The sequence below is a fragment of the Romboutsia sedimentorum genome (assembly GCF_030131845.1).
Lineage (GTDB): Bacteria > Bacillota > Clostridia > Peptostreptococcales > Peptostreptococcaceae > Romboutsia_D > Romboutsia_D sedimentorum.
Genome location: NZ_JASKYM010000004.1, coordinates 57,672 through 115,342, shown reverse-complemented (window position 1 = coordinate 115,342; position 57,671 = coordinate 57,672). Strand labels below are relative to the sequence as shown.

The window sequence follows — 57,671 nt, the reverse complement described above, 5'->3', positions numbered from 1 at the left end:
TAGATATTGAATTTGTCCTTTAGGAATTGGTTCAGGAGCAATAGCTGTGTTAGTAGAACTAACAAAATTACTAACTGTTCCTCCCGTTAAAGTAGATTTAAGATAAAATTGAGCAGAGAAGCTAGATTGCCCAATATTTGTTACGGTTATAGCATTTACATAAATATTTATATTTGAAGTAATCGGATTTATTAATGAAACTAAAGCCTGCTTGTCTTGAGCAGTTAATGTTGGTGTTTGACCAATAAAATAGTTACCTTTTTCTGATTGATATAGCGGATAAGGAATTGATACTTCTTTTTCCAATTTATTGTCTGGATATGACATTATAATCACCTACGCATATGATTTTAGGGAAATATATACTTCCCTGTTTATATAGTATTCATTATGTATATAATATGTTAATTATATAGCATAAAAAAACGTATATATAAAACATATACAAGTCTGTTGTCAAATAGAATATATCGATTTGTATAATAATTTCTAATAATGTAAAGTATTTTGTGAATGGATAAATTTACATATATATAAGGGAGCGAATTATGAAATATATAATAAATAAAGATCAAATGACTCCGAAAGAAAGAATGCAGGCTTTCGGGCAGGGAAAAGAAATAGATAGAATACCATGTTCACCTTTCTTGGGGGAAAGTGTTGCTCAGACATTTGGGCATACCATATATGACTACAATCATTCTGTAGATGTGCTTGTAGATGTAGCGGTTAAAAGTTTTGAGACTTTTCGCCCTGACAGTATTGGATTTGGACCAGGACTTCAAGGTATACCAGAGGCAATGGGAAGTGGAGTTGTATTTACAGAAAACAATACGCCATATATTAGTAAACCTGCTATAAGTGATTATAGTGAAATAGGAAAATTAAAACCAGTAGATGTATATAAAGATGGAAGAATACATTATTTTTTAGAAGCACTTAAAATAACTAATGATAAATTAAGCAATGAGGTAGGAGTAGGAACTTCTGTAGGAGGGCCTTTTACATTAGCATCTTTTTTAAGAGGAACAGATAAGTTTTTAAGGGATTTAACTAAAAATAAAGAAATGGCACATGAACTTTTAGAAATTTCGACTCAAAGTGTTTTAAATTATATTGATGCAGCTTGTGATATTGGATTATCTCCGGGACTTGCAGAGCCAAATGCGTCTTGTACTATGATTAGTTCAAAAAACTTTGAAGAATTTGCAAAACCATATCTAAAAAGATGTATGGATAGGATTGTAGAGAGAACTGGAGGAGGTTCAACTCTTCATATATGTGGAAAAACTAAAAAGATATGGGGCCATATGGTTGATATAGGAATATCTAATTTAAGTTTAGATAATGTAGACGATATAGGTGAGTTAAAAGAAGCTTATGGAGATAAAGTATGTTTAATAGGAAATGTAGACCCTGTTGAAACCGTTATGAGAGGTAGCATAGAAGATATATATACAAAAGCTAAAGAATGTATAATTAAGGGTCATGATAGTGAAAAAGGATTTATATTAAGTACGGGTTGTGATATTCCTATAGGAACAGACCCTCAAAAAATAATAGCACTTATGGATGCTGCAAGAATATTTGGATCTAATAAAATAAATATTAATGAATTATAAGGGGAGATTATAATGTCAAATGTAAAACAAGAATTATTAAAAAAATTATCAGATTGTGTTGTAGAAATGGAAGATGAAGTTGTAGTAGATATAGCTAAAGAGTATATAGAAAATGGATTTGAAGCATATGAAGGAATATCTAAAGGATTGGCTTATGGTATGGAAGAATCAGGAAAATTATATGAAGAAGAAGAATATTATATCCCTGAACTTTTATTATGTTCAGATGCTATGTATGAGGGAATAAACATATTAAAACCACACATAAAAAAAGATTCAACTAAAGAAAGTTATAAAGCAGTAGTAGGAGTTGTTGAAGGAGATACACACGATATTGGTAAAAACTTATTTAAAATAATGCTAGAAACTTCTGGATTTGAAGTTTACGACTTAGGCAGAGACGTTCCTTGTATAGATTTTATAAATAAAGCAAAAGAAGTAAACGCTGACTTAATAGGATTATCTACTCTTATGACAACTACTATGGATAATATGCAATCAGTTATAGAATTATTAAATAAAGAAGATATTCGTGAGAAATTTGTTGTAATGGTAGGTGGCGGACCTATATCACAAAGTTTTGCAAATGAAATAGGAGCAGACGGATATGCACATGAAGCGTCAAAAGCTGCAAAACTTGCAAAAGAACTAATAATTAAGAAAAAAGCTATGTATGAAGAGGTGGTATAATGACTCCAAAAGAAAGGTTATATAAAGTTTTAAGAGGAGAAGCTGTAGATAGAAAACCTTGTATTTGTCCTGGTGGGATGATGAATATGATAGTTGAGGACGTTATGGACATAGAGGGTGTCTTTTGGCCAATGGCTCATAGTGATTCTAATATGATGGCAGATTTAACTATAGGTATGTATAAAAATAATGGTTTTGAAAACTTTGGAGTTCCATTTTGTATGACTGTAGAAGCTGAAAGTATGGGAGCTGGAGTATATATGGGAACAAAAATTACTGAACCTAGAGTTATAAAATACTCAATAGAATCTGTTGTAAGTTGGAGAGAATTAAAAAAAATAGATGTTAATGAAGGAAGAGCAAAAGTAGTTATAGATGCTATAAAAATACTAAAAGAAAAAAACGATGATGTTCCTATAATAGCAAATTTAACAGGTCCAGTAAGTTTAGCATCATCACTTATGGAACCTATGACTTATTATAAAGAATTAAGAAAAAAGAAAGAACAAGCTCATGAGTTTATGGAGTTTGTAACAGAAAATCTTATAATATTTGGGAAAGCTCAATTAGAAGCTGGAGCAGATATCTTAACGATATCAGACCCAAGCGGTACAGGAGAAATACTTGGTGCTAAAACTTTTAGTGAGTTTGCAACTCCATATTTAAATAAGATAATAGATGAATTAAAAGCATATGCAAAAGGTGGAACTATTATACATATATGTGGGAAACTAAAAAGTATATACAATGAATTAAACGACTTACACAGTGATGCAGTTAGTTTTGACTCTATAACTAATGCTAAACAAGTTATCGAAAATGTTTCAGGTAAAGTTATTATGGGAAATGTTAGTACATTCGCAATTGAAAATTCAAGCAAAGAAAGTTTAAAAAATATTTCTAATGAATGTCTAAAAAGTGGGGTAGATATATTATCTCCAGCTTGTGGAATAGGGGTAAGAAGTAAGCTTGATAACATTAAAGTTTTAGTAGAATGTGCAAAACAATATAAAAGCTAAAAGAGGTATTTTATGAATTACTTATATATAAATAATAAAAAATATAAATTTGAAAAAGGAAATAGTCTTTTAAATATAATACAATTAAATAAATTGGGTATGGAAAGTCCTTGTGGCGGAAAAGGGACTTGTGGCAAATGTAAGATAAAAGTAGTAGATGGAAGTGTAGATGATTTAACTGATGAGGAATTAAAATTTTTAAATAAAGAAGAATTAAAAAACAATGTGAGACTAGGTTGTTTAGTTTATCCTAAGGGAGATATAACTGCAGAATTTATTAAAAGTGAAGATAAAAATCATAAAATTTTAACAGAAGGTTATATGCCAGAGTTTAATAAATCTCCAATGCTTTCAAAAAAAGCTTTTAAACTAAACAAGCCTACATTAGAAAATAATATATCGTTAGAAGAAATTTTAGAAAAACAAAATATAAATATAAATAATGATTACGATATTTTAAAATCTATTCCAAGTATTTTTGAAAAAGATAATTGTACAGTCGTTTATTTAGATGAAAAAGTAATAGGTATAGAGTGCGAAGATACTACTGAAAATTTATATTCAATAGCTTTGGATATAGGAACAACTACAGTAGTTGCTTCTCTTATAGATATAAACAAACAGTGTGAGATTGATTGTGAAAGTGATATAAATCCTCAAAAGGAATACGGATTAGATGTTTTATCTAGAATAAACTTTGCCAAAACTAATGAAAATGGCTTAGAAATATTAAATAAAAGTATTATAGATTGTATAAATAGTTTAATTATTAAGTTATGTGAAAAAAATAATATAAATAAAGAAAATATATATGAATTAGCAGTTGCTGCAAATACTACAATGATGCATATACTACTTAAAATAAATCCTAATTCAATAGGGAAAGCGCCATACTCACCAGTATTTATAAGTGGAAAAAGTATAAAAGCTATGGACCTAGGAATAAATATATCTTCATTTGGAAGAGCTTACTTATTACCAGGAGTATCAAGTTATATAGGAGCAGATATTGTTTCGGGGATTTGTGTTTGTGACTTACATAAAACTAAAAAAAATATTTTATTTATAGATATAGGTACAAATGGAGAAATAGTTGTATCAAAAAATTCAGAACTATCATCTTGTTCTTGTGCTGCTGGACCTGCCCTAGAGGGTATGAACATAAGTTGTGGTATGAGAGCAGGAGAAGGTGCAATTGAAAATATAAAAATTGGCGAATTTATAGAAACTAAAGTTATAGGAAATACAAAACCTAAAGGATTATGTGGAAGTGGAATTATAGATGCAATAAGTGAAATGGCAAGATTAAAACTTATAGGAAGCACTGGTAGAATAAATAAAAAATCTATGATAGAAAAAGATAACAATTTAAAGCATCTAAGTGAAAATATAATAGATGAAAATAAGAAAAGAAGATTTGTACTAGATACTCAAAATCCACAAATAGCAATAACACAAAGTGATATAAGACAAGTTCAATTAGCAAAAGGAGCTATATTATCAGGCTTTTATGCACTGCTTAATAGTATGAATATAGATATTAAAGATTTAGATGAAGTTATCATTGCTGGTCAATTTGGAAAGCATCTTAGCGTACAAAGTTTAGTAGGAGTAGGTATTATTCCAAAAGAACTAAAAGAAAAGATTAGATACATTGGGAATTCATCAAAAACTGGAGCTATAATGACTTTACTTTCTAAGGATATTAGAAAAGAGATGGAGTGTATTGCAAAGGATATAAGTTATTGTGAATTATCAACTGAAGAAGGGTACGAAAGACTTTTTACAGATTGTTTAAAGTTTTAGAGGGAAAAATAATGATAAAATTAGATATAATCTCAGGATTTTTAGGTTCTGGAAAAACAACTTTAATAAAGAAAATTCTAGATTTTTATAAACATGAAAAAGTCGTAGTAATAGAGAATGAATTTGGTGAAATAGGAATAGATGCAAGTATCATTAAAAAGGATGGACTAGATATAATAGAACTTCAAAATGGATGTATCTGTTGTAGCATGAAATTAAACTTTAAAGATACTATTTTAAAAGTAGTTAAAGAATTTAATCCAGACCGTATAATTATTGAACCAACAGGAATAGCAATGCTAAGTGAAATATTATCAATGATTAACAATGACGAAATTAAATCAAACTTTAGCATAAATTCTTTGGTAACTGTGGTGGATGCTATTAATTATTTTGACTACAGAGATAACTTTGGAGAATTTTTCGAAGATCAAATTTTAAACTCAAAAACACTTTTACTTAGTAAAAATCAGTTTTTGGAAGATGAAAATAGAGATAATATAGTAAAGTCACTTAAAAGTTTAAATCAAAATGTAGACATAATAAATAAAAATTGGGATGATTTATTAGTAGAAGATTTGCTAGTAGATAATATGAAAAATAATGCTGATGAGAAATATAAAAAAATTAAAAACTATGATTTGCTCTCTACAAATATGAAATCTATAAGTAGTGTTTCTATATCTAATTTTAAAATCAATGAAACACAAAAAATAAAAGAAATATTTGATGATTTTAGTAATGGAAAGTACGGAAAAATATTAAGGGCAAAAGGCTTTTTAAACTCTGTATTAGATAATACATTAGAATTTAATTATGTAAATGGACAATATAACATTAAAGAAAGCGATATAAAAACAAATTCTAAAATCTGTATTATAGGTAGCAAATTACAAAAGGATAAATTAAAAAATATATTTAAGTAGGTTAAAAATTATGGATAAAATATTTAAATGTAGCCAAAATGACAATGAAAATATACCAGCAGAACTTATAATTAATACGAATTTGAAATTTCCAGATTTACATACAAATTCAAATGATATTTCATATATATCACAAAAATTAAAAGAATATAAAAAGGATACTTTCTGTAAGCTTCCATTTTGTACAACTGTTGAAGCACAAGCTATGGGGGCAAATATAAATCTTGGAGATGAAAAAAATTGTCCTAGAGTAGGAAATTATGCATTTGATGATATAAAAGATTTATTAAAAATATCCAAAATAGATTTGAGTAAAGGTAGAATAAAAGAAGTTTTAGATGCTATTTCTATTTTGAAAAATAAAGATGAAAAAGTAGTTTTAAATATTTGTGGACCTTTTACTATAATAGCTTTATTAATAGAGCAAAAATACTTTTATAAAGCATTAAGAAAAGATAAAAGTAAAGTAGATAATATACTTAAAATTATTGAAGATAATATAGTGGATTATGCTGTAGGTGCAAACCAAAATGGAGTTAATATGATTTCCTTTAGCGACCCTGTAGCATCAATAGAAATAGTTGGACCTAGAGTTTATAAAGAGATAGTGGGAAACACTATTAAAAGGCTTTTAAATAAGCTAGACGATGCCCTGGATGATACTATCATCCATCTTTGTGGGAAAACTTCTACATCTTTAGAATTTTACGGATTTTGTGAATCTAAAAAATTAGATTACAGTAAAGATATAACATATGGACAAGCTATATGTGAATTAATATCTACAAAAGATAAAGGCAATATTTTCATAGGTCATAACTGTATGAAAAGAACTCCTTATAAAATAACTGAATCTTTATTATATAATATAAAAATTCATTAAATTAAAAGAATATATTTGAAATTTAATAAAACAAAAACAGTGTCTAAAAATAATTTTATTATTAAATAGGCACTGTTTTATGTGTAAATATATTCAAGATATAATAAAATAATAAAAATGTTGCGCACGCAACTTATATAATATATAATGACTTTATAGATAAGGAGATACTACAATGAGAAAATATGAACCAATTGGTGATTTGATATACTTTATTTCTAAAGAATTAAAAACAAGATTAGATGAAGAGTTAAAAGACAGAAACTTAGGGCAAGGTCAAATTCTAACACTTATGACATTATTTAGATTAAAAGAAAAAGATGAAATAGACCAAGATGTACTTTCAAAAGAGATGGGAATAAACAAAGCAAATACAAGTAGAAATTTGGCTAAATTAAAACAAAATGGATTTATTGAAATAAATCAAAATCCAATAGATCAAAGAAGAAAACAAGTAGTTTTAACACCAAAAGCTTATGAAGAAATGTTTAACATAGAAAAAATATTAAAAGAAATTCATAAAGAGATGATTAAAGATTTAGATGAAGAATCACTTACTAATACATTAAATACATTAAATAAAATGAAAAATAATTTATCTGAAAAAAAACTTTAGGAGGCACAATATGAAAGTAAATATAATACATTTTTCAGGAACTGGAAACTCAGAATATATAGCAAAATATATAGGAGAAAAATTAAAAGACAATGGAGATAAAGTAAAAATAGAGAGTATAGACAAAAATCCTAAAATAGATGAAGATGTAGAACTTTTAATTATAGGTGGCCCAATTTATGCAAGTAATGTACCTGAAAAACTTATAAGATGGGTACTTAGAAATGTAGAAAACAAAAATGCTAATTGTATAGTGTACTCAACATCAGCGGGGCTTATAAATGCTCATGGGGTTGATTCATTAGCTAAAAAATTAAACAAAAAAGGATATAATATATTAGCTAAAGAAACATATGTAATGCCTAGGAATTTTTACTTTGGAAAATATCCTAAAAATACTAAAAAAGAAGTTGAAGATATGATAAACAACACAAATAAGCAATTAGATATTTTAGTTGATAAGATTAAAAAAGAAAGTTTATCATTAGAAAATATGGAGAACAAGGGTGTATTAGGAAAAGATTTATTAGCAGAAACTTTTTCAATTATGGCAAAGTTTATAGGCAAAAATTTGTCAGCTGATGAAAATTGTATAAAGTGTGGCTTATGTGTTAAAAACTGCCCACAAAATAATATAAGATTTGAAAAAGATAAAACTATAAAATTTGATAATAAATGTATGGCTTGTATGAAATGCATTCATAGCTGTCCTAAAAATGCTATAAATTATAAAAATAAAAAATATGAACAATATAATATAAATGAATATATAGAATAATTTAAGCAAAAGAAAGGAAATACAATGGATAAAGAATATTTTAAAAAAGATGGTCTAGAGTTAGCTAAAAGTATTTTAGGCAAATATTTAATTAGAAACTATGATGGTAAAACAATAGTGACTAAAATAGTAGAAACTGAAAGCTATATGGGAATAAATGATAAGGGAGCTCATGTATATGGGGACAAAAGAAGCGAAAGAACAAAGCCACTATATCTAGAGGGTGGGCGTATATATGTATACTTAATTTATGGAATGTATTACTGTTTAAATATATCTGCAAACAAAGAAAATGTACCAGAATGCGTATTAATAAGAGCAGTTGAGCCCATAAAAGGAATAGAAGAAATAGCATTTAATAGATTTAAAAAGGAATATAGCGACTTAACAACCTATCAAAGAAAGAATATAAGCAATGGTCCAGGGAAGCTTTGTATGGCGCTTAAAATAGACAAAAATCTAAATGCTAAAAGCATTTTAGATAATGAATTATATATAAGTGATTTTTATTATGAAGATGATAAAAAAGTATACAGTAATGATAAAATAGACATACAAACTAGCAAAAGAATAAACATAGATTATGCACAAGAAGCCAAAGATTATTTATGGAGATTTTTTATAAAAGATAATAAATATGTAAGTGCATATAAATAAGTAAAGCTATCTTTTTTAGGATAGCTTCTTTGATTTAGCTAAGACATATAAAAATTTTTAAATAAGGGTTTTTTATGGTAAAATGTAATAGAAAATATAATTTAAGGAGTAAATTATGAGCGCTAAATTAAAAAAAGAAATTTTTGAATGGGTTAAAACAATAGCCTTTGCATTAGTACTTGCAGCAGTAATAACCTCAGTAGTAGCACCTACAATAGTAAGCGGGGAATCAATGTACCCGACATTAAAGGATAAAGATTATTTATTTGTAAATAAATTAGCATATATGAACAAAGCACCTAAAAGGGGAGACATAATAGTATTTAAGACTAAGTTAGTTGATGAGGCGAGCGGAAAAAATAAAGACTTAGTTAAAAGAGTAATAGGTATTCCTGGAGAACACATAGTTATAAAAGATAATAAGGTTATAATAAACGACAAAGTATTAAGTGAAGAATATTTAAAGGATGTTTATACTGACGGAGATATAGATATGATAATTCCTAATAATCATATATTTGCTATGGGGGACAACAGACCAAATAGTGGAGATAGTAGACAACCTAATCTAGGACCAATAAATATAGATGAAATAATTGGTAAGGTTATGATAAGGATGTACCCTTTTAACACTCTAGGGAAAGTAGAATAATAAAAAAATCGCTAATTTAAACTAGCGATTTTTTTGTGTGAAAAATAAATTTGTTTTTAAATTAAATTATAAAAAAACAGGTATTTAATATATAAAAAGTTTTTTGTTTATAGTATACAAGTTTTTTTGACATTATCTAAAATGAGGAGTATCATGGATGATGTAGTGTCACGTAGAAATATAAAAAAATGAGAGGGGAAATCATGTCGCCTAAGTTATTTAGTATGTTTAAGAATCAAGAATTAAGTAGTAGTCAAATCAGAAAAGATATAGTAGCAGGTATAATAGTAGCAATAATAGCTCTACCATTATCAATAGCACTAGCTATATCATCAGGAGTGTCCCCTGAAAAGGGTCTTATAACTGCAATATTTGCAGGATTTGTCATAGCCTTACTAGGTGGTAGTAAAGTTCAAATTGGAGGACCAACAGGTGCCTTTGTCGTAATTGTTTATGGGATAGTAAAAAGTCATGGTATGGATGGACTTATAATAGCAACATTGATGGCTGGTGTTATACTTATTTTAATGGGACTTTTAAAAGTTGGTAATTTAATAAAATACGTTCCAAAAACAATAACAGTAGGTTTCACAAGTGGGATAGCAGTAACACTTCTTATAACTCAGTTCAAGGATTTATTAGGATTACAAATTCAAAATGTTCCAGCCGAGGCTATGGAGAAATTAGAAAGCTATATGCACAATATAACAACATTCGATATATTAACTTTTATAGTAGGAACAGCATGTATATTAATTATGATATACTGGCCTAAAATAAATAAAAATATACCAGGATCTATAATAGCATTAATTTTATCAACATTAGTTGTTAAGGTATTTAACATTCAAATAGATACTATAGGAAGCGTATACAATAACTTATCATCAAGTATTCCAGCACCAAGTATACCTGATATGAGTTTAGAAAAAATAGTACCATTGATTCAGCCAGCAGTTACTATAGCAGTACTTGCAGGGATCGAGTCTTTATTGTCGTGCGTAGTTTCAGATAAAATGATAGATGATAAGCACGATTCAAACATGGAACTTGTAGCACAAGGATTAGGAAATATAGCTAGTGCATTGTTTGGAGGAATTCCAGCAACAGGAGCTATAGCAAGGACAGCAGCAAACGTTAAAAACGGCGGTAAAAGCCCAATATCAGGTATAGTACATGCGGTAACACTACTTTTAACAATGCTAGTTTTAATGCCACTTGCAAAATTAATTCCAATGACAGTTTTATCAGCTATATTAATAATCGTATCTTATAATATGGGTGAGTGGAAAGAGATGAAAGAGATGCTACATTTACCTAAAAAAGATGTAGTAGTACTTTATGCAACTTTTATACTTACAATAGTATTTGATTTAGTAGTAGCAATCGGAGTAGGAATTGCACTTCATTTAATGTTTAGCTTAATGCAAAAGAACAAAGTCAAAAAAGACGATTTGGATATGAAAGAAGCTATATAAAAAAACGCATAGGAATAGAAGTATATTTAACTATATGTTAAATATACTTCTATTTTTATGCAATAATAAACCTATATTGGAATTAAGTTATTTTATTAACAATATTTGTTTGTGGTATAATAACACAAAAAGTAAAAAGGGGAGGAAAAAATGGATAATTTGGGGAAAATAATAGAAATTAAAGACCTTAAAATGACCTATGGGGATAAAGAAGTACTAAAAGGAATAAATTTAGATATATACAAAGGCAATATAATAGGATATATAGGGTCAAATGGAGCTGGTAAAAGTACTACAATAAAAATACTTTTAGGCTTAATTAAAGGCTATGAAGGTAGCGTGTCTATATTGGGCAAAGATATTGAAAATGAAGATAATGATTACAAAAATAAAATAGGTTATGTACCTGAAATAGCAAAAGTATATGATAGCTTAACGGCAAAGGAGTATTTAACATTTATTGGACAAATATATGGACTAAGCTATGAAAAATGTGATGATAAAGCTAAGAGGTTAATGAAAGTATTAGGAATAGAACATGCCTATGAAAGCAGATTATCATCTTTTTCAAAGGGGATGAAGCAAAAGGTAGTTATAATAAGTTCATTAATTCACAATCCAGATATATTATTTTTAGATGAACCACTAAGTGGACTTGATGCTAATAGTGTTCTTTTAATAAAAGATATTTTATACAAACTAAAAGAAGAAGGAAAGACTATATTTTACTCATCTCACATAATGGAAGTAGTACAAAAGCTTAGTGATAGAATAATACTTTTAAATGAAGGTAAAATAGTCGCTGATGGTAATTTTGAACAGATTAAAGATTGTAGTTTTGATGGTTCACTAGAAGAAATATTTAATACACTTACAGGATTTGAAGACCATGATAATTTATGTAGTGAATTTGTAAGCATACTTAAAGAGGTATAACTATGAAAGAATTATATATATTAAAAATACTAGATTTATTTAAAGGGGTATATAAAGCATTTGGTGTAAACTATGAAATAATGAGATTAATAGTAAATTCTAAGCTTATTATGGATGCTAGACGTGGTCAAAATACACTAAGTAGCAACTCAGAAAATAAAGATAAAAATTATTTTTATATTAGTTTAATAGTATATGGGATAATAGGTTTGTTTTCAGCTCCAATAGTAGCTATGGATATAAATCCTATGATAAAAATGAGTCTATACTTTAGTTTATTTATGGTATTGATTTTAAGTGTATTCATATCTGATTTTTCAACTATAATATTAGATATAAATGATAAAGATATAATTGTCACTAAAGGCGTAGATGCTAAGACATTAAATGCAGCTAAAATCACTCATATATTTATATATTTGTTACTTTTAAGTTTAGCAATATGTGGAGGTGGGCTCGTAGCAAGTACTAGATTTGGAATAAAATTTGTATTATTGTTTTTAGTAAGTATATTATTAATAGATATATTAATGATTATAATTACTGCAATAATGTATTTTGTAATATTAAAATTGTTTAGTGGTGAAAAACTAAAAGATATGCTAAATACTTTCCAAATAGTATTTTTGTTAATTTTTGTTATAGGATTTCAATTTGTAGGAAGAACATTTGAATTTGTTAATTTAGAATTTGTATATGAACCAAAAACATGGAATATATTTATTCCTCCTATGTGGTTTGCATCAAACTTTAGCTTAATTAATGAATCGGGAGTTAGCAATATATTAAAAATAATGGGTGTTTTATCATTAGTAGTACCAATTATTTCAATATTTATATATATTAAGTTAATACCAAAATTTGAATATAATCTTCAAAAGCTAAGTGATAATACTTATAAAAATAAGAATACTAAAGAAAAAATATCGTCAAAAATAAGTAAAGTTATATGCAAAAATAACAAAGAAAAAGCATTTTTCGATTTCTTATATAATGTTCTTAGTAAAGATAGAGAGTTTAAGACAAAAGTATATCCAACATTAGCTATGGGAGCAGTTATGCCATTTGTAATGCTAATGTCTACGTATGACAAAAGTGGTATAATAAACTATATAGAAAATTTAAGAGGTAGCTCGTATTATTTTATGGGTTATATGTGTGTGTTGATGAGTCAAACCATAATAACTACTGTTAAGTTTTCAAATCAATACGAAGCAGCATGGATTTATGATGTACTTCCACTAAAAGATAAAAGTGATATATATACTGCTATGTTTAAAGCAAGTATTTACAAGTTAGTAGTACCTATATTTGTATTTATGAGTATTGGGTTTATATTTATCTTTGGACCTAGTGTTATAATACATTTAGTTGTGATGTTTGCAGCAACAATACTAAGTTGTATGTTTACTTTTAAATTTAATGAAAAAATACTTCCCTTTAGTTGTGAGTATAAGAATATGAACTCAGCATCAAATCTAGTTATATTATTTAAATCTATGTTAGTTTTAGGCGTAGTTGGCATAATACATTTATGGATACAGAAAAGTTTACTATTTACAACAATTTATTTAATAGCATTATTAATAGTTATAAAATTAATTTGGAAAAATGTATTTATAATAGATAAATAAATATTAAAAAGGAGTATTTCTAAATGAAAAAAACATTTAGAAATACTCCTTTTTTAATTCTTTTTCCATTTATTAACGTAACCATCTAAAATCTTTTTAAGTGCAACACCTATTTGAGAGTAAGCTTCGTCATAAAGGTTTGCTAGTGAAATTCTTATAGACCATTTAGGTCCTGCAAATCCACCACCACTTAATAAAACTATAGAAGATTCTTCTGCTAAAGCAAACAAGATTTCCACTGGTTTATAGTTTTCTTCTAGATAGTTAGCAAAATCTTTTCCGTGATGAGTCTGTGCCCATTGTAATAAGTCAAATTGAGTATAATAAGCTGCGTCATTAGGGTCAGCAGTTAACTCAAGACCTAAACTATCAAACAATAATTTTTGTCTAGTATGGCAAATATCTATAGTCATATTTTTATAAATATTTTCTTTGTCAATTAACGCTGAAGCTGAGAAAAATGCCATCTGTACTTGTTGAGGAGTAGAAAGACCAGCAGTATGATTAAGTGCAACTTGTCTACTATCTGCAACTATTCTATCTATAAAAGGAACTTTTTCAGGATGAGTGTTCATGTCAGAGTATCTTTTGTTAGTTCTCTTTTTTATAGAATAAGGAAGCTCATCTATAAGTTTATCAAATACATTTTTTTCATGAAGCGCAAGTGTTCCTAATCTCCATCCTGTTACACCAAAATATTTAGAGTAAGAATAAGAACCAATTGTATTATAAGGAAGCTTAGCCATTAAAGACTCAAACCCATGTACAAACGTGCCATAAACATCATCGCATATAATCATTAAATCAGAATTGTGATTTTTAACTATATCTACTAATTTTTCACTAGCTTTAGGAGATATAGCGACAGATGGAGGATTGCTAGGATTTACAACAAATAAAGCTTTTATATCTTTGTCCATAAGTTTTTCTAATTCTTCGTTAGAACATTGCCAAGTATGTTTGCCATCACTGGTTTTTTCGTCTGCATTTATGTATACAACCTCAAATTCGTATCTTGGAAGATGTGGAATTTCTAAATATGGTGTAAATATAGGTGTCATTATAGCTACTTTGTCACCTTTTAATAATAAATTATTTGCAATAAGTGAATCAAAAACGTAACACATAGCAGCTGTTGCACCCTCTACCGCAAAAACGTTGAAATTTCCACCTTCACAAATATTGTACTTCATCTCTTGAATTAAATATTCTTTAACTATTTTTTCTATATGAACTAACATTCTGTCAGGAAAAGGATAGTTATCTCCAATTATTGCATCAGTTAACTCATATACAAAACTATCAGGGTCGAATTTAAGAGTATTGACTCCATAGTCGATAATTTTCTTTAAAAAACCTATTTCTGGCATAGTAGGATTTTCTTCAATATATTTGTATAGTCTAGAAGCTATGTTAGTTTTTCTAGGCATGCCAGAAAGTGGACCTTGATTCCAAGATTGTCTACTTTCTTGTATAGCAAAGTGACCAAATGTAAAAAATGCTTCACGAGGAAGATGTGATATCCAGTTTGGGTTACCTCTTCCTGCATCAAGTAAAGTACGAGTACTTTTTTTGTTAGGCTTAGTAGCTAGCTGTATAAGTTTATTTTTAAATTCAAAAGGACTAATTTTTCCATATATGTTTTCTAGTTCTTGTCGTTTAATATTAATAGGTTCCATAATAACTTCTCCTTAAATTACTTTATTAAGTTTTTTTACTATAATATGTATTATTTGTTATTTGAAACTATAATATGTGTTATTTGTTAATTCAATATTATATTAACCTCTAAAACTTTTAACCTTTTCAATTAACTTTAAGTCTTCTTCATTTTTAACTTTATCGAGTACTAAATTATGTGGCATTTTAACTCCCTTGTCATCTATGCAAACAAATGTTAAGAAACCATCTACTAAAATTCTATCATCGTCATTTCTAATAACTTTTCCATAAGCTGTTAAGCTAGTTTTTCCAACATAACAAATCTTAGTTTGAATATGTATTATATCTCCTTTTTTTATAGGCGAATTAAAATTAAGTTCGTGTACTTTAACACAAACTAAATTTTCTGGATGTTTGTACTCATTTGCAGCAGCTATAAAACAACTTTCGACAAACCACTCAGACATTCTGCCCGCAAATAGTGTTCCATGATGATTCAAATCTTCACTTTTAACTAGTTTATAAATATCATAATAATTCATAGTATCCTCCATAGGCTTTATTTTATTATCTAAAAAATATAGATACCTATAATTTTCTACATAGTGAGACAGTTTTCCTTTATAAAAAATAATTTAACATAAATTTACCTATAAAGAGACAACATAACAATTAAAAAAGGAACTAATCTTTGAGATTAGTTCCTTTAAAGTTAATTATATTAGAAATTATTTTTATTGAGCTGGAGGTATTTCACTACCTTGAGTATTTTCTTGAGAAGGCGTTTCTAAAGAAGTCTCAGGAGTATTATTAGCATCATTAGTGTTACTATCATTACTATTTTCAGTTGTAGCATTTTTAGGTTGTGTAGTTTCGCTATCTTTAGAAACTGGTTCGCTAGGTGTAGTTGACTCAGTATTAGCTTTTTCATTGTTTGAATTAAATAAATTGCTAAACCAATTTGTTATTTTAGCAAAGAATCCTTCTACTTCTTCAGTTGAAGGTAAATTAACTGCTTTTTCATCAGTAGCATTTATTTTTGCATCTTTACCAAGTAATTCATCATTAGTAGTTTCTAATATACCTAAGTCATTACTTCCTTTAAATAAGTTACCAAACCAATTTGATATAGAATCAAATATACCTGAGCTTTTAACACTTTCTCCTAGTTGTTGTAAATTTTGATCAACATTATTCGATACATTTGATAAAGTATCTTTTATCTTATTATAGTCATAATCTTGTTGTGAGATTTTTGACATTAATGCTTCGATTTGTTTAAATTGAGCATCAGTTAAATTTACATTGTAGTTGTTAGTTATATTGTTTATAGTTTCTGCTATTTGAGCAGTATCAGAAGTACCATTTTTTACGATTTCTGATTTAATATCATTAATTACACCTGTAGCTTTATCTTGACCAATAGCATCTCCTAAATCTCCAGTAGTAACTAATTCCTCAGTAGCAAGTTCCTTTTTATCTTCAGGTAGAGCTTTACCAGTAGCATCCTCAAAAGCTTTCATAACACCAGTTAAGGCTCCAGTTCCTGAAACTGCAAAAGGTGCAGCTGCTATTACGTTGGCATTTTCAACACCAGCAGTTGATAGTGTAGTTGCTATCATAGAACTTGTAACCCATGTAAGGTTAGCTGTCTTAACATTTATTCCGTTTCCTTTAGAAGTAGGTTCTACATAAGAACAAGAAATTGTTATTTTACCAAGTTGTTCCTCACCAGCAACTCCTTGTAAATATTTTCTTTCTTCTGCGTTGTTAACTTCTAAAACGACTGCTTCATTTTCATTGACTCCAAAATATTTTAACATTTGTTGTTTTTGTTCTGGTTTTAAGTTTGCACCAAGAGTTACAACTTTACTACTATCAGCAAATGCTAAAGTAATAGTTGATAAACTAAGTGCAAAGGCAAGTGTTAGTGTTATTGCCTTCTTTTTTAAATTTTTAAATCCTTTATTCATAAATTTCATTCCTTTCAACTTTAAAAGTTAAACCATAATATAACCCCACTATATTATACTATAAACCATTTTTGAGGGGAAGGGAATTACAAGTTGGTAACAAACTTCACAAAAATATGTAAGCAAAATTAAAAATAAGCTCTTTATAAATATATTGTAAATGAATTTTACTTATGCTTGTGGGACAAAATAAAAGAGTATAAAACTGAGAATTATAAAAAAGGAGGAATAGTATGCTTAAATTACTAAAAGGTTTAAGTAGATACAAAGGCACAATAATTCTTATATTTGCTTTGGTATTTATTCAATCCTTATCGGATGTTTATCTCCCTAATTTAATGAGCGATATAGTAGATAAAGGCGTGGTAAATAGTGATACAAACTATATTATAAATACAGGATTTAAAATGATATTAGTAACAATTATAGGAGGAATTGTAACTGTTACTGCGAGTTATTTTTCATCTAAAGTAGCTATGGGATTTGGTAGGGACTTAAGAAATAAAGTATTTGAAAAAGTAGAAAATTTTTCGTTAGCTGAGTTTAATCAAATAGGAACAGCATCTCTTATAACTAGAACTACAAACGACATTACTCAAATACAACAAGTACTAATGATAATGTTAAGAATGATGTTATATGCACCAATGGTTGCTATTGGAGCAAGTATAATGGCCATAAAAAAAGATGCCAAGCTTTCTTTGATTATATTAGTAGCAATGCCGATACTTATTGTAAGCATTGCTCTTATACTAAAGAGAGCAGTGCCACTTTTTAAGTCGATGCAAAAAAACGTAGATAATTTAAATAGAGTACTTCGTGAAAATTTAATAGGTGTAAGAGTTATTAGGGTATTTAATAAAGTAGAAGTAGAAAGTAAAAGATTTGAAGGTGCAAGTTTTAATTTATGTGATGTTGCAATTAAGGCAAATCAAACAATAACTTTACTTATGCCACTTATGATGCTTGTAATAAATATAAGTATTTTGGCTGTAGTTTGGTTTGGAGGAGTTAGAATAGAAAATGGCAGTATGCAGGTTGGAGACTTAATTGCATTTATACAATATTTAGCTCAAATAATGTTTGCACTTATGATGCTTTCTATGATGTTTGTTATGATACCCCGTGCATCAGCATCAGCAACTAGAATAAATGAAATTTTAGATATGAATCAAACATTAAAAGATAAAGAAGATGCTCTAAAAGAAACCAATATGAAGGGTTATGTAGAATTTAAAAATGTAAGTTTTTCTTATGAAAAAGATAGTGAAAAAGTATTAAGTGATATAAGTTTTATAAGTAAGCCAGGTGAAACTACTGCAATAATTGGAGGAACGGGTTCAGGGAAATCAACTTTAGTTAAATTAATACCAAGATTCTTTGATACAACTGAAGGAGAAGTCTTAGTCGATGGAGTAAATGTTAAAGATTTAAATGCCAACTATTTAAGAGAAAAAATAGGATATGTACCACAAAAGGCAATATTATTTAGTGGAAGCATATTTGAAAATTTAAAATATGGCAAGGATGACGCAAGTATTGAAGATGTAGAAAAAGCAATAGAGATAGCACAGGCAAAAGGCTTTGTAGATAATATGGAAAATAAAGAAGAAACTATTATATCTCAAGGTGGGACTAACGTATCAGGTGGTCAAAAGCAAAGACTATCAATTGCACGAGCAATTATAAAAAAACCAGAAATTTATATATTTGATGATAGTTTTTCTGCACTAGATTTTAAAACAGACAAAGAACTTCGTAAATCTTTAGTAGATGAAACAAAAGAAGCAACAGTAATACTAGTAGCACAAAGAGTATCAAGTGTAGTAGATGCAACTAGGATAATAGTATTAGATGAAGGTAGAGTTGTAGGAATTGGAACTCATAAAGAATTATTAGATACTTGTGATATATATAAAGAAATAGTATCCTCACAACTTTCAAAGGAGGAGATGTAGATATGGCAAGTGAAAATAAAGGACAAAAATCTCCTATGGGAGGACCTATGGGTGGTGCTATTGCTTTAGAAAAAGCAAAAGACTTTAAAGGTACATTAAAAAGACTTTCACTATATGTAAAAAAATATAAAAAAAGTATAATGTTAGTTTTACTTGCATCAATACTTAGTACAATATTTTTAATAGTAAGTCCTAAAATACTTGGAAAAGCTACAACAAAGATATTTGAAGGCATAATGATGAAATCAAAGGGAGTACCAGGTGCAGGCATAGATTTTGATTATATAGGAAAGATATTAATTGTACTTATAGTGTTATATGTTATAAGTAGTGTATTTAGTTATATGCAACAATATATAATGGCAAGAGTGGCACAAAGGACAGTTTATGATATGAGAAAAGATGTTTATGATAAATTAAATAAACTTCCACTTAAATTTTTCGACTCTCATACTCATGGAGAATTATTAAGTAGAGTAAGTAACGATATAGATAACATAAGTTCTACACTACAACAAAGTATAACTCAACTTATAACATCAGTTGTAACAATAATTGGTGTAATAGTTATGATGCTTACAATAAGCCCTCTAATGACAATAGTAACAATAATAACATTGCCATTAGGAATATTATTTATCAGACCAATTATAAAAAGATCCCAAGGACAGTTTATAAAACAACAAAGAGTAATAGGTAACTTAAATGGTCATGTCGAAGAAATGTATACGGGCCATGATGTTGTGAAATCTTTTAATAGAGAAGAACATTCTATAAATAAATTTAAAAGTATAAATGAAAAATTATACGATGCAGCTTGGAGAGCACAGTTTATGTCAGGTATTATGATGCCTGTTATGAACTTTACCAATAACTTAGGATATGTATTTGTAGCGGTAATAGGAGGAATCCTTGTAACAAGGGGCAAGATACAAATTGGAGATATACAAGCTTTTATACAATATTCAAAACAATTTGCACAGCCTATAAGTCAAACTGCAAACATAGCTAATATAATTCAATCAACAGTAGCATCAGCAGAAAGGGTATTTGAGCTTTTAGATGAGGAAGAAATGATACCTGATAGTGTACCTAGCAAAAGAATAGAAAATCCTCAAGGCGCTGTTGAATTTGAACATGTCAAGTTTGGATATGAAAATGATAATATATTAATAAATGATTTAAACGTAGGAGTGTTGCCTGGCCAAACTGTTGCAATAGTTGGACCAACAGGTGCAGGAAAAACTACTTTAGTAAATTTATTACTTAGATTTTATGAATTAAACGGTGGCAAAATACTTGTCGATGGTGTAGACATAAAAGATATTACACGAAAAAATTTAAGAGATATGTTTGGTATGGTTTTACAAGATACTTGGCTATTTAAAGGAAGTATAAAAGATAATATAGCTTATGGAACTAACGAGAGTACAGACGAAGCTATAATAGCAGTAGCAAAAGCTGCAAATGCAGACCATTTTATAAGAACTTTGCCAAATGGTTATGATACAGAAATAAATGAAGAAGCTTCAAATATTTCACAGGGACAAAAACAATTATTAACAATAGCAAGGGCAATGCTTAAAAATCCTAAAATATTAATATTAGATGAAGCTACAAGTAGTGTTGATACAAGAACGGAAATAAACATACAAAAGGCAATGAACACTATGATGAAAGGAAGAACAAGCTTTGTTATAGCGCATAGATTGTCTACTATAAAAGATGCAGATATAATATTAGTTATGAAAGATGGTAATGTTGTAGAAAAAGGAAATCATGAAGAATTGTTAAAAAAAGCTGGGCTTTATGCAGAGCTTTACAACAGTCAATTTAGTAAATAATAAAAGGTTGCATTTAGCAACCTTTTTATTATTTGTATTTAGTTATGATTTTAATTAAGGATTTATTAAACTTAGTGTAACGCTACCGGAAGATATTACTCCTACAAAAGGAATAGTTTGTGGAGCATAGATATCTGGAGTTGCTGTTAAATCAAAGCTTAGATTATAATTATTTTTGTCATAATATTTTGATATATCTGCATCTATAGATGAATAAGCAAATCCATCTATTTTCAATGTTATAAAGTTTGTTTGAGTAGCTAAAATTGCATCACTGTTAGTTGTGCTATGATTTTCATATGCATTGTATAAGACCACAGAGTATCCAATTGTAACTATTATCGATATTTTTTTTATTTTGGCTGTTGATTTTATAGGTTGTTGCAGTGGGCACAAATCAATCAATTTTGTTTCCTCTGCTATTTCTTCTCTAACATCTAAAAACTCGATAAAGCCTAAGTTACCAAAAGCTGTTACAGAGTCAGGATAAAGATGCCCAGTTGGATCAAACATATTAGAAGGCAATAAAGCTCTAGTCAATGTAAAAACTTGATCCTGTAAAGTTTTTACTGGAAGTTGGCACACTGGTACTAAATCTTTAGTCGAGTAATCAATATCACTGCCTAGTGAATATGGAACCTTATCATTACTCATACTTACATCTCCTTAAAATAATATATTTTAAAAATGGTGCTTAGAACATTAAATTACTGCATCAATTCTAAAAGTACCGCGTATTTCAAACCAATGGTCCTCTTCTATATTGCCACCTTGGTCAGTAACTTTTAAATCAGTAACTGTAACAAGAAGTTGTGGAACTGGTACGTTAGGGTTTTCTAAAAAAAGTAAAACTTCATCTAATGCTATTGCATCTCCAGAAACCGTAGAATATTCAAGTTTAGTAGCAGGTAAATTAACTACTACATTACTACTAGTTTCTAATATATCTGCCCCTACAATATAACTTATTAAACCGCTAACTCTTAATTCGTTTAAAGTAACTGTATCAACTAATATATCTTTAGTTGGATCGCTAGGATAGCAAGGATTTGGAACTGGGATTGGATCAACAGGTGTGTATTCTTCTTCTTTAATGAAAGCATGAAGATTCTCTGTATTTACAGCAATAGCTAATGGTATATCCTTCAGTGGTGTATTTTTAAAGTTCATGGTATTATCAATTACAAGATAGCTTGCAAAATTTATTTCTAAATAACCTTTACAATTCATTTATATTCCTCCATTATACGATCTTTAATATAAAAGACACTAGGTCTTCTAATACATTTTATTAAATCAAGTTAAAAGTGTTACTGTATAAAAAAATAAAAAAGAGTGGCATTGGCCACTCAGTATCATAAAATCATATTATCTATTAAATATTAACTTGGATCGCTAATTAGTTTTACACGAACTAAAGGATCTACTACAAAGAAGTACGCACCAGGTCCATTAAGGTCATCAGGGTTATCAGGAAAAAATTTAACTAAAGTATATCCAGTTCCTCCTGGTTTATCTGGATCATTAGGATCTCCATTTACTAAATCAATATCTATATCAAAGTCACTTTCAACATAAGGGAATTCTCCAGATGCGCAGTAGTACACAATTTGATCAACTCCTACGAAATCTTCAACCCCAGCTAATAAACCTATAGTTTGAGCATATGCAATAGGATAAAATGTTCCTGAAGCTATAGCTCTCCATTGTTCTAGTTCTATAGAAGCGTCTATTTCACCAGGCACATTTTCACAAGGATAAGGTATCTTTTGTGGGATTTTATAACTCTCCTTAATTAATCTTAAAAAAGGTTTAGCAACATCGTTAGCATATATAATTACTTTAGATAATATTTCACTATAGTCGTATGGGTTAGTAGGGTCCCCTATATTTACATGGTTTAGGGTTTCTTTTCTAACATTTAAGTAAACAGGTGGAACTGGTTGGTAGTGTTTACATACAGAGCTAGTTGCTAAAGTTTGAAATGATGAAGAATTATCATCTAATGAATAAGGTAATTTATCGTTATTCATATTTACATCTCCTTAAAATAATATATTTTTTTATTTAAATAATTAAATTACTGGGTCAATTCTAAAAGTTCCTCTTATTTCAAACCAATGATCCTCTTCTATATTACCACCTTGATCAGTAACTTTTAAATCAGTAACTGTGACAAGAAGTTGTGGAATTGGCACATCAGGACTTTCTAAAAATAGCAATACGTCTTCAATAACTACTGCATCTCCAGAAACCGTAGCATACTCAAGTTTAGTAGCAGGTGAGTTGATAACTACATTAGTACTAGTTTCTAGTAAATCAGCTCCTACAATATAACTTATTAAACCGCTAACTCTTAGTTCATTTAAAGTAACAGTGTCAACTAATATATCTTTAGTTGGATCGGTAGGATAACAAGGGTTAGGAACTGGTATTGGATCAGTCGGCGTATATTCTTCTTCTTTAATAAAAGCATGAAGATTTTCTGTATTTACAGCTATAGAGAGTGGTATATCTTTTAGTGGTGTATTTTTAAAATTCATAGTGTCGTTGATTACAAGATAGCTTGCAAAATTTATTTCTAAATAACCTTTACAATTCATTTATATTCCTCCAATATACTATTTTTAATATAAAAGACAGTAAGCCTTATAGTGTATTTTATTAAATAAAATATAAAGTGTTACTGTAGGAACAAATAAATTTAAAAACAAAAAAGCCCTAGACTTATTGAAAAGTCTAGGGCTAGTCTATATTATCTACCTACAAACATTTGAGTCCAGTAAATGCTTCCATTGCTATCTTTTGCTATACCAACACCTATATTTGTGAAATTTGGGTTTAATATATTTTCTCTATGTCCTTTAGAGTTCATCCAAGCATTAACAACTTCTTTAGGGTTATTTTGACCCATAGCTATGTTTTCTCCAGCAGATTTATAACTTATTCCAAATTGCTTCATCATATCAAATGGTGAACCGTAAGTTGGAGAGTTATGATCAAAATATTTTTTATTTACCATATCTTCTGATTTTTTTGTAGCAACATTTGAAATCTGTGAATCTAGTGTAAGAGGTTTTAATCCTCTATTAGTTCTTTCTACATTTACTAAATCAGTAACTTCCTTTTGGAAAGCTGAGAAATTTCCAGCAGTATTGTCTGTATTGTTTTCATCAGGCTTAACAACAGGCTTGTCTGTAGCAGTATTGTCTTTGTTCTCATCAGGTTTAACAGAAGGCTTTTCTACAGTAGTATTGTCTTTGTTCTCATCAGGCTTAACAGAAGGCTTTTCTACAGTAGTATTGTCCTTGTTCTCATCAGGTTTAACAGCAGGTTTTTCTACAGTAGTAGTATTGTCCTTATTGTTATTAGTTATATTGCATTCAGGCATAGTAAATTTACTTAAAACCTTGTGTTCAGGCATAGTAAACTTATTTTCACAATTATTATTTAATGGCAATTTACGATTAACCCCATTTATACATACAGATAGTGAATCTTTAGCAGTACAGTTTTTTAAAGTATCCTGAGATAAGGCATTTACAGGAACTATAGTAGAAGCTGTAGCCACAGTCATTACACCTAAAGCTAATAAAGTTCTTATTCTTTTCGTCATGTTTTTCATTAAAAGCACCTCTTTGTCATAATATTCTAAAAATGTTACCGATTTGTAACCGTTAGTGTAGGGGTCGCCCCCTGTGAACTAATAGTAACATAGGAAAAACAAAAAAATATACTGTAAAGATATGTAAAATACATAAAAAACCTAATCAAATACAGTAAAATACAAGGTTTAAAAATTTTATAAAAAGTATTGAAAAAAATAAAATTGGGTATAAATAAGTTATATTTGCAACTATTTTATATCTAAAGATTGAAAAAATTGTAAATCTAGTATAGTATAATAAGGAAAACTTTGGACAAGAAGTGGCTATAAAATGAGAGGAGAATTACAATGTCAAAACAATTAGTAAAAGAAAGAGTTATAAAGTACTTAATGGAGGATTTATTAGTTCCTCAAGATATGATAGATACAGATGTAGCATTATCGGAATTTGAAGAAGGGGCAGAGGGTATGTTAGATGTAGTTGTTAACGTTAAAGACAATGAAGACTACTTTGCACCAGTTATGATAGTACAATGTATGGATGAAGATATAAAATTAGAAGGAGAAGTTGTTCAAAAGCAAATAGACTTCTTAGAAGATGTAGACAACATAACTATGGCAGGTAGATTAGTATTAACTAATGGAGATGCTATGATGTATGCTGATTGGACTGGAGAAGAATATGATACAGAAGCATCACTTCCTCAATATGAAGTAATGGTAGAAGAATTCTTTAAAATGGAAGAAATAGCTAAAGAAGCTGAAGCTGAACATGCAAAAGAAAACACTAATACTCATGAACATAAACATGACCATGAATGTTGCGGTGGGCACGGTGAAGGTAATGATTGTGGTTGTGGAGATGACTGTGGATGTAAACATTAATAAGAAATAGGCAAATATACAAACTTGACTATAATTTTTAATGGTGTTATTATTAAAAGGTAAAAAATTCTCTATAAAACCGTAAGTGTTGGGGCAAACGCGAAAGGATTTATTAATAGAGGGATTTATAACGTCGTTCGAGGAAAAAAGACTGCAAAATTGTGGTCTTTTTTTCTGTCTAAAAACAAAAAAATAAAATAAATAAAATAAAAATCACAAAAAAGAAGGAAATTTGATATCTTAAGTAGAATTATAGATAAATAAATTTATTGACATTTAAGTTAAATTGAATGGAATTTTTTTAAACTAAGTATCATATTATAAAACTATGTAAAACTAAATACACTTTACCATTTCAATTAACAAACTATAGGGATAGAAGGAGTTAAATTATGGGGGCTAAAAAAGAAAATACTTATGAAAACTATATTTATGGAGATTCATCAAATACGTCAAATGCTATGAAAATGTATTTAAAGGAAATAGAAGAGTACAAAATGCTATCTGCAGTGGAAGAAGTACAATTAGCAAAAGCAATAATTGAATCTTCACCTAAAGCTAAAGATCAATTTATAAATGCAAATTATAGATTAGTTGTAAGTATTGCTAAAAAGTATCGAAAAGAAAGTGTTGATATGCTTGACTTAATCCAAGCTGGGAATATTGGTCTTATAAAAGCTGTTGAAAAATATGATTATACAAAGGGATATAAATTCAGTACTTATGCTACTTGGTGGATAAAGCAAAGTATAACAAGATACATAGACGATTGTGAAAATACAATTAGAATACCAGTACACCTTCATCAAAGAATAAACTTTGTAAAAAGAAAAAAACAAGAGTTATCAAATATTTTACAAAGAGAACCTAATTTAGATGAATTAGCAGAAATTTGTGAACTTGATGTTGAAAAAGTTATAGACATATTAAAACGAGATAAAAATGTAGTATCGTTAGACACGCCTATAAAAGAAGATGAAGATAGTAGTTTAGTAGAGTTCATACCATCAGATCCAAATTTTGGTGATGTTGTAATGCATGAGGTTGAACAAAACAATTTAAAAGAAAAAATAGAAGAACTATTAACAGGTCTTAGCGAACAAGAGCAAATAGTACTTAGAATGAGATTTGGCATTGATGATGATACACCAAAGACTTTAGAAGAAATAGGTAAAGTATTTGGGGTAACTAGAGAAAGAATAAGACAAATCGAAGCTAAGGCTATAAGAAAACTAAGACATCCAAGTAGACTAAAACAGTTAAAAAACTTTTATTAGTGAAAATAAGTAGGGGAATATTCTCCTGCTTATTTTTTTCATCTTACTTAATATAAATGATAGCACAAAATAAACTGGAAAACATCTAAATAATAATAATTTTTTAACAACATAAAAAAATTATAAATTAGGGTTTAGTTCTTGCAAATAAAAAGTATTCATACAATATAATAGGCTTTAGAAAAAATCACACTATAAGTAACAAAAAGGAATGATATTATGTATGATAGTAGGTATGAAGAATATAAAAAAATGATGAATATAATTAATGAACTAAATGATATTATAATTTTAGCTAAAGAAAGTATTAATAATAACAGAGAAACTAAGTCTAGCAAACTTTTAGATTATATACAAAATAAATTAAATGAAAGTGGTGAAAGTATAAGTCAACTAAAAGAACCATTTTTACTTTTCGTAATGGGGTCTGGCAATTATGGAAAATCAACCTTAATAAACGCATTATTAAAAAGAAATATAGTTATAAGTACAGACATACCAAATACTTGGAAATTAGATTTGTTTGTAAAAAAAAATAATGAAAAGATAGAAATAATATATAGTAATAACAAAAAAATTACAAAAAGCTTAATTAATGGAAATAAGCTTTTAAAAAATGAAGAAGATAAATTTAAAAATTCAAAAATAAAAGTATCTCAAAATGTTGCTAAATTCAAAAGAGAAAATAAACTTAGCATAAACGAACTTAAAAAATACAAACAACAACAAGAAAATGAGAATTTATACAAATCAGAGATCGTCAAAGTAAGATATAACTTAAAAGATGGTAACATGTTAGATGACTTTATAATAGTAGATACTCCTGGTCTTAATCAAATACTACTAAAAGATACACTAGAGCGTATGAAAGAGTACTATACAAAGGCAGATGGTGTACTCTGGCTAGTTGATGCTTGCAATATAGTTTCAAAAGAGAGCAATAAGCTAATAGATGAAATGAATAAAATAGATAACCTACATAATAATAAAAAAAATATAATAGCTGTTGTAAATAAAATGGATATTATAAGTAAAGCGGATGCAGCGAATATAGCCAAGGTCAAAGGAAAAGCTAATGAAATATATATAGATAAATTTGATGATGTGGTATATATTTCAGCAAAAGAAGCGGTAGATGGGATATTAAATAATGATTGCGATTTAATACAAAAAAGCAATATAGATAGTTTATATAAAAGTATTGATGTAAATTTCACGAAAATATCTAAAATAAAGCAGATAGATTCTAAATATAAGAATATATTTATTATGAGAGATAATATTATAAAAGAAGTATATGATTATAAAAGAGAACTTTATAAAGATATATCTAATTATAATGAAATAGAATTTGAATCAAAGAAAAAAAGTAAAGAAATATATATACAAGTATTAAATTATATAGAGGATATAAAAAGTAATAATACTTATAATGATACTGATTTGAACGATTTAAAAACAGACATAGAAAAACTACAGATTAAATGCAATTTAGATTTAGAAAAATTATATGAAGTTTTGTATGAAAAAGCTAACATAAATAAAAGTATTGATATCGAAAAATTAAATACAAATGTGTATTTTGCTAGAAGTAAAAATTTAATATTAGAATACAATAAAAGTTATACTTTAGATAAAAATAATATCAAAAAAGCCAACCAATTAGAAAATATTTTAAATAAACTAAATCCTAAAAATCCTAAAAAACAATATATTGGTGAAATATTAACAAAGGGTAATGTCTATAAAAGAATCAACAATTTAAAAAATGAAATAAGTGAAATTTTAGAAGATAGAATAAGTTTTATAGATTTTAATATAAATAAAATCAAAGATGAAGCATTTAAAGAAAAATACCTAGAGTATTCAAAAATAAAAAAGCATATTCAATATTTAAATGAAATAGAAAATATATTAAATAATTTGAGGTGATATTTTGGAAACTAGTAAAAGAAATATTTATGAAGTTAAAGAAATGCTTTTAAAATCTCCAATTAGAGAAAGACTGACACATGAAGTTGTAATACCATATAAAGATATGATAGTTAAACAACTTGAAAAACCTATAAAGGGGATTAAATCATTAGAGAAGAACAAAGACAAACAACTTAAAATGGTTATAGTAGGAGAAGTAAAGTGTGGAAAATCTAGTTTAGTAAATGCACTTATAGGGAACGAAGTAAGTGAAGTTGATGTATTAGAGGCAACTTCTAATATAATCGAAGTTGTATATGGAAGCGATTCATATACAAAGAAAAATGATTACATTACAAAAATTGGACTTAATATAGATTATTTAAAAAAAATAAATATAGTAGATACACCAGGTCTTAAAAGTATAACTATAAAAAATGAACAAAAAACTATGAATTATATTCAAAATGCAGATTTAATATTGTTTGTAATGGATGCAACACATCTAGGTCAAGAAGACATTGTTGATGCGCTAGACATAATATGCGAATATAAAAAACCTATTGTAGGTGTAATTAATAAATGTGATTTATTAAATGGCAATAAAGAAGAAACACTAGAGTATATAAAGCAAGAATATGGAATTTATATGGATGAATTTTTTATGATATCTTCTTATCTAGAGTATCAAGAGAAAATGAGCAACAAAGCTAAAGCTAAAAGTACTGATTTAATTATCTCAAATTACAGTGATTTAAGAGAAAATTTTAAAAATCTAAATAACTATATACAAAGTGTATGTGAAAATTGTGATGACATAAAACAAAAAAGCATTAAATCTTCATTGCAAGGAATTATTCATAAAGATACTATAAGTCACTACGAATACTTAAAAAGTTTATCAATATTTATTGATGAAATGAATAATTATGAAAAAGATCTTCAAAATAAATTTGATTATATATACTCAAAGATGAATTTTGAAATAGATGATTGGTGCAATAGAATTTTTTTTAATGATGAAATAAAAAAAATAAAAGATAATATAGAAAATACAAAAGTATATATAAGTGAAAAATATATAAATGATTTGGTAAATAAAAAGAAAGTTGAATTTGATAATATATTTTTTAAAGAGTGGAGCGAATGTATAAAAGAAATAAGCGATAAAATGGATGATGATATAAAGAAATATGTAAATGACATTACTTACAAAAATGAATTTTTAGATGAAACAGAATTTAAAGTGGATAGTGAAAAAACTAATATAAATGATATGCTAACTGTAGTTGGAAGTGGTGCAGTTCTTGGAGCTACATCAGGTGGAATAATATCTTTATATAGTGCAGTCATAGGCTCATCAGCTACATCAATGACTATAGGCAGTGCAATGGCAGCTTACTGTCCGCCACTTCTTATAGCGGGAACTATAAGTGGGGCGTTAGGTAAAGTTATATATGATAAAGTTCAATGTGACAAGCAAAATAAGGATATATTAAAAGATATAGATGAATTTATACAACAAATAAAATACAAAGTTTCAGAAAAATTAAAAGATGGATACAATAATTGCAGCAAAGAAATAATTTTTACGACATTGGAGATATTAAAAAATATAAATGGAATGTCTATGAGTAAGTACGAAATGGAAGTATTGGTAAAGGAAGTAGATGAATATATAAAAACATTAAAATATATCATAAATAAAGAATAGTTAACAATATCAAGACAATAATAAGAGTGATTCCGAAAAAGGAATCACTTTTTGTTTTTAGAAAAAAATATTGGAATTTAAAATCATTGTTGTAATAATTTTGAAAATAATATATAATTCGAAATATAAAAAAAAATTAGAATTGTCGAAAAAACATGAAAAATGATATTTTGGAAAATGAAAATTTATTTTAAAATGAAAGGAGCATAAAAATATTATGATAAAACTAATAGGGGTTTTAATTGTTGTAATAGGTTTCATATTTAAGATAGAAACACTATTTACAGTATTAGTAGCTGGAATTGCTACAGGAATAGTTGCAGGTTTAGACATAAACCAAATATTAACTATACTTGGTGAATCATTTGTAGCAAACAGAGCTGTATCGTTATTCATATTAACATTGCCGGTAATAGGAATATTAGAAAGATATGGTTTAAGACAAAGAGCAGTTTACTTAATCGAAAAACTTGGAAAGCTTACAGCTGGAGGAGTATTAAGTATATATATGCTAGCAAGACAAGTGGCAGGAGCATTATCTATAAGAATGAGTGGACATCCTCAATTTGTTAGACCATTAGTAAATCCAATGTCTCAAGCTGCTGCAATAAGTAAGCATAAGGAATTAGAAGATGACGATGAAGAAGCTATAAAAGCTTTATCTGCAGCTTCAGAAAACTACGGAAACTTCTTTGGCCAAAACTTATTTGCAGGAAGTAGTGGAGTTTTACTTATAGCTTCAACTTTATCAGAACAAGGATTTAAGGTTTCAGAATTAGAAATAGCAAAAGCAAGTATAATAATGGCAGTAGTCGCGTTTTTAATATCAGCACTTCAAAATTACTTATTTGATAAAAAGCTAAATAGAAAATACGGACAGAAATAGTTAAATAAAGGAGTGAAATTTAGTGCAAAACTTTATAGATATATCATTAGAAATTTTTTATGTTACTATGGGTCTTTTAATGCTAGTAATAGCATTTAAATCATTTAAAACTATAGGCAGTAGTAAGAAATACGGAACAGCATTATTTTGGATATTAATATCATTACCATTTATATTTGCAAAAGTATTACCAAGCAATGTAGTTGGATTAATATTAATATTATCGAGTTTATTAACAGTATCAAAACAAGTTGTATTTGCAAAATATGATATGCCAAGTGAAGAATTTGGACAAAAACATTCAGAAAAGCTTGGAAATAAAATATTTTGGCCTTCATTAGTTTTAGCTTTTGCAGCAGTTGCGGTGGCAATGAGCTTAGCTAACTTTGCAAGTTCATCACAATTTGCAATAGGAGCAGGAGCAGTAATTGCTTTATTATCAGCATTTATGTTAACAAAAGCAAAAGTTTCTACAACAGTAGATGATAGTGCAAGATTACTTCAACAAATGGGACCTGCTAGTATGTTACCACAACTTTTAGTTGCATTAGGTGCATTATTTACTCAAGCGGGTGTTGGAGAAGTTATATCGAATTTAATATCAGGAGTAGTTCCTGAAGATAGTAGATTTTTAGCAGTAGTTGCATACGTATTAGGTATGGCTATATTTACTATGATAATGGGAAATGCATTTGCTGCATTTGCTGTTATAACATCAGGGATTGGAGTTCCATTTGTTTTAGCTCAAGGAGCAGATCCTGCAATAGTTGGTGCCCTAGCATTAACAGCTGGATATTGTGGAACTTTATTGACACCAATGGCTGCAAACTTTAACATCGTGCCAGCGGCACTTTTAGATATGAGAAAACAATATGATGTTATCAAATATCAAGCTCCAGTAGCTATAATATTATTAGTAATTCATATATTTGCAATGTATTTCTTAGCATTTTAAGTAAAATAATAAATTAGATAATAATAGAAGGAGGTAGTTTAAATGAAAGTTTTATTAACAGGATTTGATCCATTTGGAGGAGAACCAGTAAACCCAGCACAAGAAGCTGTAAAAATGGTTCCAAATAATATTAATGGAGCAGAAGTTATAAAAATAACTATACCTACAGTTTGGACTAAGTCAGTAAAGGCTATAGAAAAAGCTATAGAGACGCATAACCCTGATATAGTTATATCAGTAGGGCAAGCTGGTGGGCGATTTGATATAACTCCTGAGAGAGTTGCTATAAATTTAGATGATTACAGAATAAAAGATAATGAAGGTAATCAACCAACAGATGAAATAATACAAGCAGACGGTCAACCTGCATACTTCTCAAACTTACCAATAAAAGCTATGGTTAAGCATATGAATGAAAATCAAATACCTGCTAGTGTGTCAAATACTGCTGGGACATTTGTTTGTAATCATGTAATGTATGGAATATTATATATGATAGACAAAAAATATCCTAATATTAAAGGTGGATTTATCCACATACCATATATGACAGGACAAGTTATAGATAAGAAAAACACTCCTTATATGTCTTTAGTAGAGATAGCAAAAGGATTAGAACTAGCTGTAGAAGCTTGTACTATATATAACGAAGACATAAAAGCTATAGGTGGAGAGATATGCTAGTAGATAAGATATTTGTTTATAGAAGTTTAAGAAGTGATATGTTTAACTATGAAAGACTTTTAAAAGGAAACGTATCTAAAGTGTACAAAGGCACTATAACTGGAGAATTATTTCATATAAACAATAAAGGATACCCTGCAGTAATACCTGGAGAATGTATAATTAAAGGCGAGTTAATGGAAATTAAAGATTTTGAAAAAAACTTTGTAGAATTAGACAAGCTAGAAAATTATACATATGATAATAGTATTAATTGCGAGTATTTAAGAAAAGAAGTATTAGTTAAATTAGAAGATGGAAGTTCACAAAAGGCTTATTACTATGAATATAATCCAAAATCTAATATAAACTCTGAAGATAAATTAATTCCACTATCTCATGGAGATTGGAAAGAGCATATGAATAAATAAAGAAATTAATAAGTAATAGTATGGTATCTGTATTTACAGGTTCCATATTTTTTTATCTAAAAAAATTTTAACAAAGATTGTCATTTTGTCATATGTTAATGTATAGTCTAAAGCATAAGGAGTCAAGGTTATGATTACTATAAGTTTATGTATGATAGTAAAAGATGAAGAAAAAGTCATAAAAAGGTGTTTAGATAGCGTAATTGACGTTGTTGATGAAATAATAATAATTGATACAGGCTCAATTGATAATACAAAGGAAATAGCAAAAGAATATACACAAAAGATATATGATTTTAAATGGATATATGATTTTTCAAAAGCTAGAGATTTTTCATTTAGTAAAGCTACAAAAGAGTATATATTGTGGTTAGATGCAGATGAGATATTAGACTATGCAAATAAAAACAAGTTATTAGAATTAAAGGAAAATTTAAATATAGGTATTGATGTAGTTACAATGGAAACATATATGCGTTTAGATGAAAACAACAATCCGACAATAAAATCACGAAGAAATAGAATGGTAAAAGCAAATAAAAACTTTAAATGGACTGGATATATACATGAGTATATTGAAATAGATGGTAATATTTATGATAGTGATATAGGTATAATACATCATAAAGTAAAATGTGCTGATGATAGAAATCTTAAAATATATAAAAGAAACATAGATTTAGGAAATGAATTAAGTAACAGGGACTTATGCTATTATGGAAAAGAATTATATTGTAATTGTATGATTGATGAAGCTATAAAAATATTTGATCAAGTAATTCTAAAAGATATATGTATAGAAGAAAAAGTAGATGCTCTTTGTAAAATAGGAGAGTGTTATTTATATAAAAAAGAAACATCAAAAGCTAGAAAATACTTTTATAAAACATTCGAATATATAGAACCAAGAGGAGAGGTGCTCTATAACCTAGCTTATTCATTTGAGGAGGAGAAAAAATATCATCAAGCAGTTTTTTGGTATGAAATGATATTAAATATTAAAATATCAAAAGATTGTAGTCAATGTATGAACATAAGTTGTTGGAGATTTAAGCCGCATTTAAACTTGAGTTTTTGTTATTTTGAACTTAATAATTTGCCTAAAGCTTATTATCATCATGAAAAAGCCAAACAGATAAACCCTTTAAATAAATATGTTATGGCTAATGACGAGTATTTTAAATCCATAATAAAAAAATAAAAATTTATATTTTAATATAAAAAGAGTGCCTTTTATAAAAATAAAAATTATTTTAAGGCACTCGTATTTATAATACTTATTAAGCTAATTATTTAAATAATTTAGAAAATTTATATAAATTTATTGCACAGTTTTTAATTACATAATTTACATACCCATAAATACCATCTACAGTGTCATCACAATAAAAATCATTTACGTCAGAGCCAAATTGTAAATTAAGATTAGTTATATAGCTAAAGTGAATACAAACCATGGATAAAAAATAAATTAAAGCAAATATAAATAATGATATGATAACGATAAACATTTTAAGCCCCCCTATACAAAATAGCATGTCCTTTAAGCTAATTCTACTATAGTCATAACACAATATCATCCCAAAAGTTTCTATCAAAAAACGTATAAAATGACATTAAAGTGTGAATAAAATATCGAAATAGCCATAATGATGCAATATACGTAAACAAAATGAAAAACATTAGGGGAAATACATAAAAAAACTATTATAAATGTTATTTTTTATGAAAAGTAGGTTTAACTAAATAGAAATAGTAGTCATAGAATAGACTATATAAAATACATTTTAATAATAGAGGGAAAGGGGTTATTAAATGAAATTAGATAAGCTAATAGAAAAACTAGATATATTAGAGATTAATGGAAATAGGGATATAGATATAAGTAGTATACACTATGACTCAAAATCAATAACTACAGATAGTTTATTCATTGCTATAAAGGGATATAGTAGTGATGGGCATAAATATATAGAAAATGCTATAAAAAAGGGAGCCAAAGCCTTTTTAATAGAAGACGATGTGAATATAGACAACAAAGAAGAATATACATTTATAAAGGTAGAAGATACAAGAAATGCAATGACAATAATAGCATCTAATTTTTATAATAATCCAACAAATAAACTAGAAGTTTTAGGGGTAACAGGAACTAATGGAAAAACAAGTATAATAACTTTCTTGAAACAAATATTAAGTGAAAAATATAAAATAGGATCAATAGGAACTATAAATATAGATGATGGTAAAAAACAAATAATGTCTAAAAATACTACGCCAGAGAGTATAGATTTACAAAAATATTTTAGTAAAATGTTAGAAAATGAATGTGAATTTTGTACTATGGAAGTATCATCTCATTCACTTTATTTAGATAGAGTGGAGAATGTAAATTTTTCGATAGGGATGTTTACAAATCTAACAGAAGACCATTTAGATTTTCATAAAGATTTAGATGATTATAGAAAAGCTAAAGAAAAATTGTTTTATAAAACTAGTAAAGCTAATATTATAAATATAGATGATGTTCATGGCAAAAAAATATTAGATAATATTAAAGACCTAGATACACCAGTATATACTTATGGTATAAATTGTGAAGCTGATTTTATGGCAAGTGATATAAAACTATATGCAAATGGAGTTTATTATAAACTACACACTCCTACATATAGTGATGAAATTTATGTTAGTGTACCAGGGAAGTTTACTGTTTATAATACACTTGCAGTAATAAGTGCAAGTTATTTATTAAACATTGAAATAGATATAGTGAAAGAAAAATTAAAAAATACAATAGGTGTAAGAGGTAGATTTGAAAATATACCAAATGATAGAGGTATAACAATTATTGTGGACTACGCACATACTCCAGACGCACTAGAAAATGTATTAAACACTGCTAGAGAGTTTGTAGGGGGAAAGATTATAACAGTATTTGGATGTGGTGGAGATAGAGATAAAGCAAAGCGACCAATAATGGGAAAAATAGCTCAACAAAATTCAGATATAACTATAATAACATCTGATAATCCAAGAACAGAAATTCCTAAATTAATAATAAATGATGTATTAAAAGGGATTGAAATGAATAAAGATAACTATGCAGTAATAGAAGATAGAAAAGAAGCTATATACAAGGCAATAGAAATGGCTGAGGCTGGAGATGTAGTAATGATAGCTGGAAAAGGTCATGAAGACTATCAGATAGTAGGAAGTACTAAACATCATTTTGATGATAAGGAGATAGCTTATGAAGCTATTCAAAGATTAAAATGATACTAAAATAGGTAACACTTAAATTTATATATTTTAAAAAAGGGGCTGTGCTGTTAAATATAATAGTGCGGTCTCTTTTAAATTTGGGGGTTTATAATTTAGAGGATAAGCACTATTATAGAATATAGACTCATAAATATTTTTATTAAAATGTGAAATGAATGTTTAGACAAGTTAGCTATAGGAGGCAAAGATGAACGATACTAAAAAAATGACAGAAGCTAGTATTTTAGCGGCTTTATTTATAATAAGCACAATAGTAGCAATAGGTAGTGGGTTTGGTTATGCACTTTACTTAGATTTTATAGTACCTATATTATTTTGTATAATACATTTAAAATGTGACTTGAAATATTCTGTTTTATGTGGAGTAAGCTCACTATGTATAATAGGACTAGTTATTGGAAATATTGGTACGGTTATTTGGGCAAGCCAAAGTGTTGTTCTTGGAATTATGTGTGGGACTTTAATTTCAAAAGAAACTACAATTATGGATGACTTAGTATGTGGATCTATACTAGGGGTTTTGCTTATGGTATTTGTAGATGTATATGCATCAAAATTAATTGGGTATAGTTTTATGAATGAATTTCAAGGATATTCAAAATTGTTTCCATATAAAGAATATGTAGATGTAATTTATTATTTATTTATAGCACTTTTTCCTTTTGGAACTATGTTTAGTATATATTATTTATCATTAATGTTAGCTAGAAAATTAAATATTTTAAAAGGGAATGGAAAGAAAAAGATGCAGATAATAAAAAATTTTAAAACATGTTCAAGATTTATATGCTGTTCTAAAAATATATTTTATGGATGTGTTATATACATAGTTATTATGGAGGTACTTAATATATTTAAAATTGAAATTAATAGTGTTTACATAAAAACAATTTTCATATCGGTAAAGTACCTATGTTTATATTTTGTAATAAGAGATGGATACATAGCACTTCAAAACTATGCGCTATTAAGACACAAAAAGATTTTCTTTATAAGAATATTATCTTTAATAACTTTAATATTTCTAATATATGAATTTAAATTGTGTACAATAGGTATAATAGTTTTAAATATAATTTTGGATTTAAAGTTAAACACAAGAAACATGTATATAAGTATGATTGATAATTATTTAAGTACTTTATAAAAAAAGGTTGACAAATTGTAAAATTCAGAATATATTAATATTAATCAAATACTATTTAAAGCGATGAAAAGAGCAAGTAAAGCTAATACAGTCTAACAGAGAGTTTCCGTTTGGTGAGAGGAGCAAGATAAGTTAGTTTGAATACATCTTAGAGCCGTTTTCCTGAAAGATAACAACCATTAGGGAAAGTCGTTTAGCATACGTTATAGTGCTTAGGTATAACCAATTTGGCGTACCTATTGAGGTTAATATTGAAAAGTATTAATGAATTAAGGTGGTAACACGTGAGTAATGCTCTCGTCCTTTTATTAGGATGAGGGCTTTTTTAATACAAAAAAATAAAAAAATAAGAAATTTCGGAGGTATAAAATGATAAATTTAGATGAACAAGTAAAAATAATTTTAAAAGGTGTAGATGACATAATCGATGAAAAAGACCTTAGAGAAAAACTAACAAAAGCACATAACGAAAATCGTCAATTAGTAGTAAAGTTAGGTCTTGACCCATCTGCTCCAGATATACATTTAGGTCATACTGTAGTTTTAAGAAAAATGAAACAACTACAAGACTTAGGACACAAAGTAGTAATAATAATAGGGGACTTTACAGGAAAAATAGGAGATCCAACAGGGAAATCTAGTGCTAGAAAAGCATTAACTACAGAACAAGTTTTAGAAAATGCAAAAAGCTATGAAGAGCAAATATTCAAAGTTTTAGATAAAGAAAAAACAGAAGTTAGATTTAATAGTGAATGGTTAGCTAAATTAAACTTTGAAGAAGTAGTAAAATTAGCAGCTACAATAACAGTAGCAAGAATGTTAGAAAGAGAAGACTTTAAGAAAAGATATGAAAGTCATACTCCAATATCAGTGCATGAATTCTTCTACCCATTAATGCAAGGATATGATTCAGTAGCAATAAAGGCTGATATAGAACTTGGAGGAACTGACCAAAGATTTAACTTACTTATGGGTCGTGCACTTCAAAAAGAATTTAATCAAGAATCACAAGTAGTTATAATGATGCCTTTACTTGAAGGTTTAGATGGTGTTAATAAAATGAGTAAGAGTTTAGGAAACTACATTGGTGTAGATGAAGAAGCTGGGGTAATGTACCAAAAGGCTATGGAAATACCAGATGAATTAATAATTAAATACTACAACCTAGTGACAGATATTCATCCTGACGTAGTTAATAAGATAGCTTCGGACTTAAAAGAAGATAAAGTTAATCCAAGAAACGTAAAGATGGAACTTGCTAAAGAGATAGTAAGATTATACCATGGAGAAGAAAGAGCTAACTTTGCAGAAGAAAGATTTAAATCAGTATTCCAAAAAGGTCAAATACCAGTTGATATACTAACAGTAGAAGCTAGTAGTGAAAACTTTGACTTAGCTCAAATAATAGTTGATAATAAACTTGTTCAAAGTAAAAGTGAAATGAGAAGATTAGCAACTCAAGGTGGAGTTAAAGTAAATGAAGAAAAAACAACTGATTTACAATCTGTAGTAGCACAAGGTGAGTTAGTAGTTCAAATAGGAAAGAAAAAGTTTATAAAAATAATTGTAAAATAATAGTATAAATGAAAAGACAGGGTCATCGATTTTAAAATTGATGACCTTATTTTATAAATGGAAGTAAAATGCTTAAAAACCTTAATAAAAGCGCTTAAATTCTTAATATGAGGCTTCAAATTATATTGAAAAAATTAGCAATAAATGTTATATTTTATCTAATATATAAATGAAAGAATATGAGAAGAGGGTTTATATGTATTTACCAAATAAAATAACTAAAATATTATCTAAAATGAATAAATCTTATGTCATATATTATAATAAAGGTAAAATATCTTATGTTGTAATTAATAATCAAGATATTAAGATAGAGGCATGTAGCAAAGGATACTGTATAAATTTAAAAGGAGCTAATATTATTTTAAATAACTTAGAAGCACTAGAGCCATTATTAATTAAATTTAATATGTTAAATAAAGAAGACAAAAATAAAAATAAATTTAAAATGAAAGATACTTTTGTAGAAATATTTTCTCAAAATAAAAATACATTTGCTGTTGAATATAGTGAAGGAAATATAACTTCGATAATACTTGATGAACCAAAACTTTATATAAATAAAACTAGTACAGGTTATTTATTAAATGTAAACAATAAAGAAATTGCAGTAGATAACTTTGCAGATATAAAAAAACTTTTAACTAAAATAAAAATAATAGAAACTAAAATTCCGGATAAGATAATACATAAAGAAGAAAAACGAGGATTTGAACAGTTAAAGTTAAAAATTTAGAAAAATAATTATAGTATACTAAATTTAAAAAGCTACATTATATTGAAGTATTATTATGGTACTTATTCTATAAAGAAAACAGGTATATTGTACATGTAGAGTAAATACTTTTATAATAGGGTGTTTTATTTTGGATATTATAAAACACACAAATAATAAAATGTAGGAAAGGAGATATTTATGGAAAATAATAAGAATTTTATCCCTAAAGAAAATTTAATTATGTTAATGATGGCAGGTTCAATTGTACTTTTTAACATAATAGGATTTATAGTGTCATACTTTGTATGGAAAGAGTATAGTAGTGAATCTGATTTTATAAGAATCAATGGGAAAAAACTTTTGAACTTTCACATATCCTTTGTAATATATACATTTATAGCAGGACTATCAATAATTGTTCTTGTAGGAATGATATTAACTCCATTAGTAGGGCTGGCTTATTTTATACTTACAATAATAGGAATGGTAAAATATGGGTCACATAAAGATTATGAATATCCATTAACTTTTAATTTTATAAGTTAATAAAAAATGTAAAATTAAAACATCACATAAAAGACTATATTGAACAATCTCGATATAGTCTTTTTAGTGCAATTATAATAAATTTATTAAAATAAAGTTGAAGGGGTGAAGTTATTGGTAAAAAAATATATAGGAGAAATAGGGTTAATATTAGTATCTATAATATGGGGTAGTGGGTTTGTTGGGACACAACTTGCGCTACATGGGGGATTAACACCTCTTCAATTAATTACAGTAAGATTTTTAATAGCATCAATTTTAATAAATGTAATATTTTTCAAGGAAATTAAAGCAAATATAAATAAAGATGTTATAAAAAGAGGTATTGTATTAGGTGTTTTTTTATTTTTAGCATTTGTTGTGCAAACTATAGGTCTTTTATATACAACACCATCTAAAAATGCTTTTATAACAGCTGCGAATGTGGTTATAGTTCCTTTTATAGGATACTTTGTATATAAAAGAAAACTAGATAAAACAGGTATAATAAGTAGCTTGATGACTCTTATAGGTATAGCTATATTATCACTAGAAACTGATTTTTCAATTAATGTAGGAGATTTTTTAACTTTGATATGTGCATTTGCATTTGCTTTTCATATATTTTTTACAAGTGAATTTGCATCAAAGTATAGCCCGATAGTATTAACTTCGGTGCAGTTTGGTGTAGCATTTTTATTATCTTTAGTAGCACAAATATTTATTGGAGAAGGTAAAATAGATGCGGGTATGAGCGGATACTTAGGAGCACTATATTTAGGGGTATTTAGTACTACAATAGCCTTTTTAGTTCAAACTATATGTCAAAGAAAAGTTGAAGGAAGTAAAACTGCAATAATTCTTTCTACAGAAGCTGTATTTGGGACTTTGTTTTCTATAGTATTGTTAAATGAACCAGTTACTATAAAGCTTGTTTTAGGAAGTTCTATTATATTTATATCAATAATAATGTCACAAACTAAGTTGTCTTTCTTAAAGCAAAAACCTACATATATACAAGAAGTATGTAGTGGTATAGAACAAGAAAACGAAGAGTAGTCATTATAATATCTAAAAATTATATATGCGATTAATATTAATATTAAATTTATATTGATAAATAGCTGTTAAGAATGGTAAACTTTAGAAGTAAAATATTTATATTTTAAAAATTTTAAATTTATTGTTTAAGGTATAAAAGCTCGGGTATATATAGAGTATAGTAATTTAGATAATAAATTAAAATTAATAAATAAATAAGGTGGAGGTAAATAATTATGAAAAAATTTGTTTGTACAGTATGTGGATATATACATGAAGGGGAAGCTGCACCAGAAGTTTGTCCAGTATGTAAAGTAGGAGCTGATAAGTTCAACGAAATGAGTGGAGAAATGGTTTGGGCTGATGAGCACAGGGTAGGTTTAGCTCAAGGTGTAGATGCAGAGATATTAGAAGGATTAAGAGCTAACTTTACTGGAGAATGTACAGAAGTTGGAATGTACTTAGCTATGAGCCGTCAAGCTGATAGAGAAGGATACCCAGAAGTTGCAGAAGCTTACAAGAGAATAGCATTTGAAGAAGCAGAACATGCTGCTAAGTTTGCTGAATTATTAGGGGAAGTAGTTGTAGCTGATACTAAAGCTAATTTAACTGCAAGAGTTGAAGCTGAGTACGGTGCTTGCGCTGGTAAAAAAGAATTAGCTACATTAGCTAAGAAAAATAACTTAGATGCTATACATGATACAGTTCATGAAATGTGTAAAGATGAAGCTAGACATGGTAAAGCATTCTTAGGATTATTAGAAAGACATTTTGGAAAGAAAAACTAATTTAAAATTAATATAAAAAATAGAGAAAGCATATGCTTTCTCTATTTTTGTGTAGACACAATGATATTAAATACATACAATTAAAGTTACTATAAGTATAAAAGGAGTACAATATGAAATTAGTGTCATTAAGAAAATGTGATAATTATAAATATGAAAATATAAAAAATTGTGTTGAAGATATGTTAAAGGACATAGGTTGTATAGAAAAATATATAAAGCCAAATAGCAAAGTTTTAATAAAGCCAAATTTGCTTATGAAAAAGACTCCAGAGGAAGCGACTACAACACATCCAATGGTTGTGAAAGTGATTTGTGAAAAGTTATTAAAATTAAATTGTGAAGTGATAATAGGAGATAGCCCAGGGGGCCCTTATACTATAAATGCTCTAAAGGGAATTTATAAATCTAGCGGTATGGAAGCAGTAGCAAATGAACTAAACGTAAAACTAAATTATGATATAAGTGATGTTAAGGTAGAAAATGAAGATGCCCATGCACTTAAATATATGGATATCATAACCCCAATAACTAAAGTGGATCATATAGTAAATATATGTAAGCTAAAAACTCATGGAATGGCTACATTTACAGGTGGAGTTAAAAATTTATATGGATGCATAGCTGGTCTTAAAAAAGCCGAAATACATTATAGATTTCCAACAGAAGAATTATTTTGTGAAGATGTATTATTAGATATATGTTCATACGTTAAGCCAACTCTTACTATAATGGATGGAGTAGTAGGTATGGAAGGTGATGGACCATCAGCTGGTATACCTAGACATATTGGGGTAATGCTAGCTTCAACTAGCCCTTATGCATTAGATGGTGTAGCTTGTAAACTAATAAATTTAAGTGTTGATGAAGTACCTACACTTAGAGGATCTGTAAAAAGAAATTATATAAAAAAAGATTTATCAGATATACAAATACTAGGAGAAGATATAAAGCCATTAATTATAAAGGATTTTAAAATACCTAAAACAAGCAAAGACTTTAGATTATTAGCATCTAGCCTACCTAAATTTTTACATGAACCTATAACTAAATTAATAACACCAAAGCCAATTATAAGAGATAAAGATTGCGTAAAATGTGGAAAATGTATACAAGCTTGCCCAGCAAAAGCTATGAATATCAACAAAGAAAAAGTAACTATAAATTTAGATGAATGTATAAGATGCTATTGTTGTCATGAACTTTGTCCAAAAAAAGCTGTAGATATTAAAAGAAACTTTATATTTAAACTTATGAAATAAAAAATGAATGTTAAATAAATATAATTTAAAATAGTTCGACTATATATTTAAATTATCAAATATATAAGGTATAATAAAAGAAAATATTCAATCGATGGGGGATAATTTATGGCTTCAAAAAGAGAAGATATAGAGTATTTAGAATATATATTTAGTAAATTTTATGATATTGGAGCCAATTCATATGGTGGAGTAACAAGACTTGGGTACTCTAAAGTTGAAGATGAAATGCATGAAATGTTTAAAATGTTAGGAGAAAGTGAAGATTTTAATACTTATATAGATGAAGTAGGAAATACATACATAGCTAATGATATTAGCGATAAAAAATATTATCTAATGGGTTCTCATTTAGACTCTGTTGTAAATGGTGGTAGATATGACGGAGTAGCTGGAGTTATAGCAGGTCTTTTGATACTAAAATGGGCAAAGGATGAAAAGATAGATATACCAATAAGAGTGGGCGCATTTAGATGCGAGGAGTCTAGTAATTTTGGGAAGTGTACAATAGGTAGCGGACTTATAACAGGTGAACTTAGTAAGGATGATGTTAAAGGATTAATATCAAAGACTGGTAAATATATAGTAGAAGTATTTAATAATAAAGGATACAGCTTTACCCCAAAGAGAATAGAAAATATTAAACAATATATAGAACTTCATATTGAGCAAGGGAAGGTTTTAGAAGAATATGGAATAAAGATAGGAATTGTTAGTGATATAGCAGGCCCTAGACGATTTGAGGTAAGTATATTAGGAGAAGCTGAACATTCGGGTGCTACACCTATGGATATGAGAGCAGATGCTTTATGTGCAGCCTCAGAATTTATATTAGAGTTAGAAAAATTAGGTAAAATGGAAAGTTATAGAAAGTCTGTTACAACTGTAGGTGTAATAAATAATGGACCGAATGTATTAAATGTTATTCCAGGTGAAGTTACTTTGGGAGTAGACATAAGGGGAATAGACATAGATAGCTTAGACATTATTGAAAATGGAATGAAAAATACAGCAAAAGAAGTTAGTCAAAAAAGAGATGTTAAGGTTTTTATACAAGAAGCAGGTAGATTTGACCCTGTTAAAATGAGCTCTTATATGCAAAAAAAATTGATTGAGTGTAGTGACAGATTAAAAGTAACTCATAAAGTAATGCCAAGTGGAGCAGGGCATGATGCTATGGCATTTAGTAAAATTTGTGATAGTTCAATGGTATTTATACCGTGTTATAGAGGAATAAGCCACAACAAAAGTGAATTTTCATCATTATTAAGCATATATGATGGTGCTAAAGTTATATATGAATACCTAAAAGGAGAAATGTAGCTATGATACTTATAAAAAATGGAAGAATAATAGACCCAAGCACTAAAAGAGATGAAGTACTTGATATAGTTATAAAAGAAAACAAAATTGAAAAAATAGGTAAATTTCCTATAACAAGCGAATATAAAAGTATAATAGATGCAACGGGAAGCGTAGTAGCACCTGGGCTAATAGATGTACATGTGCACTTTAGAGATCCAGGTTTTACACACAAGGAAGATATAGAGAGTGGTTCATTATCTGCGGCTAAGGGAGGGTTTACAACTGTTATATGTATGGCAAACACTAACCCAATAGTAGATAATGAAGAAACTTTACAATACATAAAACAAAAAGCAGAAAAGTCACCTATAAATGTATTGCAAGTAGGGTCTATAACTAAAGGATTTAAGGGTGAAAAGTTAGTAGATATGGAAAAACTTAAAGCGTGTGGAGCAGTAGGTTTTAGTGACGATGGATTGCCTATAACTAATGCTGATATAGTATTACATGCTATGAACAAAGCTAATGAATTAGACCTTCCATTAAGTTTTCATGAAGAAGATCCATCATTAATAACATGTGCAGGTATAAATGAGGGTGAAATATCTGAAAAGCTTGGTATAGTAGGAGCATCAAATGCAGCTGAAGATGTTATGGTAGCAAGAGATTGCATGTTAGCTATAAAAAGTGGTGCAAAGATAAATATACAACATATAAGTTCTAGGGTATCTGTTGAAGTTGTAAGAGTGGCTAAAAGTTTAGGAGCTAATGTATATGCAGAAGCTACTCCACATCACTTTACATTAACACAAGATGATGTTTTAAAATATAGAACTAATGCTAAGATGAACCCACCACTTAGAACTGTAGATGATAAATATAGTATTATAGAAGGATTGCAAGATGATACTATAGAAATAATAGCAACAGATCATGCACCTCATACAGAGGAAGAAAAAAATACAGAACTTACTAAGGCGCCAAGTGGAATTGTAGGACTTGAAACATCACTTGGACTTGGTGTAACTAATTTAGTTAGAAAAGGTCATTTAAGTATTATGAAGTTAATAGAAAAGATGACTATAAATCCAGCTAATCTTTATAATTTAGATAGTGGTTGTATAAAAGAAGGAAAAATAGCTGACTTAGTAATATTTAATCCTAATGAGAAATATATAGTAAGTGAATTTGCTTCAAAATCATCTAATTCACCATTTATTGGAGAAACATTGTATGGAAAAATCAAGTACACTATATGTAGAGGAAAAGTGGTATTTGAAGATATAGAAGAAAATTAAACAAATGCATTTAAAGCTAGGAGTTAGAAACAAGACTCCTAGTTTTTTTTATTTAGTAGAAAGATCTAGAAAATATAAAAAAAATGGAAAAATTAAGTATTTTGTAGCAATATTTTGTTTATTGAACTAAAATTATCTCAGAGTGAAAGTTAAAGTATGAAAGGGTGTTTATATGAAAGTCATAAAGATATGCATTGGGAGTGCGTGCCATATAAAGGGGTCCTATGAAGTTATAGAAATATTTAAAGAATTAATAGAAGAATATAAACTACAAGATAAAATAGAATTATGTGCTTCTTTTTGTTTAGGAAAATGTAGTAATGAAGTTTCTGTTATGAGATGGGATGAAAAAATATTATATATTTCAAAAGAGAATGCAAGGCAAATGTTTGAAAATGAGTTTATACCGTATTTATAGAGGGGGATTTTTATGTGGTTTATGGGATTTTCTAAAGCTAATTGTCAAAATTGTTATGCCTGCGTAAGAGCGTGTCCTGTACATGCTATTAAGGTTAAAAATGAACAAGCACAAATAATTAAAGAAAGATGCATTGTTTGTGGTAGATGTTTTAAAGTATGTCCTCAAAATGCAAAATCTATAAAATCTGAAAAAGAAATGGTGAAACACTACTTAAGGGGAAGACAAAAGGTAGTTGCATCAGTAGCGCCTAGTTTTGCAGCTATATTAGGAGAACATAGTAATAAATTGCCAACTGCTTTGAAATTATTGGGATTTGATTATGTAGAAGAAGCAATTTCAACTGTACATCCTATAATAGAGGAGTATGAAAAATATGCAAATAAGCCTGGAGATGATACGTACATAACTAGTTTTTGTCCATCCGTAAACAATATTATTCAAAAATATTATCCAGACCTTGCTAAAAATATAATTCCAGTAGTATCGCCATCAACATTTAATGGTAGAGTGTTAAAAAATAAATATGGAAAAGAAACTAGGGTTGTATTTATAGGACCTTGCTTAGGTAAAAAAAATGATGGTCATAATGAAGAGTCTATAGATTTGGTTCTTACTTTTGAAGAATTAGAAAAATGGTTAAAAGAAGAAAATATAGAATTAAAGGATTTAAAAGAAGAGCCTTTTAGTTGTTCGAGTAAGCAACTAAGGTTATTACCAACTATAGGAGGCTTAACAAATAGTATAGAAGCTAAAAATCCAAGAAAAAGCATTATTCGGGTAGATGGAATAAAAGATTGTATGCAAGTTTTAGATGTTGTTAAAAAGGGGCAATTCAAAAATACTCTGATTGAGATGAGCAGTTGTAGGCATAGCTGTATAGGGGGATCTGGTATGCCAGAAGATGGCGTAAATTGTTATGAACGTAGAGAAAATCTTAAGAAATATGCTAAATCTTGTTGTGAAAATAGTGATAAAAAAGATGAAATAGTAGAAAATGAATTTTTAAATATAGCTTTTGATAAAGAATTTTTATCAAAAGAAGTTTTATTAAATCAACCAAATAGTGAACAGCTAAGAGAAATATTAAACAACATGGGAAAATATGAAAAGTCAGATGAATTAAATTGTAAAAGCTGTGGATATCATACTTGTAGAGAAAAGGGAATAGCTGTTTACAATAATATGGCTGAAATAAATATGTGTCTGCCTTTTATGAGAGAAAAAGCAGAGGATTTAAGCAATGTAATTTTTGATATGACACCAAATATAATAGCTATAATTGATAAAGAATTAGATTTTGTTCAATTAAATCCATCAGCAGAACAGTTTTTTAAAACATCAAGACAAAACATAAAAGGCATTCCTGTTGAAATGTTTTTAGAAGAAGAAGATTTTAAAAAAGTAAAAGACACTAAAAAGAATATATTTAAACAAAGAAAAAGTATAAAACAAAATGATGCTACTATAATACAAAGTATAATATGGTTAGAAAAAAATCAAGTCATTTTATGGATAGCAGATGATATTACTAAAAATGAAGAGCTACAAGAAAAGTTACAAAAAATGAAAATAGATGCCATTGATATGGCTCAAAAGGTTATAAATAAACAAATGACAGTAGCACAAGAAATAGCAAGTCTTTTAGGGGAGACAACTGCTGAAACAAAGGTAACTTTAACTCAGCTTAAAAACTTAATTTTAGAAGATGAGGTAAGTATGTAATGAAATTTTTTATAGATTTTTCAAGTAGTAGTCTAAATAAGTATGGGGAAGAGCTATGTGGAGATAAGGTAGAATTTTACCATGATGAGGATAAGTTTATAGCTGTATTGTCTGATGGACTAGGTAGTGGGGTTAAAGCTAATATACTAGCAACCCTTACAGCTAAAATAGCAATAACCATGCTAAAAGAGGGATTACCTATTGAAGACGTAGTCGATACTGTTATACATACTCTACCTGTATGTTCTATAAGAAATTTAGCATATTCAACATTTACAATTATAAAAGTTGATAGTAATGGTATAGCATATGTGGCTGAGTTTGATAATCCAAGTATATTCTTTTTAAATGATAGAGAAGTAAAAAAAATAGAGTGGAGTACAAGTGAAATAAATGGAAGAAAAATAAAAGAAAGCAAATTTGAATTAAAAGAAAAAGATATATTAGTGTTTGTAAGTGATGGAGTTATTCATGCTGGGGTTGGAAAGATATTAAACTTAGGATGGCAATGGGATGATATACAAAAGTATTTAAAAGCTAATACTAATAGAAATATGTCATCAAAGACAGTTACTAATTTATTATTAGGAGCATGTGACCAACTTTATATGCAACAACCTGGAGATGACACAACAGTAGCAACTATAAAAGCAGTAACACCTAAAAAGGCAGTGCTTTTTTCTGGACCTCCAATAGACCCTAATATGGACAAAACTGTAGTAGATAAAATAATGAATGTGCGTGGGAAAAAGATTGTGTGTGGTGGAAGTGCAGGTAATATTGTAGCTCGTGAGTTGGATAGAGAACTTAAAACAAGTTTTACTATAATTGATAAAGATATACCGCCTATAGGGTACATAAAAGGTATAGACTTAGTTACAGAGGGAGTATTGACAATAAGAAAGGCAACTGGAAAGTTAGAAAAGATAAAAGATTCAACGGATTTGAAATTTTTATATGAAGAAGACGGAGCAAGTAAATTAGCAAGAATGCTTTATGAAGACTGCACTCACATAAAATTAATTATTGGACGTGCTATAAATCCAGCACATCAAAACCCTGATTTTCCAAATGAATTAAGTATAAAGCTATATGTATTAAATGAATTGAAAATGGTTTTAACAAGTTTAGGAAAGATAGTTGAGGTAGAATTTTATTGATATTAAAAATATATTATAAATAAAATAATTAAAAAGTCATGAAATTAAAAATTAATTTCATGACTTTTTAATTATTTTATTACTTATAAATAGCTTTAATAGGATCAAGTCTTGAAGCTTTAAAAGCTGGAACAATACCAAATACAACGCCAGTTACAACAGTTGCAATAAATGCATAGAATAAGCTGTTAGCATTAGGGATAGCTTTAAATGGTAAATAATTAGATGCATAATTAACTACTACAAATCCTATTATTATACCAAGTATTCCACCGCATACAGTTATAAATACAGCTTCTGTTAAAAACTGTAGCATTATGTGTCTTGGTTTTGCACCTATAGCTCTTCTTATACCTATTTCCCTTTGACGTTCCATTACAGATACATACATTATATTCATAACGCCAACTCCACCTACAAACATAGATATAGCAGTTATAGCAGTTATAAATAGGTTTATATTAGAAACCATTGAATCAAGAGCTTGGGTTTGCTCAGTTGGATCCTCTGGAGTATATGAACCACTTATATCAGGATGAAGGTCTTGTAACTTAGTACAGACATTATTAGCAACTTCAAATAAATCAAATCCTTTAGAAACTATTAGGTCTAAACCATATATCTCAGATGGATATGAATATTGACTCATTAGGGCATCTAAAGATTTTTTAGGCATGTATGAAGTTATAGGAGTAAACTCTTGTGGTGTAACTTGTGGGATAAGCATATTATTATTACCCTCTTCAGGTGTTATAGAACTTTCATCAACAACACCAATTACTTCAAAAATATGCCCAGAGATAGACATACCCTTACCAATAGCATTTTCAGGAGTACTAAATAAGTCTGTAGCATTTTGTACAGTAATCATAACAACTTTTCTATTTTCATCTTCAATAGAGAAGTTCCTACCATACATAGCTTTAACTTTAGAGTCTTTTTTTAATTCTGCAATTTCAACAGAAGTAGTTTTTTTATCAAAATTTGCCTCTCCATAATAAGTTGAATTATAATTAGAATCATCTTTACTAGGTCCTATTTTTTCAACACCTTCCACAAAAGAAAGCTCCTCAATATCACTGTTTGTAAATGGCTGTAAGAATGCACTCATATTAGTCATATTAGAATCTGTAGGTTCAAAAGATATCCTTGTTTTGTTAGGATTTACCTTATTAACAGAATCGGCAACTTCTTTTTTCATACCATTACCAATAGAACTAACTAGTATTACAGATGTTATTCCCATTATAATCCAAAGTAGAGTAACAGCTACTCTAAGTTTATGTCCTTTTAAATTAGCCAAAGCACTTTTTATTAGGTTCATAGGTTACACCTCCAAAGATAGTACACCATCTTTAAGCCTTACAACTTTAGTGGCATACTTTACCAAATCACTATCATGGGTAACCATTATTATAGTTTTACCTTCTTTATTTAAAGCCTTAAGAAGGTCCATTATGTCTTTACTAGTTTCACTATCTAGTGCACCAGTAGGTTCATCTGCAAATATCAAAGATGGGTTATTAACAAGTGAACGAGCTATAGCTATACGTTGTTGTTGCCCACCTGACAATTGAAGAGGAAAACTTTTGATTTTATCTATAAGTCCGACAGACTCTAGTTTTTGTGCAATAATTTCTTCTCGCTCAATTTTCTTTAGACTACCATCATAAATAAGAGGAAGTTCTACATTTTGATAAATATTTAGAGTTTCTATTAAGTTAAACTGTTGAAAAACGAAACCTATATTTTTATTTCTAAAATCAGATCTTTGATTTTCATTTAAATTGGTTACATTTTCACCATTAAAAATATAATCTCCATTATCAAATTTATCTAAAAATCCAAGAACATTAAGTAATGTAGTTTTACCACTACCAGATTTACCCATTATCATAACGAAATCTCCAGCTTCTATCTCTAAATCTAGAGATTTAAGTACATGGAATTTTTCTTTTCCAACTTTATAATATTTTTGAATATTTTCTAGCTTAATTATATTACTCAATTTATTGCTCAACCCCTTCTTTAGGGGCATTAGGGATAGGCTCATCACCCTTAGGTGTACCTTCTTCACTTACAGGAGGATTTCCAGTATTTACAGGGGCTCCTTCTTCCATACTTTCATCGGGATATCTTATTATAATATCATTTTTATCAAGACCTGATGACACAACAGTGAATTCATCGTTCTCACTAGATATTTGTATAACTTCCTTTTTAAGTATTCCATTTAAATCTTTGAAAACATAACTTTCTTTTTCTTTTTTTATGATAGCTGATGTTGGTATCTTAGTTAATTTATCATGAACTTTTATAGAAGCTTGAACATGAAATCCATTTACTAAGTTTTCTTGATTTTCAAAAGCAATATTTATATCATAGTGAGATAAATTTTCTTGTCCACCAGCACTCATATCATTAGGAGTAGTAGATGGTCTATCAGATATAAAACTTATCCTACCAATTAAATTTTTATCGTTAGAAAATACTAATACGTCTACAGGATCATCTATTTGAAGCTTTGGTAAATCTTGTTCACTAGCTTGACCTTTCATATAAAATTCATTACTTTGAAGAGTTAAAAGTGAAGTTTGTTCATCTGAGTTTTCTGACTTATCATTTAAGTATACTTTACCTTCAAATGGAGCATATGTATTTACATAAGCTTTCTTATCTAGTGCTGATATTTGAGCATTTAGCTTTTTAATTTCAGTATTGATAAGAGGGTCATTGGCAGTATTTGATTTCTTTAATTCGCTCAGTTGGCCTTTTAGACCATCTATTTCATCTAAAACCGATTCGTTTTTAGTAGTAAACAAAAGATCTCCTTCTTTAATAAGTTTACCATTTGTAACATTTAATTTACTTATTTTACCTTCTGAAGATGGATTAAAATCCTCAGATTTACTAGGTACTATAACACCATTTATAAAAATTTTTTCGTCATCAGCGATAGTATAAGTTTCGATAGTGTTTTCCATTTCACCCATTTGATCATTATTTAGTTTGTTTTTATTATAAAACCATCCTCCGATACCTAAGGATACTATAACAAAAACCCCTATACTAACAATAACCTTTTTATTTTTAAATTTTTCGAAAAATGACATATTTTCCTCCTTATGTAAAAAAATACTACCCAATCTAAATTATAGAAGAAAATACACCGATAAGTCAAAAGAAAACAAAAAAATAAACAATATTGTAATTAAATCGAGCTAAAAATTTAAAAAATGATAAAAAACAATGATTATGATACATATGCAGCTATTATTTATAAAAAAGTACAAAAAAAGAGAAGCAAATTTGCTTCCCTTAATAAATATATTTTTTTAAGCCGTAAATTCAATCTCTTGTTCACATGGATTTACTAATTGCTTTATAAGTACATTTCTACTTATACCATATTCGTTTGTTTTCTGTAGTTTAATTTCAAAACCTAATTTTATAACCGTATTTAGACTAAATATATTTTCTGTAGCCACGGCAGTTACAATATAGTTCTTACCTCTGATAATAGATTCTTCCATTCTAGTCTCTAGTAATATTTTATGAAGGGCATTTCCACGGTAAAGAGGGTCTACCATTACGTATCCAGATACATAGCTAGAATTTATTTCTTCTTCAGTAAGTCCCATTTCATAAAGATAATCTAAATAATCGCCACTTGGCAATTCACAAAGCGCAGATGCTACTAACGTTTCTTCGATGTAGCAACCTATTATAAATCCACCTTTGTCTAAAACATCCATTAAATAAAGTTGATCTCGAAACTTTAGCCAATTTTTATTGTCTATAGTATCGTTTACTTTATTGTATAAATTAGTAATGTCTTCAAACTTAGATGCTGTGATGTAACATACATCAGCATATAAATTTTCGCAGATTTCTCCGTTAAATTTAGATAATTTTACTTTCTTTATCAAAATAGACACCAGTTGTTCACACAAGCTCGCTACACCCATGCAGTTCTCTTAAATAACCGCATTTGCGATTAATTTATGAACTTCTCATACTTTCATATGAGAGCAGACTATTTCTTCACCCTCGACATTACTCGCTAGGGGCAACCTACTTCCACTATCAATAGCTTATAGTGTACGAGACAATTCTCTAGTCGTTGAAGGTTTCCCTATTCGGGACTTCCCTGCATGAACATCCATTGTTAGCGGTACTTAGGGTTTAACCATATACCATCCTAAGACTTTTTTCTACTTTCGTTCCTTCACGCTTAAAGCTATTCGCTTTTACGTTGTGGCACCTAGGCTTTAGGAATTATCTGCAATTCAAGTTGTGTCCTATGCAGATTTCTCTACATACGAGGCTTAAATCGTTACCTCTTTTCCGAAATTAGAGACAATAGAGTCTCTTTAATAAAATATTAAACTTAGCTAAAATTAATAAAATATTTTAGTTAAGTTTAATTATTATATCATAATTATTTAAAAAAGGTACTAAATTTTATGGGAATTTAACAAAAAGATTAATGACTAAATTAAAATTCAAAAAAACTATAAAAGATAGAGATTTTATGAGTTTAATTTTAGCAAGAATATAAAAAAAAATATGGGAAAATATAAAATTATAAAATCGATTGAGGAGTTAATTATGACAAAAATAAATATACTTACTAATAAACTATTTTTCATATCACTCACAGTTGTTATAGCTTTATATACTTTAGGAATGAATAAGAATGAAAATAATCAAGAAGGGAAAATATTTAAAAATATATATATAAAAGAGATCCCTATAGGTCAACTTACCATTTATGAAGCAGAAAAAGAAATTGAAAAACACTATACACCTAAAGATATACAAATAAAATATAAAGATAAAAAATGGGAGATAAAAGAAAGTGATATAAACTTAGATTACAATGTGGATAGAGCTTTAAAAAAAGCCTATAATTACAATAGGAGCGAAGATAAGGTAGAAAATATAAAAAGAATGTTAAGTTTATCTTTTAATGAACGATACAATATAGATTTACATGCAAGTTATGATGAGAGCAAACTAAGTGATATCATACAACAAATCAATAAAGAGATAAATGTAAATGTAGTACAAGCTAGTATAAAAATAAAAGAAAGTGGAGAAATAAAAAGAACTAATTCTAAAGAAGGAATAGAAGTAGATGTTGTAAGACTAAAAGAAACTATATATCAAATGATAGATAAAAAAAATATAAATGAAATAAATTTACCTACTAATATTATTAAACCTAAAATAAATACTGAAGATGTAAATTCTATAAATATTGTATTAGGACAATGTAGTACAAGTTTTAATGATAAAACTTCTAGAGGCAGTAATATATATGTAGCAGCAAAGAGTACTGGGGATACTTTAATTATGCCAGGTGAAACTTTTTCATACAATAAAGCAACGGGAGCTAGGACGTGGAGCAATGGATATAAATCTGCTAAGGTTATAGTAGGCGGTAAATATGTAAACGGAGAAGGCGGAGGAGTTTGTCAAGTTTCAACTACAATATATAATGCAGCACTTTTAGCTGCAATGGAAATAGAAGAGGTTCATAATCATACATTTTCATCACATTATGCACCTAGAGGAAAAGATGCAGCAGTATCTTATGGGTACACAGATTTTAAGTTTAGGAATCCATATTCACACCCTATATATATAAAAAATATAGTAAACAATGGGGCTATAACATCAAAAATATATGGATATAGTCAAGATAGAGAAAAATTATATATAAAAACAGAAGAGAAGCATGTAAAAGATAAGATAAATGTAAAAACATATAGGATATATTTAGGCGAAGAAAATAATAAAATAAGAGAAGAGTTAATTTCACAGAGCGAATATAAAATTAAATAGAAAGCTACTTTATTATATTTTTTACAAATAAAGGGGGAGATAAAAATGAATTCACAACAATCAATAGCAACCGAATCAATTTATAAACTACTTATAAAGTATTCTATTCCAGCAATAATAGGAATGATGGTAAATGCTTTGTATAATGTAGTGGATAGAATCTTTATAGGGAATATACCAGGAGTAGGGCCACTTGCAATAACTGGTCTTGGGGTTACAATGCCTGTTATGACTATAATATTAGCTTTTGGGATGCTTATAGGAATAGGAACAACAACTAGTATATCTATAAAATTAGGGCAAGGTAAAAAAGAAGAAGCACAAAAGTTAATAGGAAATGCAATTACATTATCAATATTAATAGGAATTATATTAACTATAATAGGAATTGTTTTTGTAGATAAAATACTTATATTATTTGGTGCTAGTGAAAATACATTATTTTATGCAAAAGAGTATATAAATATAATATTAATAGGAAGTGTAGTAAATATATTATCATTTTCACTAAATCATTCAATAAGGGCAGATGGAAGTCCTAAAATATCTGCAGGTATAATGATAATTGGATGTTTGACTAATGTAGCTTTAGATGCACTGTTTATATTTATGTTAGGTCAAGGTATAAAAGGAGCGGCACTTGCAACTATTACATCCCAAGCATTAACTGCTGTTTTAACAATGACCTATTATATGTCTGGTAAATCAAACTTAAAATTCACTAAATCTAGTTTGAAATTAGATAAAAAATTAGCATTAGGAGTATTTGCAATAGGAATGTCTCCATTTGCAATGCAAATTGCAGCTAGTATGGTTCAAGTAATATCTAACCATGCACTAAAAGCTTACGGTGGAGACTTAGCAATAGGTGCTATGACTACTATATCCTCAATTTCCATGATATTTTTAATGCCAATATTTGGAATAAATCAAGGATCACAACCAATAATAGGTTTTAACTACGGAGCAAAACAATATAATCGATCTAAAAAAGCATATATAGTATCTTTATGTGCAGCAACTACGATATTGTGTATTGGAAGTGGCATAATACAGTTATTCCCAGAGCAGATAATAGGACTTTTTAATAAAGATGAAGAGCTTATGAAGATGTCAGTAGAAGGTATTAGAGTTTATTTATTTATGTTGCCGTTAGTTGGAATATCTATAACTGGTAGTAATTATGTACAATCAATAGGTAAAGCTAAAGTAGCAATGTTTTTAAGTTTACTTAGACAAGTAATATTACTAATTCCAGCAATAATTATTCTACCTAGATTTTTCAACTTAAGAGGAGTATGGCTAGCACAACCGATAGCAGACTTTATAGCTATAATAATTACAACTATAGTTATAATCATAGAAATGAGAAGCTATAATAAAGAAGAAATAAACATAAAAACAGAATTTGCTATAGAGCGAGATTCTAATGAATTGATTTAAGCATTATTAAAGTCTAGATTTTCTAGGCTTTTTTATTTTGTAAATAATCTTAAACTTACATGGTTATAATATTAGTATCAAAAAGTAAATATTGGAGGTAAGTTATGTTTAATAAAAGAGTGGCAGTGTTATTAAGCAGCTTAGTACTAGTATGTGGACTTAGTACAGGTTGTGGTAGGGAAAAATCAAATAAAACTTCAGGTGTAGCTATATCTGGTTCAACTTCAGTAGGGCCTCTTATAGAAAAGGAAGCTGAAAAATTTAAAACTTCAAATTCTAACATAAATATTGAAGTAAATCAATTAGGATCATCAGCTGGAATTAAAGATGCTATAAACGAAACAGTTAATATAGGAATGTCATCTAGAGATTTAAAGAAAGAAGAAAAAAGTGCTGGACTTAAAGAAGTAGAGGTTGCATATGACGGTATAGCTCTTATAGTTAATTCTAAAAACAATGTAAAAGGGTTAACAATGGCTCAAATAAAAGATATATACACAGGAAAGATAACTAATTGGAAGAATATAGGAGGCAAAGACGCACCAATAGTAGTTGTATCAAGAGAGGATGGATCTGGAACTCGTGATGCTTTTCAGGAAATCGTAGGATATAAGCCAGAAGAACTTACTAAAGAAGCACAAATAGGAGATGGATCAGGAAATATA

54 protein-coding genes and 1 other annotated feature (2 of these 55 cut by a window edge) are annotated in these 57,671 nt (G+C 28.3%); of the genes, 40 read left to right on the top strand and 14 right to left on the bottom strand.

What is annotated here, in order from left to right; translation table 11 throughout:
* Positions 1-327 carry the 5' portion of a DUF6143 family protein gene (locus tag QOZ84_RS09980; protein ID WP_284132815.1) on the bottom strand. Its footprint begins 213 nt before the window's first position, so only the first 327 of its 540 coding nucleotides appear in the window; its start codon is at positions 325-327; the stop codon falls past the left edge of the window.
* Positions 328-548: 221 nt separating this feature from the next.
* Between QOZ84_RS09980 and QOZ84_RS09975 the strand changes: the two genes are divergently transcribed.
* From QOZ84_RS09975 to QOZ84_RS09915, 13 genes are all read left to right on the top strand, one after another.
* On the top strand, positions 549-1,622 hold the full coding sequence (locus QOZ84_RS09975) for a uroporphyrinogen decarboxylase family protein (RefSeq protein WP_284132814.1): 1,074 nt from the start codon (positions 549-551) through the stop codon (positions 1,620-1,622).
* Between the two features lie 12 nt (positions 1,623-1,634).
* Complete coding sequence (locus QOZ84_RS09970; protein ID WP_284132813.1) at positions 1,635-2,312, top strand: corrinoid protein; 678 nt, start codon at positions 1,635-1,637, stop codon at positions 2,310-2,312.
* On the top strand, positions 2,312-3,331 hold the full coding sequence (locus QOZ84_RS09965; RefSeq protein ID WP_331496554.1) for a methylcobamide:CoM methyltransferase MtbA: 1,020 nt from the start codon (positions 2,312-2,314) through the stop codon (positions 3,329-3,331). Before QOZ84_RS09970 ends, QOZ84_RS09965 begins: the two co-directional genes overlap by 1 nt.
* Before the next feature lie 12 nt (positions 3,332-3,343).
* A complete protein-coding gene (locus QOZ84_RS09960) occupies positions 3,344-5,137 on the top strand; it encodes an ASKHA domain-containing protein (protein ID WP_284132812.1) in 1,794 nt (597 codons plus the stop codon).
* An 11-nt stretch (positions 5,138-5,148) separates the two neighbouring features.
* The gene (locus QOZ84_RS09955; RefSeq protein WP_284132811.1) at positions 5,149-6,063 is read left to right on the top strand and encodes a CobW family GTP-binding protein; all 915 of its coding nucleotides are present in this window, start codon (positions 5,149-5,151) and stop codon (positions 6,061-6,063) included.
* Positions 6,064-6,073: 10 nt separating this feature from the next.
* The gene (locus tag QOZ84_RS09950; protein WP_284132810.1) at positions 6,074-6,946 is read left to right on the top strand and encodes a uroporphyrinogen decarboxylase family protein; all 873 of its coding nucleotides are present in this window, start codon (positions 6,074-6,076) and stop codon (positions 6,944-6,946) included.
* 175 nt (positions 6,947-7,121) lie between these two features.
* Positions 7,122-7,562 (top strand): MarR family winged helix-turn-helix transcriptional regulator, encoded by a 441-nt coding sequence (locus QOZ84_RS09945; RefSeq protein WP_284132809.1) that lies wholly within the window; start codon positions 7,122-7,124, stop codon positions 7,560-7,562.
* Positions 7,563-7,572: 10 nt separating this feature from the next.
* Positions 7,573-8,340 (top strand): EFR1 family ferrodoxin, encoded by a 768-nt coding sequence (locus QOZ84_RS09940; protein WP_284132808.1) that lies wholly within the window; start codon positions 7,573-7,575, stop codon positions 8,338-8,340.
* Positions 8,341-8,364: 24 nt separating this feature from the next.
* The gene (locus QOZ84_RS09935) at positions 8,365-8,997 is read left to right on the top strand and encodes a DNA-3-methyladenine glycosylase (RefSeq protein WP_284132807.1); all 633 of its coding nucleotides are present in this window, start codon (positions 8,365-8,367) and stop codon (positions 8,995-8,997) included.
* Positions 8,998-9,112: 115 nt separating this feature from the next.
* Positions 9,113-9,649: a signal peptidase I gene (gene lepB, locus QOZ84_RS09930; RefSeq protein WP_284132806.1), complete on the top strand. Its 537-nt coding sequence runs from the start codon at positions 9,113-9,115 to the stop codon at positions 9,647-9,649.
* 203 nt (positions 9,650-9,852) lie between these two features.
* A complete protein-coding gene (locus QOZ84_RS09925) occupies positions 9,853-11,127 on the top strand; it encodes a SulP family inorganic anion transporter (RefSeq protein ID WP_331496553.1) in 1,275 nt (424 codons plus the stop codon).
* A 150-nt stretch (positions 11,128-11,277) separates the two neighbouring features.
* Positions 11,278-12,063 carry an ABC transporter ATP-binding protein gene (locus tag QOZ84_RS09920; protein WP_284132805.1) on the top strand — a complete coding sequence of 262 codons (786 nt, stop codon included), beginning with the start codon at positions 11,278-11,280 and terminating at the stop codon, positions 12,061-12,063.
* A 2-nt stretch (positions 12,064-12,065) separates the two neighbouring features.
* Positions 12,066-13,697, top strand: a complete 1,632-nt coding sequence (locus tag QOZ84_RS09915; protein ID WP_284132804.1) for a hypothetical protein — start codon at positions 12,066-12,068, stop codon at positions 13,695-13,697.
* Positions 13,698-13,750: 53 nt separating this feature from the next.
* Here QOZ84_RS09915 and aspD read toward each other — a convergent pair whose 3' ends face one another.
* The 3 genes from aspD to QOZ84_RS09900 form a co-directional block, all read right to left on the bottom strand.
* Positions 13,751-15,376: an aspartate 4-decarboxylase gene (gene aspD, locus QOZ84_RS09910; RefSeq protein WP_284132803.1), complete on the bottom strand. Its 1,626-nt coding sequence runs from the start codon at positions 15,374-15,376 to the stop codon at positions 13,751-13,753.
* Between the two features lie 102 nt (positions 15,377-15,478).
* Complete coding sequence (locus tag QOZ84_RS09905) at positions 15,479-15,901, bottom strand: acyl-CoA thioesterase (protein WP_284132802.1); 423 nt, start codon at positions 15,899-15,901, stop codon at positions 15,479-15,481.
* 192 nt (positions 15,902-16,093) lie between these two features.
* Positions 16,094-17,332, bottom strand: a complete 1,239-nt coding sequence (locus QOZ84_RS09900) for a DUF1002 domain-containing protein (protein ID WP_284132801.1) — start codon at positions 17,330-17,332, stop codon at positions 16,094-16,096.
* 233 nt (positions 17,333-17,565) lie between these two features.
* On the opposite strand from QOZ84_RS09900, the gene QOZ84_RS09895 reads away from it, so the two are divergent.
* A complete protein-coding gene (locus QOZ84_RS09895; protein WP_284132800.1) occupies positions 17,566-19,290 on the top strand; it encodes an ABC transporter ATP-binding protein in 1,725 nt (574 codons plus the stop codon).
* A 2-nt stretch (positions 19,291-19,292) separates the two neighbouring features.
* Positions 19,293-21,134 (top strand): ABC transporter ATP-binding protein, encoded by a 1,842-nt coding sequence (locus tag QOZ84_RS09890; RefSeq protein WP_284132799.1) that lies wholly within the window; start codon positions 19,293-19,295, stop codon positions 21,132-21,134.
* Between the two features lie 54 nt (positions 21,135-21,188).
* Here the strand turns inward: QOZ84_RS09890 and QOZ84_RS09885 are convergent, their stop codons facing one another.
* From QOZ84_RS09885 to QOZ84_RS09865, 5 genes are all read right to left on the bottom strand, one after another.
* Complete coding sequence (locus tag QOZ84_RS09885) at positions 21,189-21,788, bottom strand: hypothetical protein (RefSeq protein WP_284132798.1); 600 nt, start codon at positions 21,786-21,788, stop codon at positions 21,189-21,191.
* A gap of 48 nt (positions 21,789-21,836) precedes the next feature.
* Entirely contained in the window at positions 21,837-22,364 is a 528-nt protein-coding gene (locus QOZ84_RS09880; protein ID WP_284132797.1) for a hypothetical protein, read from the bottom strand.
* A 152-nt stretch (positions 22,365-22,516) separates the two neighbouring features.
* The gene (locus QOZ84_RS09875) at positions 22,517-23,167 is read right to left on the bottom strand and encodes a hypothetical protein (protein ID WP_284132796.1); all 651 of its coding nucleotides are present in this window, start codon (positions 23,165-23,167) and stop codon (positions 22,517-22,519) included.
* A 42-nt stretch (positions 23,168-23,209) separates the two neighbouring features.
* On the bottom strand, positions 23,210-23,737 hold the full coding sequence (locus tag QOZ84_RS09870) for a hypothetical protein (protein ID WP_284132795.1): 528 nt from the start codon (positions 23,735-23,737) through the stop codon (positions 23,210-23,212).
* A 152-nt stretch (positions 23,738-23,889) separates the two neighbouring features.
* Positions 23,890-24,759 (bottom strand): CAP domain-containing protein, encoded by an 870-nt coding sequence (locus QOZ84_RS09865; protein ID WP_284132794.1) that lies wholly within the window; start codon positions 24,757-24,759, stop codon positions 23,890-23,892.
* A 330-nt stretch (positions 24,760-25,089) separates the two neighbouring features.
* On the opposite strand from QOZ84_RS09865, the gene QOZ84_RS09860 reads away from it, so the two are divergent.
* The 9 genes from QOZ84_RS09860 to QOZ84_RS09820 all read left to right on the top strand — a co-directional run bounded on the left by QOZ84_RS09860 (position 25,090) and on the right by QOZ84_RS09820 (position 34,667).
* Positions 25,090-25,626, top strand: coding sequence for a type I restriction enzyme HsdR N-terminal domain-containing protein (locus QOZ84_RS09860; RefSeq protein WP_284132793.1), 537 nt, complete (start codon positions 25,090-25,092; stop codon positions 25,624-25,626).
* A 392-nt stretch (positions 25,627-26,018) separates the two neighbouring features.
* Positions 26,019-26,903 carry a sigma-70 family RNA polymerase sigma factor gene (locus tag QOZ84_RS09855; protein ID WP_026900885.1) on the top strand — a complete coding sequence of 295 codons (885 nt, stop codon included), beginning with the start codon at positions 26,019-26,021 and terminating at the stop codon, positions 26,901-26,903.
* A 219-nt stretch (positions 26,904-27,122) separates the two neighbouring features.
* Positions 27,123-28,835: a dynamin family protein gene (locus tag QOZ84_RS09850; RefSeq protein WP_284132792.1), complete on the top strand. Its 1,713-nt coding sequence runs from the start codon at positions 27,123-27,125 to the stop codon at positions 28,833-28,835.
* 4 nt (positions 28,836-28,839) lie between these two features.
* Complete coding sequence (locus QOZ84_RS09845) at positions 28,840-30,531, top strand: dynamin family protein (RefSeq protein ID WP_284132791.1); 1,692 nt, start codon at positions 28,840-28,842, stop codon at positions 30,529-30,531.
* A gap of 217 nt (positions 30,532-30,748) precedes the next feature.
* A complete protein-coding gene (locus QOZ84_RS09840) occupies positions 30,749-31,417 on the top strand; it encodes a DUF969 domain-containing protein (protein WP_284132790.1) in 669 nt (222 codons plus the stop codon).
* A 22-nt stretch (positions 31,418-31,439) separates the two neighbouring features.
* The gene (locus QOZ84_RS09835; protein ID WP_284132789.1) at positions 31,440-32,372 is read left to right on the top strand and encodes a DUF979 domain-containing protein; all 933 of its coding nucleotides are present in this window, start codon (positions 31,440-31,442) and stop codon (positions 32,370-32,372) included.
* 42 nt (positions 32,373-32,414) lie between these two features.
* A complete protein-coding gene (pcp, locus tag QOZ84_RS09830; protein WP_284132788.1) occupies positions 32,415-33,056 on the top strand; it encodes a pyroglutamyl-peptidase I in 642 nt (213 codons plus the stop codon).
* A complete protein-coding gene (locus QOZ84_RS09825; RefSeq protein WP_284132787.1) occupies positions 33,050-33,466 on the top strand; it encodes a gamma-glutamylcyclotransferase family protein in 417 nt (138 codons plus the stop codon). The genes pcp and QOZ84_RS09825 overlap by 7 nt, the downstream gene beginning before the upstream one ends.
* A 130-nt stretch (positions 33,467-33,596) precedes the next feature.
* Positions 33,597-34,667 carry a glycosyltransferase gene (locus tag QOZ84_RS09820; protein WP_284132786.1) on the top strand — a complete coding sequence of 357 codons (1,071 nt, stop codon included), beginning with the start codon at positions 33,597-33,599 and terminating at the stop codon, positions 34,665-34,667.
* An 88-nt stretch (positions 34,668-34,755) separates the two neighbouring features.
* Here QOZ84_RS09820 and QOZ84_RS09815 read toward each other — a convergent pair whose 3' ends face one another.
* Positions 34,756-34,977 carry a hypothetical protein gene (locus QOZ84_RS09815; RefSeq protein WP_284132785.1) on the bottom strand — a complete coding sequence of 74 codons (222 nt, stop codon included), beginning with the start codon at positions 34,975-34,977 and terminating at the stop codon, positions 34,756-34,758.
* Positions 34,978-35,281: 304 nt separating this feature from the next.
* Between QOZ84_RS09815 and QOZ84_RS09810 the strand changes: the two genes are divergently transcribed.
* From QOZ84_RS09810 to QOZ84_RS09750, 13 genes are all read left to right on the top strand, one after another.
* Positions 35,282-36,745 carry a UDP-N-acetylmuramoyl-L-alanyl-D-glutamate--2,6-diaminopimelate ligase gene (locus QOZ84_RS09810; RefSeq protein ID WP_284132784.1) on the top strand — a complete coding sequence of 488 codons (1,464 nt, stop codon included), beginning with the start codon at positions 35,282-35,284 and terminating at the stop codon, positions 36,743-36,745.
* A 193-nt stretch (positions 36,746-36,938) separates the two neighbouring features.
* Positions 36,939-37,898 carry a DUF2232 domain-containing protein gene (locus QOZ84_RS09805; protein ID WP_284132783.1) on the top strand — a complete coding sequence of 320 codons (960 nt, stop codon included), beginning with the start codon at positions 36,939-36,941 and terminating at the stop codon, positions 37,896-37,898.
* Between the two features lie 54 nt (positions 37,899-37,952).
* Positions 37,953-38,206 (top strand) — a binding site (T-box leader).
* 61 nt (positions 38,207-38,267) lie between these two features.
* Positions 38,268-39,473 carry a tyrosine--tRNA ligase gene (gene tyrS, locus QOZ84_RS09800; protein WP_284132782.1) on the top strand — a complete coding sequence of 402 codons (1,206 nt, stop codon included), beginning with the start codon at positions 38,268-38,270 and terminating at the stop codon, positions 39,471-39,473.
* A 196-nt stretch (positions 39,474-39,669) separates the two neighbouring features.
* Positions 39,670-40,209, top strand: coding sequence for a hypothetical protein (locus QOZ84_RS09795; protein WP_284132781.1), 540 nt, complete (start codon positions 39,670-39,672; stop codon positions 40,207-40,209).
* A 180-nt stretch (positions 40,210-40,389) separates the two neighbouring features.
* On the top strand, positions 40,390-40,737 hold the full coding sequence (locus QOZ84_RS09790; protein ID WP_284132780.1) for a DUF4870 domain-containing protein: 348 nt from the start codon (positions 40,390-40,392) through the stop codon (positions 40,735-40,737).
* 114 nt (positions 40,738-40,851) lie between these two features.
* Positions 40,852-41,775 (top strand): DMT family transporter, encoded by a 924-nt coding sequence (locus QOZ84_RS09785; protein ID WP_331496552.1) that lies wholly within the window; start codon positions 40,852-40,854, stop codon positions 41,773-41,775.
* 218 nt (positions 41,776-41,993) lie between these two features.
* The gene (locus tag QOZ84_RS09780) at positions 41,994-42,545 is read left to right on the top strand and encodes an NADH peroxidase (protein ID WP_026900898.1); all 552 of its coding nucleotides are present in this window, start codon (positions 41,994-41,996) and stop codon (positions 42,543-42,545) included.
* A gap of 113 nt (positions 42,546-42,658) precedes the next feature.
* Positions 42,659-43,807, top strand: a complete 1,149-nt coding sequence (locus QOZ84_RS09775; RefSeq protein WP_284132778.1) for a DUF362 domain-containing protein — start codon at positions 42,659-42,661, stop codon at positions 43,805-43,807.
* A 108-nt stretch (positions 43,808-43,915) separates the two neighbouring features.
* Positions 43,916-45,130 (top strand): hydantoinase/carbamoylase family amidase, encoded by a 1,215-nt coding sequence (locus QOZ84_RS09770; protein WP_284132777.1) that lies wholly within the window; start codon positions 43,916-43,918, stop codon positions 45,128-45,130.
* A 2-nt stretch (positions 45,131-45,132) separates the two neighbouring features.
* Positions 45,133-46,410 (top strand): dihydroorotase, encoded by a 1,278-nt coding sequence (locus tag QOZ84_RS09765; RefSeq protein ID WP_284132776.1) that lies wholly within the window; start codon positions 45,133-45,135, stop codon positions 46,408-46,410.
* 172 nt (positions 46,411-46,582) lie between these two features.
* A complete protein-coding gene (locus QOZ84_RS09760; protein WP_284132775.1) occupies positions 46,583-46,828 on the top strand; it encodes a (2Fe-2S) ferredoxin domain-containing protein in 246 nt (81 codons plus the stop codon).
* A gap of 12 nt (positions 46,829-46,840) precedes the next feature.
* Positions 46,841-48,553 carry a [Fe-Fe] hydrogenase large subunit C-terminal domain-containing protein gene (locus QOZ84_RS09755; RefSeq protein ID WP_284132774.1) on the top strand — a complete coding sequence of 571 codons (1,713 nt, stop codon included), beginning with the start codon at positions 46,841-46,843 and terminating at the stop codon, positions 48,551-48,553.
* Positions 48,553-49,713 (top strand): SpoIIE family protein phosphatase, encoded by a 1,161-nt coding sequence (locus QOZ84_RS09750; RefSeq protein ID WP_284132773.1) that lies wholly within the window; start codon positions 48,553-48,555, stop codon positions 49,711-49,713. Before QOZ84_RS09755 ends, QOZ84_RS09750 begins: the two co-directional genes overlap by 1 nt.
* 79 nt (positions 49,714-49,792) lie before the next feature.
* On the opposite strand, the gene QOZ84_RS09745 is transcribed toward QOZ84_RS09750, so the two are convergent.
* The 4 genes from QOZ84_RS09745 to QOZ84_RS09730 form a co-directional block, all read right to left on the bottom strand.
* Entirely contained in the window at positions 49,793-51,037 is a 1,245-nt protein-coding gene (locus QOZ84_RS09745; RefSeq protein ID WP_284132772.1) for an ABC transporter permease, read from the bottom strand.
* A gap of 3 nt (positions 51,038-51,040) precedes the next feature.
* Complete coding sequence (locus QOZ84_RS09740) at positions 51,041-51,721, bottom strand: ABC transporter ATP-binding protein (RefSeq protein WP_331496551.1); 681 nt, start codon at positions 51,719-51,721, stop codon at positions 51,041-51,043.
* Position 51,722: 1 nt separating this feature from the next.
* Entirely contained in the window at positions 51,723-52,826 is a 1,104-nt protein-coding gene (locus QOZ84_RS09735) for an efflux RND transporter periplasmic adaptor subunit (protein ID WP_284132770.1), read from the bottom strand.
* A gap of 222 nt (positions 52,827-53,048) precedes the next feature.
* Positions 53,049-53,642 carry a hypothetical protein gene (locus tag QOZ84_RS09730; protein WP_284132769.1) on the bottom strand — a complete coding sequence of 198 codons (594 nt, stop codon included), beginning with the start codon at positions 53,640-53,642 and terminating at the stop codon, positions 53,049-53,051.
* A 682-nt stretch (positions 53,643-54,324) separates the two neighbouring features.
* Between QOZ84_RS09730 and QOZ84_RS09725 the strand changes: the two genes are divergently transcribed.
* The 3 genes from QOZ84_RS09725 to QOZ84_RS09715 all read left to right on the top strand — a co-directional run.
* Positions 54,325-55,563 (top strand): VanW family protein, encoded by a 1,239-nt coding sequence (locus tag QOZ84_RS09725; protein ID WP_284132768.1) that lies wholly within the window; start codon positions 54,325-54,327, stop codon positions 55,561-55,563.
* 45 nt (positions 55,564-55,608) lie between these two features.
* Positions 55,609-57,006, top strand: a complete 1,398-nt coding sequence (locus QOZ84_RS09720) for an MATE family efflux transporter (protein ID WP_284132767.1) — start codon at positions 55,609-55,611, stop codon at positions 57,004-57,006.
* Positions 57,007-57,110: 104 nt separating this feature from the next.
* Positions 57,111-57,671, top strand: the 5' portion of a protein-coding gene (locus tag QOZ84_RS09715) for a phosphate ABC transporter substrate-binding protein (protein WP_284132766.1). Its footprint extends 264 nt past the window's final position; 561 of the gene's 825 nt are visible here — the first part of the coding sequence; it begins with the start codon at positions 57,111-57,113; its stop codon lies off the right edge, out of view.

Excerpts from the sequence above, each read along its gene's own strand:
- QOZ84_RS09975 (WP_284132814.1), top strand. The coding sequence starts at position 549 with ATGAAATATATAATAAATAAAGATCAAATGACTCCGAAAGAAAGAATG.
- QOZ84_RS09970 (WP_284132813.1), top strand. The coding sequence starts at position 1,635 with ATGTCAAATGTAAAACAAGAATTATTAAAAAAATTATCAGATTGTGTT.
- QOZ84_RS09965 (WP_331496554.1), top strand. The coding sequence starts at position 2,312 with ATGACTCCAAAAGAAAGGTTATATAAAGTTTTAAGAGGAGAAGCTGTA.
- QOZ84_RS09960 (WP_284132812.1), top strand. The coding sequence starts at position 3,344 with ATGAATTACTTATATATAAATAATAAAAAATATAAATTTGAAAAAGGA.
- QOZ84_RS09955 (WP_284132811.1), top strand. The coding sequence starts at position 5,149 with ATGATAAAATTAGATATAATCTCAGGATTTTTAGGTTCTGGAAAAACA.
- QOZ84_RS09950 (WP_284132810.1), top strand. The coding sequence starts at position 6,074 with ATGGATAAAATATTTAAATGTAGCCAAAATGACAATGAAAATATACCA.
- QOZ84_RS09945 (WP_284132809.1), top strand. The coding sequence starts at position 7,122 with ATGAGAAAATATGAACCAATTGGTGATTTGATATACTTTATTTCTAAA.
- QOZ84_RS09940 (WP_284132808.1), top strand. The coding sequence starts at position 7,573 with ATGAAAGTAAATATAATACATTTTTCAGGAACTGGAAACTCAGAATAT.
- QOZ84_RS09935 (WP_284132807.1), top strand. The coding sequence starts at position 8,365 with ATGGATAAAGAATATTTTAAAAAAGATGGTCTAGAGTTAGCTAAAAGT.
- lepB (WP_284132806.1), top strand. The coding sequence starts at position 9,113 with ATGAGCGCTAAATTAAAAAAAGAAATTTTTGAATGGGTTAAAACAATA.
- QOZ84_RS09925 (WP_331496553.1), top strand. The coding sequence starts at position 9,853 with ATGTCGCCTAAGTTATTTAGTATGTTTAAGAATCAAGAATTAAGTAGT.
- QOZ84_RS09920 (WP_284132805.1), top strand. The coding sequence starts at position 11,278 with ATGGATAATTTGGGGAAAATAATAGAAATTAAAGACCTTAAAATGACC.
- QOZ84_RS09915 (WP_284132804.1), top strand. The coding sequence starts at position 12,066 with ATGAAAGAATTATATATATTAAAAATACTAGATTTATTTAAAGGGGTA.
- aspD (WP_284132803.1), bottom strand. The coding sequence starts at position 15,376 with ATGGAACCTATTAATATTAAACGACAAGAACTAGAAAACATATATGGA.
- QOZ84_RS09905 (WP_284132802.1), bottom strand. The coding sequence starts at position 15,901 with ATGAATTATTATGATATTTATAAACTAGTTAAAAGTGAAGATTTGAAT.
- QOZ84_RS09900 (WP_284132801.1), bottom strand. The coding sequence starts at position 17,332 with ATGAATAAAGGATTTAAAAATTTAAAAAAGAAGGCAATAACACTAACA.
- QOZ84_RS09895 (WP_284132800.1), top strand. The coding sequence starts at position 17,566 with ATGCTTAAATTACTAAAAGGTTTAAGTAGATACAAAGGCACAATAATT.
- QOZ84_RS09890 (WP_284132799.1), top strand. The coding sequence starts at position 19,293 with ATGGCAAGTGAAAATAAAGGACAAAAATCTCCTATGGGAGGACCTATG.
- QOZ84_RS09885 (WP_284132798.1), bottom strand. The coding sequence starts at position 21,788 with ATGAGTAATGATAAGGTTCCATATTCACTAGGCAGTGATATTGATTAC.
- QOZ84_RS09880 (WP_284132797.1), bottom strand. The coding sequence starts at position 22,364 with ATGAATTGTAAAGGTTATTTAGAAATAAATTTTGCAAGCTATCTTGTA.
- QOZ84_RS09875 (WP_284132796.1), bottom strand. The coding sequence starts at position 23,167 with ATGAATAACGATAAATTACCTTATTCATTAGATGATAATTCTTCATCA.
- QOZ84_RS09870 (WP_284132795.1), bottom strand. The coding sequence starts at position 23,737 with ATGAATTGTAAAGGTTATTTAGAAATAAATTTTGCAAGCTATCTTGTA.
- QOZ84_RS09865 (WP_284132794.1), bottom strand. The coding sequence starts at position 24,759 with ATGAAAAACATGACGAAAAGAATAAGAACTTTATTAGCTTTAGGTGTA.
- QOZ84_RS09860 (WP_284132793.1), top strand. The coding sequence starts at position 25,090 with ATGTCAAAACAATTAGTAAAAGAAAGAGTTATAAAGTACTTAATGGAG.
- QOZ84_RS09855 (WP_026900885.1), top strand. The coding sequence starts at position 26,019 with ATGGGGGCTAAAAAAGAAAATACTTATGAAAACTATATTTATGGAGAT.
- QOZ84_RS09850 (WP_284132792.1), top strand. The coding sequence starts at position 27,123 with ATGTATGATAGTAGGTATGAAGAATATAAAAAAATGATGAATATAATT.
- QOZ84_RS09840 (WP_284132790.1), top strand. The coding sequence starts at position 30,749 with ATGATAAAACTAATAGGGGTTTTAATTGTTGTAATAGGTTTCATATTT.
- pcp (WP_284132788.1), top strand. The coding sequence starts at position 32,415 with ATGAAAGTTTTATTAACAGGATTTGATCCATTTGGAGGAGAACCAGTA.
- QOZ84_RS09825 (WP_284132787.1), top strand. The coding sequence starts at position 33,050 with ATGCTAGTAGATAAGATATTTGTTTATAGAAGTTTAAGAAGTGATATG.
- QOZ84_RS09820 (WP_284132786.1), top strand. The coding sequence starts at position 33,597 with ATGATTACTATAAGTTTATGTATGATAGTAAAAGATGAAGAAAAAGTC.
- QOZ84_RS09815 (WP_284132785.1), bottom strand. The coding sequence starts at position 34,977 with ATGTTTATCGTTATCATATCATTATTTATATTTGCTTTAATTTATTTT.
- QOZ84_RS09810 (WP_284132784.1), top strand. The coding sequence starts at position 35,282 with ATGAAATTAGATAAGCTAATAGAAAAACTAGATATATTAGAGATTAAT.
- QOZ84_RS09805 (WP_284132783.1), top strand. The coding sequence starts at position 36,939 with ATGAACGATACTAAAAAAATGACAGAAGCTAGTATTTTAGCGGCTTTA.
- tyrS (WP_284132782.1), top strand. The coding sequence starts at position 38,268 with ATGATAAATTTAGATGAACAAGTAAAAATAATTTTAAAAGGTGTAGAT.
- QOZ84_RS09795 (WP_284132781.1), top strand. The coding sequence starts at position 39,670 with ATGTATTTACCAAATAAAATAACTAAAATATTATCTAAAATGAATAAA.
- QOZ84_RS09790 (WP_284132780.1), top strand. The coding sequence starts at position 40,390 with ATGGAAAATAATAAGAATTTTATCCCTAAAGAAAATTTAATTATGTTA.
- QOZ84_RS09780 (WP_026900898.1), top strand. The coding sequence starts at position 41,994 with ATGAAAAAATTTGTTTGTACAGTATGTGGATATATACATGAAGGGGAA.
- QOZ84_RS09775 (WP_284132778.1), top strand. The coding sequence starts at position 42,659 with ATGAAATTAGTGTCATTAAGAAAATGTGATAATTATAAATATGAAAAT.
- QOZ84_RS09770 (WP_284132777.1), top strand. The coding sequence starts at position 43,916 with ATGGCTTCAAAAAGAGAAGATATAGAGTATTTAGAATATATATTTAGT.
- QOZ84_RS09765 (WP_284132776.1), top strand. The coding sequence starts at position 45,133 with ATGATACTTATAAAAAATGGAAGAATAATAGACCCAAGCACTAAAAGA.
- QOZ84_RS09760 (WP_284132775.1), top strand. The coding sequence starts at position 46,583 with ATGAAAGTCATAAAGATATGCATTGGGAGTGCGTGCCATATAAAGGGG.
- QOZ84_RS09755 (WP_284132774.1), top strand. The coding sequence starts at position 46,841 with ATGTGGTTTATGGGATTTTCTAAAGCTAATTGTCAAAATTGTTATGCC.
- QOZ84_RS09750 (WP_284132773.1), top strand. The coding sequence starts at position 48,553 with ATGAAATTTTTTATAGATTTTTCAAGTAGTAGTCTAAATAAGTATGGG.
- QOZ84_RS09745 (WP_284132772.1), bottom strand. The coding sequence starts at position 51,037 with ATGAACCTAATAAAAAGTGCTTTGGCTAATTTAAAAGGACATAAACTT.
- QOZ84_RS09735 (WP_284132770.1), bottom strand. The coding sequence starts at position 52,826 with ATGTCATTTTTCGAAAAATTTAAAAATAAAAAGGTTATTGTTAGTATA.
- QOZ84_RS09725 (WP_284132768.1), top strand. The coding sequence starts at position 54,325 with ATGACAAAAATAAATATACTTACTAATAAACTATTTTTCATATCACTC.
- QOZ84_RS09720 (WP_284132767.1), top strand. The coding sequence starts at position 55,609 with ATGAATTCACAACAATCAATAGCAACCGAATCAATTTATAAACTACTT.